This window comes from Candidatus Woesearchaeota archaeon, assembly GCA_018303425.1.
GTDB lineage: Archaea > Nanobdellota > Nanobdellia > Woesearchaeales > JAGVYF01 > JAGVYF01.
The window spans coordinates 1-45,360 of the sequence record JAGVYF010000002.1; the positions used below are offsets into that span (position 1 = coordinate 1).

General features: G+C 31.6%; 59 protein-coding genes and 2 tRNA genes. 22 read left to right on the forward strand and 39 right to left on the reverse strand.

Annotated elements, in window-relative coordinates:
• Positions 1 to 1,329: hypothetical protein (locus J4418_00355; GenBank protein ID MBS3112523.1), on the reverse strand; the 1,329-nt coding region annotated here is incomplete at its 3' end.
• A 448-nt stretch (positions 1,330 to 1,777) separates the two neighbouring features.
• On the opposite strand from J4418_00355, the gene lysS reads away from it, so the two are divergent.
• The 3 genes from lysS (at position 1,778) to J4418_00370 (ending at position 4,855) form a co-directional block, all read left to right on the forward strand.
• The gene (gene lysS / locus J4418_00360; GenBank protein MBS3112524.1) at positions 1,778 to 3,277 is read left to right on the forward strand and encodes a lysine--tRNA ligase; all 1,500 of its coding nucleotides are present in this window, start codon (positions 1,778 to 1,780) and stop codon (positions 3,275 to 3,277) included.
• Positions 3,278 to 3,322: 45 nt separating this feature from the next.
• Complete coding sequence (locus J4418_00365; protein ID MBS3112525.1) at positions 3,323 to 3,652, forward strand: ATP-dependent zinc protease; 330 nt, start codon at positions 3,323 to 3,325, stop codon at positions 3,650 to 3,652.
• Between the two features lie 141 nt (positions 3,653 to 3,793).
• A complete protein-coding gene (locus tag J4418_00370) occupies positions 3,794 to 4,855 on the forward strand; it encodes a RimK family alpha-L-glutamate ligase (protein ID MBS3112526.1) in 1,062 nt (353 codons plus the stop codon).
• On the opposite strand, the gene gpmI is transcribed toward J4418_00370, so the two are convergent.
• From gpmI to J4418_00410, 8 genes are all read right to left on the reverse strand, one after another.
• Positions 4,852 to 6,357 (reverse strand): 2,3-bisphosphoglycerate-independent phosphoglycerate mutase, encoded by a 1,506-nt coding sequence (gpmI, locus tag J4418_00375; GenBank protein ID MBS3112527.1) that lies wholly within the window; start codon positions 6,355 to 6,357, stop codon positions 4,852 to 4,854. The genes J4418_00370 and gpmI overlap by 4 nt on opposite strands.
• Positions 6,354 to 7,601, reverse strand: coding sequence for a phosphopyruvate hydratase (eno, locus tag J4418_00380; protein ID MBS3112528.1), 1,248 nt, complete (start codon positions 7,599 to 7,601; stop codon positions 6,354 to 6,356). The genes gpmI and eno overlap by 4 nt, the downstream gene beginning before the upstream one ends.
• Positions 7,601 to 8,377 (reverse strand): PAC2 family protein, encoded by a 777-nt coding sequence (locus J4418_00385; GenBank protein ID MBS3112529.1) that lies wholly within the window; start codon positions 8,375 to 8,377, stop codon positions 7,601 to 7,603. Before J4418_00385 ends, eno begins: the two co-directional genes overlap by 1 nt.
• A gap of 277 nt (positions 8,378 to 8,654) precedes the next feature.
• A complete protein-coding gene (locus J4418_00390) occupies positions 8,655 to 8,819 on the reverse strand; it encodes an RNA-protein complex protein Nop10 (GenBank protein MBS3112530.1) in 165 nt (54 codons plus the stop codon).
• A gap of 38 nt (positions 8,820 to 8,857) precedes the next feature.
• Positions 8,858 to 9,646, reverse strand: coding sequence for a translation initiation factor IF-2 subunit alpha (locus J4418_00395; protein ID MBS3112531.1), 789 nt, complete (start codon positions 9,644 to 9,646; stop codon positions 8,858 to 8,860).
• The gene (locus J4418_00400; protein MBS3112532.1) at positions 9,647 to 9,823 is read right to left on the reverse strand and encodes a 30S ribosomal protein S27e; all 177 of its coding nucleotides are present in this window, start codon (positions 9,821 to 9,823) and stop codon (positions 9,647 to 9,649) included.
• Between the two features lie 9 nt (positions 9,824 to 9,832).
• Complete coding sequence (locus J4418_00405) at positions 9,833 to 10,150, reverse strand: 50S ribosomal protein L44e (GenBank protein MBS3112533.1); 318 nt, start codon at positions 10,148 to 10,150, stop codon at positions 9,833 to 9,835.
• A 48-nt stretch (positions 10,151 to 10,198) separates the two neighbouring features.
• The gene (locus J4418_00410) at positions 10,199 to 10,810 is read right to left on the reverse strand and encodes a hypothetical protein (GenBank protein ID MBS3112534.1); all 612 of its coding nucleotides are present in this window, start codon (positions 10,808 to 10,810) and stop codon (positions 10,199 to 10,201) included.
• 310 nt (positions 10,811 to 11,120) lie between these two features.
• Between J4418_00410 and J4418_00415 the strand changes: the two genes are divergently transcribed.
• Positions 11,121 to 12,326, forward strand: coding sequence for a radical SAM protein (locus tag J4418_00415; protein ID MBS3112535.1), 1,206 nt, complete (start codon positions 11,121 to 11,123; stop codon positions 12,324 to 12,326).
• Positions 12,327 to 12,413: 87 nt separating this feature from the next.
• Here the strand turns inward: J4418_00415 and J4418_00420 are convergent, their stop codons facing one another.
• From J4418_00420 to J4418_00440, 5 genes are all read right to left on the reverse strand, one after another.
• Positions 12,414 to 12,818, reverse strand: a complete 405-nt coding sequence (locus J4418_00420; GenBank protein ID MBS3112536.1) for a hypothetical protein — start codon at positions 12,816 to 12,818, stop codon at positions 12,414 to 12,416.
• Positions 12,819 to 13,037: 219 nt separating this feature from the next.
• Positions 13,038 to 15,560, reverse strand: a complete 2,523-nt coding sequence (locus tag J4418_00425) for a hypothetical protein (protein ID MBS3112537.1) — start codon at positions 15,558 to 15,560, stop codon at positions 13,038 to 13,040.
• Positions 15,561 to 16,823: 1,263 nt separating this feature from the next.
• Complete coding sequence (locus tag J4418_00430; protein ID MBS3112538.1) at positions 16,824 to 17,540, reverse strand: hypothetical protein; 717 nt, start codon at positions 17,538 to 17,540, stop codon at positions 16,824 to 16,826.
• Entirely contained in the window at positions 17,537 to 17,707 is a 171-nt protein-coding gene (locus J4418_00435; GenBank protein MBS3112539.1) for a 50S ribosomal protein L37e, read from the reverse strand. The genes J4418_00430 and J4418_00435 overlap by 4 nt, the downstream gene beginning before the upstream one ends.
• Positions 17,708 to 17,736: 29 nt before the next feature.
• Entirely contained in the window at positions 17,737 to 17,964 is a 228-nt protein-coding gene (locus J4418_00440; protein ID MBS3112540.1) for a small nuclear ribonucleoprotein, read from the reverse strand.
• Positions 17,965 to 18,136: 172 nt separating this feature from the next.
• Here J4418_00440 and J4418_00445 point away from each other — a divergent pair, with 172 nt between their 5' ends.
• From J4418_00445 to J4418_00460, 4 genes are read left to right on the forward strand one after another with little or no spacing between them, the layout of a single operon-like run.
• Complete coding sequence (locus J4418_00445; GenBank protein ID MBS3112541.1) at positions 18,137 to 18,514, forward strand: 30S ribosomal protein S8e; 378 nt, start codon at positions 18,137 to 18,139, stop codon at positions 18,512 to 18,514.
• 12 nt (positions 18,515 to 18,526) lie between these two features.
• Positions 18,527 to 18,817, forward strand: a complete 291-nt coding sequence (locus tag J4418_00450; protein ID MBS3112542.1) for a 50S ribosomal protein L21e — start codon at positions 18,527 to 18,529, stop codon at positions 18,815 to 18,817.
• Between the two features lie 9 nt (positions 18,818 to 18,826).
• Positions 18,827 to 19,180 carry a hypothetical protein gene (locus tag J4418_00455; GenBank protein ID MBS3112543.1) on the forward strand — a complete coding sequence of 118 codons (354 nt, stop codon included), beginning with the start codon at positions 18,827 to 18,829 and terminating at the stop codon, positions 19,178 to 19,180.
• Between the two features lie 48 nt (positions 19,181 to 19,228).
• Positions 19,229 to 19,819 carry a DUF655 domain-containing protein gene (locus J4418_00460; GenBank protein MBS3112544.1) on the forward strand — a complete coding sequence of 197 codons (591 nt, stop codon included), beginning with the start codon at positions 19,229 to 19,231 and terminating at the stop codon, positions 19,817 to 19,819.
• Positions 19,820 to 19,961: 142 nt separating this feature from the next.
• On the opposite strand, the gene J4418_00465 is transcribed toward J4418_00460, so the two are convergent.
• Positions 19,962 to 20,114, reverse strand: a complete 153-nt coding sequence (locus tag J4418_00465; protein MBS3112545.1) for a hypothetical protein — start codon at positions 20,112 to 20,114, stop codon at positions 19,962 to 19,964.
• 172 nt (positions 20,115 to 20,286) lie between these two features.
• Positions 20,287 to 20,586 carry a hypothetical protein gene (locus tag J4418_00470; protein ID MBS3112546.1) on the reverse strand — a complete coding sequence of 100 codons (300 nt, stop codon included), beginning with the start codon at positions 20,584 to 20,586 and terminating at the stop codon, positions 20,287 to 20,289.
• A gap of 77 nt (positions 20,587 to 20,663) precedes the next feature.
• On the opposite strand from J4418_00470, the gene J4418_00475 reads away from it, so the two are divergent.
• The 3 genes from J4418_00475 to J4418_00485 all read left to right on the forward strand — a co-directional run bounded on the left by J4418_00475 (position 20,664) and on the right by J4418_00485 (position 21,465).
• Positions 20,664 to 20,819, forward strand: a complete 156-nt coding sequence (locus J4418_00475) for a hypothetical protein (protein ID MBS3112547.1) — start codon at positions 20,664 to 20,666, stop codon at positions 20,817 to 20,819.
• Positions 20,820 to 20,923: 104 nt separating this feature from the next.
• Positions 20,924 to 21,009: transfer RNA gene (locus tag J4418_00480), tRNA-Thr, on the forward strand.
• A gap of 27 nt (positions 21,010 to 21,036) precedes the next feature.
• Positions 21,037 to 21,465: an adenylyltransferase/cytidyltransferase family protein gene (locus J4418_00485; GenBank protein ID MBS3112548.1), complete on the forward strand. Its 429-nt coding sequence runs from the start codon at positions 21,037 to 21,039 to the stop codon at positions 21,463 to 21,465.
• Here J4418_00485 and pth2 read toward each other — a convergent pair.
• Complete coding sequence (gene pth2 / locus J4418_00490) at positions 21,457 to 21,804, reverse strand: peptidyl-tRNA hydrolase Pth2 (GenBank protein ID MBS3112549.1); 348 nt, start codon at positions 21,802 to 21,804, stop codon at positions 21,457 to 21,459. The two genes, J4418_00485 and pth2, sit on opposite strands and share 9 nt — an antisense overlap.
• Positions 21,805 to 21,938: 134 nt before the next feature.
• On the reverse strand, positions 21,939 to 23,024 hold the full coding sequence (locus tag J4418_00495) for an aminopeptidase (GenBank protein ID MBS3112550.1): 1,086 nt from the start codon (positions 23,022 to 23,024) through the stop codon (positions 21,939 to 21,941).
• A 517-nt stretch (positions 23,025 to 23,541) separates the two neighbouring features.
• On the opposite strand from J4418_00495, the gene J4418_00500 reads away from it, so the two are divergent.
• A complete protein-coding gene (locus tag J4418_00500) occupies positions 23,542 to 24,186 on the forward strand; it encodes a proteasome subunit beta (protein ID MBS3112551.1) in 645 nt (214 codons plus the stop codon).
• A gap of 38 nt (positions 24,187 to 24,224) precedes the next feature.
• Positions 24,225 to 26,117: a beta-CASP ribonuclease aCPSF1 gene (locus tag J4418_00505; protein MBS3112552.1), complete on the forward strand. Its 1,893-nt coding sequence runs from the start codon at positions 24,225 to 24,227 to the stop codon at positions 26,115 to 26,117.
• Here the strand turns inward: J4418_00505 and J4418_00510 are convergent, their stop codons facing one another.
• From J4418_00510 to J4418_00530, 5 genes are all read right to left on the reverse strand, one after another.
• Positions 26,118 to 26,372, reverse strand: a complete 255-nt coding sequence (locus J4418_00510) for a hypothetical protein (GenBank protein ID MBS3112553.1) — start codon at positions 26,370 to 26,372, stop codon at positions 26,118 to 26,120.
• 122 nt (positions 26,373 to 26,494) lie between these two features.
• A complete protein-coding gene (locus J4418_00515) occupies positions 26,495 to 27,238 on the reverse strand; it encodes a TatD family hydrolase (protein MBS3112554.1) in 744 nt (247 codons plus the stop codon).
• On the reverse strand, positions 27,238 to 28,188 hold the full coding sequence (locus J4418_00520) for a phosphodiester glycosidase family protein (GenBank protein ID MBS3112555.1): 951 nt from the start codon (positions 28,186 to 28,188) through the stop codon (positions 27,238 to 27,240). The genes J4418_00515 and J4418_00520 overlap by 1 nt, the downstream gene beginning before the upstream one ends.
• Positions 28,189 to 28,214: 26 nt before the next feature.
• The gene (locus J4418_00525) at positions 28,215 to 29,147 is read right to left on the reverse strand and encodes an RsmB/NOP family class I SAM-dependent RNA methyltransferase (GenBank protein ID MBS3112556.1); all 933 of its coding nucleotides are present in this window, start codon (positions 29,145 to 29,147) and stop codon (positions 28,215 to 28,217) included.
• Between the two features lie 301 nt (positions 29,148 to 29,448).
• Positions 29,449 to 29,715, reverse strand: a complete 267-nt coding sequence (locus J4418_00530) for a PRC-barrel domain-containing protein (GenBank protein MBS3112557.1) — start codon at positions 29,713 to 29,715, stop codon at positions 29,449 to 29,451.
• A 106-nt stretch (positions 29,716 to 29,821) separates the two neighbouring features.
• Here J4418_00530 and J4418_00535 point away from each other — a divergent pair, with 106 nt between their 5' ends.
• On the forward strand, positions 29,822 to 30,679 hold the full coding sequence (locus J4418_00535) for a DUF1385 domain-containing protein (protein ID MBS3112558.1): 858 nt from the start codon (positions 29,822 to 29,824) through the stop codon (positions 30,677 to 30,679).
• Here the strand turns inward: J4418_00535 and J4418_00540 are convergent.
• Both J4418_00540 and J4418_00545 read right to left on the reverse strand, forming a co-directional pair.
• Positions 30,665 to 30,814, reverse strand: coding sequence for a rubredoxin (locus J4418_00540; protein ID MBS3112559.1), 150 nt, complete (start codon positions 30,812 to 30,814; stop codon positions 30,665 to 30,667). The two genes, J4418_00535 and J4418_00540, sit on opposite strands and share 15 nt — an antisense overlap.
• A gap of 37 nt (positions 30,815 to 30,851) precedes the next feature.
• Positions 30,852 to 31,709, reverse strand: a complete 858-nt coding sequence (locus J4418_00545) for a prepilin peptidase (GenBank protein ID MBS3112560.1) — start codon at positions 31,707 to 31,709, stop codon at positions 30,852 to 30,854.
• A 214-nt stretch (positions 31,710 to 31,923) separates the two neighbouring features.
• Here J4418_00545 and J4418_00550 point away from each other — a divergent pair, with 214 nt between their 5' ends.
• Positions 31,924 to 32,574, forward strand: coding sequence for a nitroreductase family protein (locus tag J4418_00550; protein ID MBS3112561.1), 651 nt, complete (start codon positions 31,924 to 31,926; stop codon positions 32,572 to 32,574).
• 1,081 nt (positions 32,575 to 33,655) lie between these two features.
• On the opposite strand, the gene pcn is transcribed toward J4418_00550, so the two are convergent.
• The 11 genes from pcn to prf1 all read right to left on the reverse strand — a co-directional run bounded on the left by pcn (position 33,656) and on the right by prf1 (position 40,979).
• Entirely contained in the window at positions 33,656 to 34,399 is a 744-nt protein-coding gene (pcn, locus tag J4418_00555; GenBank protein ID MBS3112562.1) for a proliferating cell nuclear antigen (pcna), read from the reverse strand.
• A 67-nt stretch (positions 34,400 to 34,466) separates the two neighbouring features.
• On the reverse strand, positions 34,467 to 35,081 hold the full coding sequence (gene rpsB, locus J4418_00560; protein MBS3112563.1) for a 30S ribosomal protein S2: 615 nt from the start codon (positions 35,079 to 35,081) through the stop codon (positions 34,467 to 34,469).
• Between the two features lie 173 nt (positions 35,082 to 35,254).
• Positions 35,255 to 35,563: a TRAM domain-containing protein gene (locus J4418_00565; protein ID MBS3112564.1), complete on the reverse strand. Its 309-nt coding sequence runs from the start codon at positions 35,561 to 35,563 to the stop codon at positions 35,255 to 35,257.
• A gap of 64 nt (positions 35,564 to 35,627) precedes the next feature.
• A complete protein-coding gene (locus tag J4418_00570; GenBank protein ID MBS3112565.1) occupies positions 35,628 to 35,852 on the reverse strand; it encodes a hypothetical protein in 225 nt (74 codons plus the stop codon).
• 60 nt (positions 35,853 to 35,912) lie between these two features.
• A complete protein-coding gene (locus J4418_00575; GenBank protein MBS3112566.1) occupies positions 35,913 to 36,866 on the reverse strand; it encodes a site-2 protease family protein in 954 nt (317 codons plus the stop codon).
• Positions 36,867 to 37,079: 213 nt separating this feature from the next.
• On the reverse strand, positions 37,080 to 37,241 hold the full coding sequence (locus J4418_00580; protein MBS3112567.1) for a hypothetical protein: 162 nt from the start codon (positions 37,239 to 37,241) through the stop codon (positions 37,080 to 37,082).
• Between the two features lie 5 nt (positions 37,242 to 37,246).
• Positions 37,247 to 37,645 (reverse strand): translation initiation factor IF-5A, encoded by a 399-nt coding sequence (locus J4418_00585; protein ID MBS3112568.1) that lies wholly within the window; start codon positions 37,643 to 37,645, stop codon positions 37,247 to 37,249.
• 89 nt (positions 37,646 to 37,734) lie between these two features.
• The gene (locus tag J4418_00590; GenBank protein MBS3112569.1) at positions 37,735 to 37,944 is read right to left on the reverse strand and encodes a histone family protein; all 210 of its coding nucleotides are present in this window, start codon (positions 37,942 to 37,944) and stop codon (positions 37,735 to 37,737) included.
• Positions 37,945 to 38,004: 60 nt separating this feature from the next.
• On the reverse strand, positions 38,005 to 38,688 hold the full coding sequence (locus tag J4418_00595) for a hypothetical protein (protein ID MBS3112570.1): 684 nt from the start codon (positions 38,686 to 38,688) through the stop codon (positions 38,005 to 38,007).
• A gap of 280 nt (positions 38,689 to 38,968) precedes the next feature.
• Positions 38,969 to 39,889: a tRNA dihydrouridine synthase DusB gene (gene dusB / locus J4418_00600; GenBank protein ID MBS3112571.1), complete on the reverse strand. Its 921-nt coding sequence runs from the start codon at positions 39,887 to 39,889 to the stop codon at positions 38,969 to 38,971.
• Positions 39,876 to 40,979 carry a peptide chain release factor aRF-1 gene (prf1, locus tag J4418_00605; GenBank protein MBS3112572.1) on the reverse strand — a complete coding sequence of 368 codons (1,104 nt, stop codon included), beginning with the start codon at positions 40,977 to 40,979 and terminating at the stop codon, positions 39,876 to 39,878. The genes dusB and prf1 overlap by 14 nt, the downstream gene beginning before the upstream one ends.
• Before the next feature lie 86 nt (positions 40,980 to 41,065).
• Here prf1 and J4418_00610 point away from each other — a divergent pair.
• The 6 genes from J4418_00610 (at position 41,066) to J4418_00635 (ending at position 42,467) form a co-directional block, all read left to right on the forward strand.
• Positions 41,066 to 41,198 (forward strand) — tRNA-Pro (locus tag J4418_00610).
• Positions 41,199 to 41,265: 67 nt separating this feature from the next.
• Positions 41,266 to 41,508 carry a 50S ribosomal protein L37ae gene (locus J4418_00615; protein MBS3112573.1) on the forward strand — a complete coding sequence of 81 codons (243 nt, stop codon included), beginning with the start codon at positions 41,266 to 41,268 and terminating at the stop codon, positions 41,506 to 41,508.
• Positions 41,509 to 41,510: 2 nt separating this feature from the next.
• Positions 41,511 to 41,648: a DNA-directed RNA polymerase subunit P gene (locus tag J4418_00620; GenBank protein MBS3112574.1), complete on the forward strand. Its 138-nt coding sequence runs from the start codon at positions 41,511 to 41,513 to the stop codon at positions 41,646 to 41,648.
• Between the two features lie 9 nt (positions 41,649 to 41,657).
• Complete coding sequence (locus J4418_00625) at positions 41,658 to 41,876, forward strand: hypothetical protein (GenBank protein MBS3112575.1); 219 nt, start codon at positions 41,658 to 41,660, stop codon at positions 41,874 to 41,876.
• Positions 41,873 to 42,211 carry a prefoldin subunit beta gene (locus tag J4418_00630; protein MBS3112576.1) on the forward strand — a complete coding sequence of 113 codons (339 nt, stop codon included), beginning with the start codon at positions 41,873 to 41,875 and terminating at the stop codon, positions 42,209 to 42,211. The genes J4418_00625 and J4418_00630 overlap by 4 nt, the downstream gene beginning before the upstream one ends.
• Entirely contained in the window at positions 42,204 to 42,467 is a 264-nt protein-coding gene (locus tag J4418_00635) for a UPF0147 family protein (protein MBS3112577.1), read from the forward strand. Before J4418_00630 ends, J4418_00635 begins: the two co-directional genes overlap by 8 nt.
• 57 nt (positions 42,468 to 42,524) lie before the next feature.
• On the opposite strand, the gene J4418_00640 is transcribed toward J4418_00635, so the two are convergent.
• Complete coding sequence (locus J4418_00640; GenBank protein MBS3112578.1) at positions 42,525 to 43,025, reverse strand: hypothetical protein; 501 nt, start codon at positions 43,023 to 43,025, stop codon at positions 42,525 to 42,527.
• An 83-nt stretch (positions 43,026 to 43,108) separates the two neighbouring features.
• Between J4418_00640 and J4418_00645 the strand changes: the two genes are divergently transcribed.
• Complete coding sequence (locus tag J4418_00645; GenBank protein MBS3112579.1) at positions 43,109 to 44,224, forward strand: GTP-binding protein; 1,116 nt, start codon at positions 43,109 to 43,111, stop codon at positions 44,222 to 44,224.
• Here J4418_00645 and J4418_00650 read toward each other — a convergent pair.
• Positions 44,221 to 44,775 carry an MBL fold metallo-hydrolase gene (locus J4418_00650; GenBank protein MBS3112580.1) on the reverse strand — a complete coding sequence of 185 codons (555 nt, stop codon included), beginning with the start codon at positions 44,773 to 44,775 and terminating at the stop codon, positions 44,221 to 44,223. The two genes, J4418_00645 and J4418_00650, sit on opposite strands and share 4 nt — an antisense overlap.
• 187 nt (positions 44,776 to 44,962) lie before the next feature.
• Positions 44,963 to 45,124, reverse strand: coding sequence for a DUF1931 domain-containing protein (locus J4418_00655; protein ID MBS3112581.1), 162 nt, complete (start codon positions 45,122 to 45,124; stop codon positions 44,963 to 44,965).
• Positions 45,125 to 45,360: the final 236 nt, after the last annotated feature.

Genomic DNA, 45,360 nt, shown 5'->3' on the forward strand with positions numbered 1-45,360 from the left:
AAGACATTGCGCAGGTCCGCAGTCTTGTACACATGTATTGCATTCATTCCCCTCACAGATATTGTCTCCACATTGTCCACCTAAATCAATAGGTGATTTTAGGCAAGCGCCTGATTTACAGCCGAATTCGCAAGGGATTGTTTCAACTCTATATTCACCATACTCACACCATGATTCTATTACAGAGTCACCAATTTCACCCGTTGTTGGTCCTGCTTTTGTGTAAGTACAAATTTCTACATTTGAGTATTGATTTTCTCCTTTTCTGTATTCAGTGACTCCTCTTTCATAGAAATTTTTACCGCTGTCTGAATCTGAACATTCGTTGAACACTCTTAAACAAAACTCTACCCTGTCAACTTCACCTGCCAAATTTTGGCTTTTGATATCAACGATTGAAATTTTAGTATCGTCTTTTAGAAGATATGCTTCTGATTCACTAAGTAAATCTGTTAGTTCGCCATTAACAATTAATTTTACTTCATCACTATTAACTAATAATGCTGAAACCTCATACTCTTTAAGCGACGCTTCATATGTCCTTGTTTCTCCTTCATCCAGTACATCAATTACATTACAGTTAAGTTCTTGTTCTGGAGGCACACATGCACCGTTTTTGCAACCATTTGGACAAATATAAAATTTATGCTGTTGCTGGCAATTACGATTTACATAATTTTCCCAAAGGCCATTTGCACTATCCATTGCAGGCCCAAATTCTCCTTCTTTGCAGTTATCAACTCCAATTGAAGTTCCATTTTTTAAAATTTTTCCAAAAACATTATAATTGATACCATTATCAGAATCTTTAAGATCACAAGGATATTGCAGATTACAATATACAATATCTCCGCAATAATCAAACTCTACAGAATTAATTTTAAGTTTATATTTCCCATCAATGTTAAACTCTTTAGCCAAATTATCCTCTTTAACTTCAGATGAATAAAGACGTCTAGTATTTACACCATTAATCCTAAAAATACAACTATTAGAACTTTTCTCACAATTTAATAAATGAACAATATAATTCTTACCAGATAATTCATAACCTTTGATATTATCCATTTCATTGCCGATAAGCATTTGATAAGCTGAGCTGTCTACAACAGGTTCAAAATTAACCTTTTCATAAACTTCACTATATCTATCTAAAAAAGATTGAGCATCAGGTGTATCTATTGACTGACCATTTACTGTATCAGCCAACAATGGTTGATTTACCGTACCAGAAACAACAACTGTTAAATGGATAACAACAACTGATAATACCATAAACAATAAGCCAACTTTGGATTTGTGTAATTTGTATATATTAATTTCTACCACCTATTAAAATTAATATATTTCTAAAGTTTATATAACTATCCATTTGTCTAACGCCCCATAGTAATACTTTAGTAAAGTGAAGCTTCAATACAAAAGTTAGCATCTTCCAATGAGACACTACTACTTAATAGATTAGTAACCTATGGTTACTTCATGGGTTTAATAGCCAGTAACTTGCTACAACAATTAATTAAACGCATGAAGTTTAAAATCAAATATGACTTGCTATAGGGGGTATTTTTATTACCTTATATAATCGGTTTAAGGTGCAAACTGACGCTAACTTTGTTCAATTGCTTCACAAAGCTGAAGTATTACGATTAATGACACTACTTAACTTATAATCTTAGGGAGATATTGTTATGAGTAATAAGCAAGGCAAAGTTCCAATAAATGGACAATATCCCCATAGGAACATTTATAATAGTGGGTGTATTTATTTGGACTAATGGAAGAAGACAATGTTTTAATCAAGGAGAGGAAAGAAAAATTACGTAAATTACGTGAATTGGGTATAAATCCTTATCCATACAAATTCGATAGAAAACATTTGTCTAGTTATATAAATAAAAAGTATTCCAAACTTGAACATGGAAATAAATCTGAAGAAGTTGTTGTTGTAGCAGGCAGAATTTTGCAATTGCGTAAAATGGGTAAAGCCGCATTTGCGCATATTCAAGACCGAGATGGAAAAGTGCAGATATATTTACGTGAGGACGGCTTAAAAGAAAAATATGATTTATTAAAATATATAGATATTGGAGATTTTATAGGTATATCTGGCAAAGTTTTCAAGACAAAATTGGGTGAGGTTACTATTGAAGTCCAAGATTTGCAAATTTTAACAAAAACTTTACGCCCATTGCCTGAAAAATTTCACGGGCTAAAGGACCCTGAACTTCGATACAGAATGAGATATGTAGATTTAATTATGAACCCCGAAGTTAAAGATGTTTTTATAAGCAGGGCAAAAATAATTGGTTTAATAAGAAAATATTTTGATGACTATGGAGCTTTAGAAGTTGATACTCCCTGTTTACAGCCAATATATGGCGGAGCTGCTGCAAGACCTTTCAAAAGTCATTTACATGCTTTGAATATGCCTATATATTTGCGTATTTCAAATGAACTTTATTTGAAAAGGTTAATCGTTGGCGGGTTCGATAAAGTTTACGAATTTGCGCGCGACTTTAGAAATGAAGGTATTGATAAAACACATAACCCTGAATTTACTCAGATTGAGATGTATGAAGCCTATGTAGATTATGAACACATGATGAAACATGTCGAAAAAATATATGAAATGGCTGCAAAAGAACTGCATGGTTCTACTAAATTTAAATTTGGAGAGCATAATATTGATGTTAAAACTCCCTGGAAACGTATGACTATGATTGAAGCTGTTAACAAGTTTGCGGGTTTGCAAAACAGTGGAATTACCGATATTTCTAAAGCATCAGATGAAGAATTAAAAGAAATAATTAGAAATTATAATATCGAAGTTAAAGGCGATTTAAGTCGCGGCATGATGATTCAACAAATCTTTGAAGAATTATGCGAAGATAAACTAATCCAGCCGGTATTTATTATGCATCATCCAGTTGAATCTACACCTTTATGTAAAACTCTTCGTAATGGCGACGAAACTACAGTTGAAAGGTTTGAACCTTACATTGCGGGTATGGAAATTGCAAATGGTTATTCTGAATTAAACGATCCAATAATGCAAAAGATGTTGCTTGAACAACAAGCAGAACAGCTACAAAATGGTTCAGAAGAAGCGCATCCTTACGATGAAGATTTTGTGCGCGCAATTGAATATGGAATGCCGCCAACTGGCGGAGTTGGTATTGGAATTGACAGGATGGTAATGATATTAACTAATTCTGCCAGTATAAGAGACGTTATTTTATTTCCGTTTATGAAAGAAGAAAGTAATGGTGAATAGAACACCACAATCCTTATAAATGAAAAACTTGTTTCTAATGATATAATGGTTAATAGAGCTCAGCTTGGCTTAATTGAGCCAGTGATAATAATGGGCCGAAAGGTTATGGCCCGCATTGATACTGGCGCAGAACGCAGTTCAATTCATGATGAATTGGCTGTTGAATTGGGTATTAAACTAAGCGGGGAAACACAAAAAATTAGATCTGCTAATGGTTTAACTAAACGTCCCCTGGCAAATGTTGTTATTGAGATGGGGAATCAAGTAATTAAAACACAGATTACTGTTTATGACCGCAGCAAAATGAAATATCTTTTGTTAATCGGACATGACGTATTGAAGCAAGGAAATTTTTTGATTGATCCATTAAAATAAGATTGATATAGAAAATTTATAAAATAATCTGACTGAAATAATTCAAATAATTGTTAAGAATAATTGGCTAATATTATTTTTACAAATAATATTCCTCTTTAATAAATATATTAAATGATTTTGTCATGATTGGTGAAATATTTGAAAGCTGCAATTATATCATTAGGAAGTGTAAGTTCACAGTGGATTTCTAACGAATTAAAAAAATACTTTGATAAAGTAGACTTTTTACAGTTAAGAAAGTTTGAAGTTACAATTGATCACAAAGAGTCTCAGATTTTTTATGACGGCGAAGAATTAGGAGATTATGATTGTGTGTATGTGAGAGGTTCAGGCAAATATGCGCAATTATTAAGATGTATTTCTTCAATTTTAGAACAAAAAGAAAGGATATATTTGCCTTTAAAGTCATCAGTATTTACAATTGCGCATGATAAATTATTAACCAATTTATATTTACAAAAAGCAGGTGTACCTATGCCATGCACTTATCTTGTTTCTAACCTTGAAACAGGTAAACATATGTTGAAACGCATTAAATATCCAATAGTATTAAAATTTCCAGAGGGTACGCATGGTAAAGGCGTAATGTTTGCCGAATCATATGCAAGCGCATCTGCATTAGTTGATGCGTTTACTGCTTTAAAACAGCCTTTCTTGATTCAGGAATTTATTGATAACGATGGTTCAGATTACAGAGCAATTGTTGTCGGTGATGAAGTTGTGGCTTCAATGAAAAGGATTGCCGCTAAAGGTGAAAATCGTTCCAATGTTCATGCGGGAGGTTCTTGCGTGCCTTTTGATTTGCCTGCAAAATTTAAACATTCGGCAATTGCAGCTGCACGAGCTGTAAACGCTGACATTATTGCAGTGGATTTAATGGAAAGCGGGCACGGTCCGGTTGTTTTGGAAGTTAACTCTTCACCCGGATTACAAGGCATAACTGCTGCAACAGGTATAAACGTTGCAGATAAAATTGCTAAATTTTTAGCTGTAAAAACAATAAACCTAAAAAAAATTGATTCTAAACTATTGCCCAATTTAAAAATAAGCAACCAATCTAAACATTTATCAGTCAATATCAAAATTCGCAACGGTAAAATTATTCTGCCTGAATTTTTAACCAACGCAACATCGTTCAGAGAAGATGAAGAGTTAATATTTGAAGTTAAAAAAGGAAAATTAATTATTGAACGCATCTAATCTTTGATAATCAAACTTTCACCAGTCATTTCTTCAGGCTTTTTGATGTTTAAAATTTCTAATAATGTGGGCGCAACATCAGCAAGTATGCCTTTTCGTTTTAATTTTGCATTATAATTAAATAAATAAAGTGGAACAGGATTAGAAGTGTGAGCAGTGTCTGAATTATTGTACCCTTCTATCATATGCTCGCAGTTACCATGATCAGCAGTGATTATTGCGCAACCCCCCAAACCTTTTAACCTTTTTAAAATTTCGCCTAAACATTCGTCAACAGTTTCAACTGCTATTGTTGCAGCTTTTAATACGCCAGTATGCCCGACCATATCCGGATTTGCAAAATTTAATACAATGAAATCATAAGACGACATTTTCATCAACAATTCCTTAGTTATTTCATGAGCAGACATCTCCGGTTTCAGGTCATATGTTCTAACTTTAGGACTCTGGATTAAAACCCTGTCTTCACCCTTAAATGGTTTTTCATTTAATCCATTTAAAAAATAAGTTACATGCGCATATTTTTCAGTTTCAGCGATTCTTAACTGGGTTAAATTTTCTTGGCTTAACACCTCGCCCAATACTTTATCCGGGACATGTTTTGGAAATGCAATTTTAAGATGTTTTAATACCCTGTCATATTCAGTGAAAGTGACAAACGTAGTTTTTACATATTTACGTTTAAATTCTTTAAATTCTAAATCGACAAATGCATGGGTTAGTTGGCGAACACGATCTGGCCTAAAATTAAAAAAAATAATAGCCTCATTATCTTTTACACCATGATAATTGCCTACTACCATTGGAGGTATAAATTCGTCAGTTTTACCTTGCTTATATGCAGCTTTAATGGCTTCTTTTGCATTTTTATGGTAAAATGTTGAAGCATTTACAATATTATCATATGCTTTTTTGGTCCTTTCCCACCTTTTATCTCTATCCATCGCATAAAACCTTCCGGCAATTGTTGCAATTTGTCCAATACCTTTAAGTTTTCTTTCCAATCTTCTAATATATTTTTGAGCAGATTGCGGTTTTGTATCTCGGCCATCTAGGATAGCATGCACATAAACTTTTGAACCAAGCTTTTTAGCAAAATCAATTAATGCATATAAATGATTAATGTGAGAATGGACACCGCCATCGCTTACTAATCCGATTAAGTGCACATATTCATTTTTAGAAAAGATCTCTGCCAACGCTTGATTTTCAAAAAAACTTTTATCATTAATTCTTGAATCTATCAAAAGAAGTTCTTGTTTGATGATTCTGCCTGCGCCAATGTTTAAATGACCGACCTCTGAACTCCCCATCTGATATTCAGGTAAGCCAACTGCACTGCCAGAAGCTTTTAACACTGATTGCGGCGCTTCTTTTTCAAGCATGTCAAGTATGGGTTTTTTAGCTTGCTTGACAGCATTGCCTTTCTTGCTCCATGAAATTCCGTACCCATCTAATATAATTAACATTACTGGTTTTAATGGCGCTTTTTCACTGGTCATAATTTAGCAAACTCTCCGTTTTTTCCTAATTCTTTTTCAATTTCAACTAATCTTTCATATTTCGCAAGCCGTTCAGGTTTAGACGGGGCACCGGCCTTAATTTGTCCACAACCTATACCAACAGCTAAATCTGATATGAAAGTATCCATTGTTTCACCAGATCTATGGCTTACCATCACATTCCAATGATTCATTAAAGCAAACCGTCCAGCGTCAATCGCTTCTGTTAAAGTTCCTATCTGATTAACTTTTAAAAGTAATGCGTTGCACGATTTTTTGTGATATGCGGTATCAAGTCTTTCAAGATTTGTAACAAGTAAATCATCGCCAATTATCTGTAGCTTTCTGCCAAAATTCTTCGTAAATTCTGCAAAATGCTCAAATTGTTCTTGTTCAAAAGGATCCTCAATTGATATGATTGGATAATTATTGATAAGTTCTTCATAAACCTCTATCATTTTATGATGAGCAAGCTTTTTATTATTATACAAATAATGTCCTTCTTGACCAAAAATTTCAGATTTATAAAATTCTGAAGCCGCAACATCAATTGCAAATTTGACTTGTTTTGCATAACCTAAATTATCTACTGCTTTTTGCATTAAATCAAGAGCTTCCTGCGGTAATGATATATTTGGCGCAAAACCTCCTTCATCACCAAGTGTAGGTTTACCATATTTTAAAGTTATAACTTTCCCAAGTTCTTTAAAGATCTCTTTACTTTTTACCAGAGTTTCTGAGAAGGTTTTAAACCGCGGAACAATCATGAACTCTTGAAATTGAAGATTATTTTTTGCGTGTTTTCCGCCATTAATAATATTCATAAAAGGCACAGGAATCAAACGATTTTCACCGATGGAATGATATAATGTTTTCCCTAATTCAAGCGCCCTAACTCTTGCAATCGCCAAGCTTGTGCCAAGGATGGCGTTTCCGCCTAAATTTTTTTTATTTTCAGTCCCGTCAAGTTTACACATCAAATCATCAAGTTTTTCCTGTTCAGTAACGTTTTTGTTTAAAATATTTTTTTTAATAATTGTATTTACATTTTTTATTGCAGTATTAACACTGCCATCTTTATCTCTTAATTCCACTGTTTCATATTTACCGGTTGATGCGCCGGAGGGCACAGATGCCTTGGCACTGTAATTTTCAGTTGAAACTTTAACTTCAATTGTAGGCCTGAATCTAGAATCAAGTACCTCTCTAGCTTTTACCACTTTTATATGATTTTTCAGAAAAATCACCCTATATATTTTATTTCTTTAGTGCGTATATCTTTTAATGTTTTGCTTACTGCATTAATGTCTTCTGATCTTTTTTTTACTGATTGTTCAATATCTTTAATATCTTTTTCAAGTTTTTTTATGTCTATTTTAAAATTAAATTTTTGATTTAATAATTTTACTATCTCTTTAGCCCCTTTTATTCCCACATATAATGGATGCGCGAAAGTTTCTGCTAACAATATCATTGCGTCAATATTTCTTCTGCCAGCTAAACCCGGAAGCAGTCCTGACAAACCTATAATTGGTCCAACTAAACCAGAAATGTTATTATTAAGTTTTATTTCTTTTTTATATCGCGCAATTATTTTTTTATTGTTTGCAGTGCAATACACTTTAGGATTTTTGGGTTCACTTTGGAGTCCAATCCCGCCCAGGCATATCATTTCTTTACAGTGGTGCTTTTCTATGAATTCAAGTATTTTATAACATAGCTGGTATGTGCTAGGCTCATCAATTGGTTGGGCATCTCCCGTTAGAAACAAAAATTCCTGATTTTTAATTTTTTTGTGGTATAATACAATTTTAGGGATCTCAATTAAATTGTCTTCATTTACAAAAACTGAATACGGAAGATAATCAGATGTGAATTCTGCAACTTTATCAGCTTTCAATTCGCTTATCATAAAATCTATTGTTATCTTACCCACATTGCCTATGCCAGGTAAACCACCAATAAATATAGGATTAGAAATCTTAATATTTTGATTAATATTTTCTATTTTCCAGACCATCTAATAAGAATTAGTTTTAAGGTATTTAAAGTTTTGTGTTCCTTGTAAGTAAAAAGTCAAATACTGAAAAATTAACTTTACTTCTTTGAAAACCAATCAATCAAAAGCTCACTGACACTATCGGTCACAGACCGATAACATGCCCGCCATTCGGCTCAGTCAGCGCTACAAACGCAAGCTTTTGACTGCCGAATAACTAAGTCAAAAACAGGTAGAAAATAAGTGTATTTTATTGATTTAGGAATTTAAACCTTTCTTATTGTGCTCAATTACTCAATTATAATAATCCCTGTTCTTTTTTTGCTTTTCTCCTATACTTCCCGTAAGGATCTTCAGGAGCATATTTGGCAGGTTTTTTAGAATATGTTTTAGAACCGCATTTATTGCAAATTTCATTTAAAGTATAAATTTCACATTTTTGACAGAATAATATGTGTTTCATTTATTATGCTCATAACCTGAACTGACTATATTGAGTATTTATTCTTTATAAATACGTTTAAATTCAACTTCACCTTTACTTTTTTCAATATTTTTTGTAACGATTTCAATAACAGATTTAAGAATTTTTTCTGCTTCTTTATAATCTTTTGATTTAATGCTAATATTATATCTTCCTGCGCCAAAATATTTCATCTCAATTGCATCTTTATCTTTTTTCCATCCCTTATCTAACGCAGATTTAATCTCTTCAACACCTTCCGGCGCATAACTTTTAATTATGAATTCACCCCTAACCTCCACAATTGGAGGCTTAATTCGCTCACGGATAATTCTTTCTAATATTTCAGCTACTTTAGGATCAATATTAAATTTATTTATATTAACTTTATCAGTTGATACTTCTATAAAAAATTGGTGAAGCAAATCATATTTTTTTGAAATTGCTTCAAAAACGTCAGTATATATTTTTTGTACATCAGCTTTTAATTCCTTTGAAACAAATTCAATTAACTTTTCAGCTTTTTGTTCTTGCTTTATTTCTTCAATTTTATTTTTTCTTTGCATCTCATTAACGCGTCTTAACGATAAATCGATATGCCCTTTCTTTTTATCAACTTTAAGAACTTTACAAACTATCTTTTTTCCTACCGTAACATAATCGTTTAAACTCCGAATACGGCCCGGACTTATTTCAGATATATGGATCATACCTGTTTTATTTTCATAAATATCAAGAACAACGAAAACAGAATTAAAATAGATTTTTGTAACTGTGGATAAAACTAAATCTCCCTCTTCAGGAAATCCTTCTTTTTTAAGAAGCATTTATTCAAGAACCTCTAAAATTCTTGCTTTAATATTGGATTTTCCCCCTAGCGGTCGTGATATGTCTTTATTGCAAACCAGACAATTAACAGATGATGCGCTTTTACCAAAAATGATCTGTTCATTTTTACATTTAGGACATCTTACTTTTACAAATTTGCTTACAGTTTGTTTCATTTTGAACCTCTATTGGAATTCAACCTTTTTTGTTCTGATAGTATTTCTTTTTGGACTAGTTTTATTGCATACTTTGCATGTAAATCTTAAATCTGCTTTTTTACTTGTTTTTTTGTTATATCTTTTCCAGGAATTCAAAGCGCCCCTTGAAACTTTACCGAGGTTACCCGAACCCCTAGCCTGACTTCTTCTATTCATTCTTATCATTGAACCCTGGCTAAGTGGATGAGCAGTATTTCTGGTTCTATTTTTAGATAATGCAACTTTATGTTCTGAATGTGTTTTACAATGTTTACAATATCGTTTTATAAGTTTAGGTATCTTCATGTTCTAGTTAAGGAGTTATGTACCGTTTATAAAGCTTGTGGTCTATTACTATTCAACTTTTACTGCTTCAGCTTTCTCTTTTTGTATTAAAATGTCAGCAATTTCAACAGGAACATTAGCTACATCTTCGATTTTAAATGGACCATAAATTTCAAGTTCTTTACCTACAAATTTATCCACTTCTTTTTTAAATTTAATCAGTTTCATGTTTTGCACAGTTTCTTTTTTTGCTCTATTAATCTTAATTTTTTCAATATCTAATGTAGAATGCAGAACATTTTTACGATTTTCGTTTAACATTTTTAATAACAAATCATGCAATGAAATTTCTTCAGGTAATAAATTTTGACCAGTAATTAAACTTGAATTAGTTCTGCTTTTATTTATTACAAGTTCAATAATTTTTCGTTCCCTTTTTTCATATAGCTCTTTGATTATTTTTTTAATATTAGTTATTTCATTTAAAGTTTTCAATTTTTCTTGTTCATCAAATAACGACTGTTTATCAGCAGTTTGAAGTATTTCGCTTTTTTCAAGTAAATATTCACTAAAATCTTTAAAGAATGTGTTATCTAACTTTTGTAATTCTCCACGTTCTTTTTCTCTCCTAAGTATTTCAAACAAAATTTCATATGTAAGTTTAATGTGATCTTCACTCATCTGTTAACACTTCTATTAATTCCTAAGTCAAAAATCTTCGTTTCAAAAGTTAACTATATATCCACGAGAACTTTAATTCTGCGCGCTTAATAAAGTTCTTATATACTGTCTGCTAATACTTAAAAATAAACTTACCTTATTTATTAAGTTAAGTTTGCAAGTTTACAGGGATTAACTAACTTTTTTTAGATTAAATTTCTACTTCCCATGGATAAGTAAAAGCTAATTATTTATAAAGTATATCGAATCCTATAATGTTTAGTAAAACATATAGTTAAGTTTATATATAATCAACTTAAATTTTTAGTTAATGAAATCAAACCTTCAATATGAAACTTTAGAATTTAATAATTTAGGGAATGGTAAAATAAGAGCCATCCTGCTTAAATTTTTTTATTTTGATTTTGAAGTTAAAGAATTAGGAAGTTTTGATTTTTGTATAGAAAATGGCGCTATATCCGCAGATATTAACCAAAGTAAGCTCGAGAATAAATTTGCCAAAGTTTTAACCAAAGGAATATCTAACTTAACAAGTTCATTAAGCGGTAAACCTGCAATATATTTACATAAAAATTCAGGCATTCCGTTAATCGGACACAACGCATTCGGGATTATTGACAGAAACAGTTCAATTATTGAATTAAAACCCATAACTGGATGCAATTTAAACTGTATATATTGTTCTGTTGATGAAGGAAAAAATTCAAAAAAAGTTGCAGACTTTATAATTGAAAAAGATTATATGGTTGAAGAAACAGAAAAACTTGTTAAATTTAAAGCTATTGATAACATTGAAATTAATATTGGTCCAAATGGCGAACCATTATTATATGCCGACATTATTCCATTAATCAAAGATTTAAAAAAGATTAAATGTATTGAAAGAATATCCTTGAATACAAATGGCGTAATGCTGACTAAAAGTTTAATTAATGAACTGGCAATAGCGGGTTTAACCCAATTGAATATTTCGATAAATTCATTGGATGCAGTCAATGCTGAAAAGATTGCCGGCGGAAAATATAATAGTGAACATGTTCAAAAGATGGCAGAATATGCTGTTAAAAAATTAGATGTTGTTATTGCACCGGTATGGGTGCCAGAATATAATGATAAAAATATTCCGAATATAATCAAATTTGGTAAAGAAATTGGAGTTAAATACGTTGCAATTCAAAATTTTCTAAATTATAAATTTGGCCGCAATCCTGTTAAACAAAAGCCAATGGATACTTTTTATAAAGAATTAAAAAATTTTGAAACAAAATATCAAACTAATCTAATATTAGACAAGTCAAGTTTTAATGTCAGGGATACGAAAAAGTTGCCAGTGCCTTTCAAGAAAAATGAAGTTATAAAAGTTAAACTTGTATCCCTTGGAAAACTAAACTCTGAAAAGCTCGCAATCGGGCGAGAAAGAATTGTTTCAGTTATCACTGATAAAAAAATTGGTCAAACTTTAAAAGCCAAAATTATAAGGGTTAAACATAACATTATAGTTGCAAAAGAAGTATAAAATAAATTAATAAAAACCCCTACCGCAGCAGCGGGTATTAAACCAATAAAATAATAAATTTAAAAAAATAAAAAATAAAGAATCAGTTTATTCTTCAACAATGACTGTTCCTTGGATTCCTAAAGCGCCGTTAATGTATGGAAATTCTCCGACATCATTGAATACAACTTCCATTGTTTTTCCAGCAGGAACAATTCCACTATATTGACTATAGCCTGTTGCCCCCCTAAATGAAACAGTGTGACCGATTGTATCTTTATTTACCCATGTAACAACTGTACCTAATTTAACTCTTAGTTCTGCAGGTACAAATGCTTTTCTTGTTATGTCTATACTGCTGCTTGATCCTTGCGCTGGTTCTGCCATTACAACAGGTTCTTCTATTGCTGGTTCTTCTACAACTTCTACCTGTTGTTCTTCAACTGGAGTTTGTGTTGTACATCCCGCGATTATCACCAGTAAAGCAACTAAAATCACTAAATGAGATTTCATCTCATATCACCTCAAAGCTTTGTGTTTTATTTGATATCTGAATATAATATTCAGGTATACCTCTTTTTGCTCGCAAAAAGTGGCTAGAAAATGTTTTCATCTTCATGACCTCTTTTTAATATAATTATATACGACTTACTAATATATAAAGGTTTTTATTAAAAATATGGGAGAATTAATTAAAAAAATAAAAAAAGAAAGAAAAAAAGGTTTTTAACCTTATGATGTAGTTAATACTACGCTTGGTTGTTCATTAACTGTGTTAACTTCTACTTCTTTAACACCAACAGCCAAAGCTTTTAAGTCCGCACCACCGTTTTGAGCAACAACTTTTGTAGCTCTCGTGGTATCAACTGCTTCGTAACCAGCAACAAGCATTGCAACTTTACCGGTACTTGCTTCGTAAAGTTTAATCATTGCTCTACCGGCTGAAAAGTCTTTACCACATGGTTCAGGATTACCCATCAATTCAGCAGCTACTGCGTTTGCGCAAGGACCACCAACTACAATTAAGTTTTGAGCTGATACATCTGATACTGCACTAGCTAACTTAGTTGCGCCTACGTTGATTCTGTGGATCACTTGATTCGTGCTTGAACCGCCACTAACTGATGTGGTGGTCGCTCCACCTACTACAAAGAAAGCTCCAAATACTTGATTATCAGGATACTTTACAACAAAATCATTTTGTGTGTCTGTACCTGTGCCTTTTCTATCCATCTCTAAAAACATACCATAGTTTGTCCAAGATTGATACACATTGCTTTCATCTTGTTTTTGGTTCATTGAAGAGTTTCCGCCGTTACCATTTAATGTTGCTGTACCACTTGTAGCCCAATCAATGTTGTTAACTAAATCAATTTTACCATCTGAATTTGCTTCAACTGCAACATAAACAACATCTTTAGAGTTATCTTCATCATCTTCAGAAACTATTGTCAAATGTGGATTTGTAGCAACAATTCGAGTAAATGTTTCATCTTGTAAAGAGACATTTGCTTCAAACTGTGTCCAGAACTCACATCTTGTTAAGTTGTCTATTCTTGCACCATTACCGTTTAAATCTACCCAAATCTTAGCTCCATTTGCATCTGTTGACGCATTAACAGAATAGGTATTACCATCTAAAATTAAATCACCACCTAGACTGCTTCCACTGTAACTTATTGAGTAAGTGTCTCCTGAACCAACATCTCTTAATTTAAGAGTTCCTTCATTATCGCTTCCACTTGCACCTGGAACAACATCTTTGTATTGTAAGATTCTACTGTATTTATTTTTGTTTACACAGAAATAATCTTCATCATCAATTGCTTCTCTTTCAGATGATACTAAGTCATACCATGTAGAGCCTGAATACCTACCTAATTTATAAACAGATGTGCCATCATAACCTACAACTGATTCAGAGTATTTTACTCCAGCTTTGTTTTTAAATTCAAGTTTATAGTTATTGCTTCCACTAGGCAAAAATTTAACTTCTTCAGTTGAACCTACTTGTGGACCTTCAAACTTGTAATCAAATGCTGATAATAAAAATGAACCTACTTGGCTTTCAGCTTCATCAGCTTTTGTACTTGCACTGCTTCCAACTGGAACATAGATATCCTGACTTGCGTTATAGTTAAACTTGATAGCTGACAGTTTTACATCATTACCTGAAGTAATACCTTGATCTTGGCTTGTTTCAATGTTTACTTTAACATTGCTTAATTCTTCAGAACCAATTGTAACTGTTCCACCAAATCCATGATCTACCGTGTTTTCATCAGTAAGCTGCAATTTGTTAGCTCCCAAACTAAATTCAACCCTGTCAACTTCTCCAGCTAAATTTTGGCCTAAGATGTCAATGATGCCTACTTCTGTGCCATCTTTCAACTTGTAAGTTTTTGTTTCAGTTAATGAATCTGTTAATTCACCATTAACTTTAAGTTTAGCTTCTGTGGCACTGATGAATGAAGCAGTAACTTCATATGGTTCACCACCAATAGTGTAACTTCTTGTTTCACCTTCATCAATTACATCTGTTACAGCTCCACCCATTAAGGTTAATATTGTATTATTTTGAGCTGTATGGTCTGCTACTAAAATAGTGTAAGTTTGACCTAAAAAACTTAATTTTTTATTTCTAATGTCTTCCAAATAGCCGTTTCCACCAGTGTTATGATCTGTTTTAACAGAAGGTGAAAAAGACAATGTAAAAGTATACACTACTCCGCCATTTGATAATTTGAAATAGGGTTTAACAGCAGATGTGTCATCATCAGGGTCCACATCAAATACCATTCTTCCATTAGATGGTATGGTAATTGTTTGTTGAAGAGTAGATGAAGCATATTCATTTGAAAATTCTCCATCAGCTAATAGACTTAAATCTGATGATGTAACAGATGTGGTAATACTGCTTACAGTTTCATTCCATTCTAGTTTGTTAGAACCAGACTCAACTTTTTTAGAATCTCCTTGTAAACCAATGTCCGTTGATCCAGTAACAGCTACATTTTCAGTCATTTGGAATTGTAGACTTACTGCGATGTCTGTAATTCCGATAATATCTGCAGGATCTGCAGGTAAATCACCTACTACGAGCATTGCATCAAAACTAGGTTTGCCGTCTGCGCCTTTTGTTACGAATGGTGCAGGCCAACTTGCTAAATCAGCAGCCATAGCCCCTACGATTGTGGATCCAACCATAGTTGCGCCAGCTGTTAAAGCAATTACTTTTTTAATAGTTGTTCTCATGTTTACTAACACCTCCATGTTAGCTAGATTTTTTATACAACCAATTTCGCGAAAAATGGTTGTATGTAAGAGTTAGATTTTTGGCAACTCTTTCCAGGGTAATGATCTTGGTAAGAGTGTCTACCTATTGCTAACTTCTATGTATTAACTTTAAATTTTATTTTATAAAGCTTTCGCAACAGCAGTTAATGATAAGGTACATTACTTTTAGAATTAGGCTTTATACGCCTTAGATTTAGGCTCTAACTTAATTTGTCACTAATAGGTGATAAGTAATGTTTTTATCAATAATCTATAATTATGTGACTATTTTATGTGACTGTGACTATTAAATAAGAATGTTATTTATAACTTTCTTATAAAAACATAAAAAAAACCAAAATATGCTTTTATAGCCAACTTATTTTTAATTTTATAATTTTTAGATATTAAAAAATGCGAGGAACAGATATTCTCCATAGCTTTTTTAGAAAAACATAGGAAAAACGAAAGACGTGCGTTCGCTTTGCTCACTTGGTCTTTACAAAATCTTGCTTTGATAAGATTTTACTTTTGATAAAAGAATAATGCGAGGAGCAGGGTATTCGCAACTTGTAGACCATCAGAAGTGGGCTATACTGTGTCTTGCCCGCTGATTTTAGTCAAGCTTTTGCTTGGCAAAAAGGTTGTTTCGAACCTGCGTAGGCACTAAGCCAATAGGTTTCTTCAAAATCATCGCCCTTTCGGACTCTGCTCACCTTACCTAAGCCTATCCCGTTTAGTCTAAAACTTTATTTCAGAGTATTGAAACGCCAGTTTCATTTGACCGCTCCGGCATCCCCGCATTTTATTTACATAGACATGAACTGAGTTCATACCTAATATTATTAGCAAACTGAATGTGTTTAAAAAGATTGTGTTAAGACGGCGCTGTCCAGAAAGTTAATTATCTCTATATTAATATATAATTTGAAACATAAAGTAGCCAAAATATTCTTGCAGTTATAGTTAAATCTAAAGAGACTAATTGATAGTGAAACGACTCCGGACAACGCTGTTAAGACTGCTATATTCAGAAAGTCCATTATCTGTAATTAATATTCTCAAAGACTAATGATTAACCAAGAACTCTTCTTACAATTGTAACATATAGTAAAAACGAGCTGAAACCACGGGTCATAAACCAAGGGCATGACAAAAGTCATGCGAAGTTCTTGACTGCTGAATGCACCCTTAATCAAGAACCGGTGGAAATAACAGCATTAAACATATCTCTACAAATCGTTAATATTCCGGTTTTCCTTCAAGAATGTGTTTGCATTTCAAACCTGTATCTGCCCAAATTTGAAAACCTTGTTTTTTCGTATCAATTGCAAAGAACATATCGTCATATGCATTTTTCTCTTCTTCATATCTAAATTCCACTTTTTCTAATACCCGCCTGGCAATCATTACACACCCAAGGCCAGATGCTTCAACTTTTATGAGTTTTCCAATCTCGACTTCTTCTCTGTACATATCTCTGATTAAGCAGTCATCTTTATTTGTTTCTATTATATTCCCATTTTCGTCGCATGCAGTCATTAATACAGGATAATAAACTTTGAAACCTAAAGCTCCTTTAGTCTTATAATATACTCCGCTAACAATCTCTTTTTGAAGTGATAACATTGTTGGAATTATTTCAGAAGTTAAAATTACATCTTGCTCCACGCTAAAAAAATAATCATAATCCCCATTTAAAAAAATTTGACGAAGTAAGTTTCTAGAGTTTACAATTGTTTCGCGAGGATTTTTGAATCTTTTTGATTTTATAACTGCATATCCTTGTTCTTGAATTAGATTAAAATAAGTATCACTATGCGAATTATCTACAAATAAAACTTCAAAATTATCATAAATTAAACTTTTTAAGCCAATAATAAAATCGTTAAGGCAATATTTCATGCCTTCATATGTAGGTATTGCAATTAAAACTTTAGGAAAACAAGCCTTTTTCATTTACCGGGTTTTTTCCAGTTGTAATGTTTTAATTTAGAAGATTTACCATAACCGCATGAACTACAAACTGTTCTTTTAACATGATAACTATGTTTACCACACCTTCTACATCTTATATGGCTTTTGCCTTTACTATGTTTTCCTCTTGATGCTGTCCCTTTAGTCATTGTAAATCACTATTTTAAGTTATAAAAATTTATTCTGGAGAAAGAATTGTTATCGTGTCTCCCCTTATAAAGATTGTACCTAATTTTCGTGTTAATTCTCCATTAAGTCTTTCTTCAGCTTCTTCTAACACGACATTTATATGTATGTCAAAAGCTTTTAAGTTACCTATATACTGCTTATTATTTTTTAATTCTACAATTACTCTTTTATTTCTTGATTTATTTAATGCGTCTAAAGGTCTTGATGCTGTTTCCATTATTAACTCCTCCCCAAAAATATTGGTTATATGAACAAAAGATAGGTTCCTTATTTAAAGTTATCGCTAAATTAAGATGATTTTACCAATAAGATGATTTTACGGATATTTATTAAATAGACTCTATAATTCCGATAATTTTATAAATAGAGGTTTTTTTCATATACATACTATGGTAATTGTGCAAGCAAGGTCTAAAAGAAAGGCAACAGGCGGAAGATATAAAAAACAAATTATTTTAAAACGAAAATATGAACTTGGTAGATCTCCATCTTTAATCAAACTAGAAACTTCAAAAAAGAAAGTTATTAGAACCAAAGGGGGAGGCTCCAAAATCAGATTGATGAGCGCAAATATTTTAAATATTGTTGGATCTGATGGTAAATTTAAAAAAACAAAGATTATATCCGTTATTGAAAACTCCGCTAATAAAAACTTTGTAAGGAGAAATATTATGACAAAAGGCGCAATTGTTGAAACAGAAGCTGGAAAGGCAAAAATAACAAACAGACCCGGACAAGATGGAATTTTAAATGGTGTACTAATTTAATAGTAAATTAAAATGGCAAAAAGAATAGGCGGTTCAAGGAGAAAGTCCAGAGGAAAATTAAAAAAGAATATTCGAAATAGGGGAAAACTTAGTTTACGAAGATTTTTTCAAGAACTTGCAATTGGTGAAAAAGTTGTGCTTAATACAGAATCAAGTTTAACTGATGGCATGTATCATTTAAGGCATCATGGTAAAATTGGCACAGTCAAAAGTAAAATCGGCGAATGTTACCACATTCAAATAAAAGATATTAATAAAATAAAAACTCTAATTGTTCATCCAGTTCATTTAAAAAAATTATAGGACTATAAAATGGTAAAACCACAAATAATCTCGGAAATTCCAATCTCTATGTGTGAAGTTAAATTTAAGTTAGATATTATTAAAACTAGGGATGGGGAATTAAATTTCAGATCAACAAGAACTAATGATTATTTAAATCAAGTCGGTTGCATTTTAGACTCTAAAAAAGCTGAAGAATTAAAAAAAAAAATTGAAGGATTAGAGATTCCTAGATTAAAACCTGAACACTTAATAAAAATTATTGATATTCTTCCCGTAACTGAAGACCATTTAAAAATGATTCTTTCCGGATATATTTTAACAATAAGTCAAGCTAATATTAAAAAAATAGTTGAATTAATAAAAGAGTTTGCGCCAAATTAAGTTGCGCTTAAACTATAATTCTTTGATATAAAAGTATTTATAGGAGTTATGCTTTGTAAATATTATATATTTAAAATGGAACGCAAAATAGCTAAAGAGGAAAAAGCAATTGTATTGGATTTTTTACCCCATGGTTATCCTTTTGATGACCGGCCTAGTTATAAAAAGACTGCAATTGTTCAAGCTTTGGGAAAAGATTTTTTTTTATTGCTCGAACTAGTTCCAAAAAAAGGCATTTTTTTACAACCTTATCAAGAAGTCTATATTGGAGAAGGCAAGAGAGATGAAATACACCACATATCCGGTAAATTAACTCTTGACAAACTTACACAAACTGCCCAAACAGAATTAGAATTTATTGTTAAAGATATAGTTAAAAAAAATGAACAAAAATTTGTTAATTTCTTTAATACTGCACAACCATTAACTATGAGAATGCACCAGCTAGAATTATTACCCGGTTTAGGAAAAAAACATATGTGGGAAATTATTGAAGAACGCAAGGATAAGCCTTTTGAATCTTTTGCAGACATAAAAGCTCGCGTTAAGCTTATGCCTGACCCTGAAAAAATAGTGATAAAAAGAATTATATTAGAATTGGCCGGTTTAGAAAAACACTTCTTGTTTGTAGAACAATAGATTTTACCTCATTTTTAAATATTTACCTTTCAATTTATGCATACAAACAACCGGAGTATTTGCAAATATCTTGTAACCTTTTTCTCTTGCCTTATCTCAGATGAATATATCATCAAAGGTATGAATTTTTTTCCATTTAAGTTTACCAACGAATATTCAATATCTTCCATAACTTTTTTTTGATTAAACAACATCCATTGCCGCAATATGCAATTTCAATTAATGCACCATTATTAAGTTCATCTGGATTTACATATCGTTTAAAATCAGTGGTTTTTTTTGTGTCAAATGGCAAATTATTTTGTTTTTTAAATTCTTCAAATTCATAGTCGCTAAGAAACTTAGAGATTAATGGAAAAAATTTAAGAGTATTGTTATGGTCAAAGAAGTACGAAAAACAAATTCCGCTAATAATATCTTTGTCATATTTTAATAATTTTTCAATAATGTTTAGGGGGAATTACATCTTAATCCATGGTAAATAAATAATCATAGTTATTCTTTAGGAAATAATCTCGGATAAAATTTCTCGAATGGATTAATTTATCCATGCCGTCGGGGAGATTACAATCATCTCTTAAAATGAGAATTTCAGTAGATTTTGTTAATTCTTTTAAATAATTATAATAATCAAGAGTATTTGAATTGTCAACTATAAGTATATCATAGTTTGGATATGTTAATTGATTTAAACGTTGAATAAATTCATTTATACAATATTTCATACCCTGGTAAGTAGGGCAGGCAATTAGGATTGCAGGTTGCATCAATGGTTAATTCAATGTTATGTTTATATACTTTATGAAAGTTAAGTTTATATATCTGATGTTTTTAAACTAGGCTTATGAAATGCGAAATCTGTAAAAAAAATATTGAAGAAACTTTTCTGAAAAAATTAATAGGAACTTATATTAATGATATTAAAGGTAAAAAACATAGCATTTGTTTTAATTGTCAGAAAACATTAGGCGGCAAAGAAGAGATTTTAAAAAAGTTATAGATGAAATTTGCCCCTGTAGCTTAGTCGTGACGCATAAACTTTTAAAAAAAGTTTAATCAAAACATAGCAACCAAAACGAGTTTAGGTCACTTAATAATTAATTTGCCCCTGTAGCTTAGTCGTGGAGCAGTTGCCTCGTATGTCTATCAGAGACAGCAGCAGGTCGGGAGTTCAAATCTCCCCGGGGGCTTTTATTACTTGGGATAGAATCAAAAAAATGAAAACAATTGCAGTATCTGGTGGGTTTGATCCCGTGCATATTGGACATTTAAGAATGTTTCAGAATGCACGAGCATTAGGAGATAAATTAGTTGTAATTTTAAATAATTATAACTGGTTAAAGACAAAAAAAGGATATGTGTTTATGCCGGAATCTGAACGAGCAGAAATATTACGAGGATTTAGTTGTGTTGATGATGTTTTTATTACAAATCATGAGCCTAATTGTAGCGATATGTCTGTGTGTTCTGCTTTACGTGAGTTAAGACCAGATATTTTTGCTAATGGCAGTGACCGAAAATCCGATAATGTTCCTGAATATTCTCTTTGCGAAGAACTGGGTATTGAGATGGTATTTAGCGTCGGTGGCGAGAAAGTGCAGAGCAGCAGTGAGATGGTAAAACAATCAAAACTTAATCTACATTAATTTTAATTCGCCAATAATTTTATCTATTTTTCCTTCGATATCAGGCCCTATTGCAAGACAGGTTACTGTGCCTGGAGCAATTACGGTCTTTCCCGCATCAGTGATAAGCGCGGTTGTTAAACCGGCTTCTTCTGCCCGAACCTTTAAAATATAAATTTGGTCTTCATCTTTAACTTTTAAAACTATTTTTTTCTGTCCTTCATTTCTCCATGCAGAAATATTCTTTTTATCTGATTTTAAAACTGCTTCGACTGCAGCATGTGCTGCCTGGCCGGCCATTTTCCCTTTTGGAAGTTTTAGGTCGTCACGGATTAAAATTGCTTGTTTATAATTTTCCATTTTTATTTTTTAAATTATTGTTCTAATTTAAATTTTCCAATTAAATTAATGCGCATCAATACGCGCGAATTTTATTTATTCATGACCGCGCAAGGAACCCAGTTAATGATTATAGATTTTAAATTAATTGAATATTATAACTTTCTGATATCTATATATTCATCATCAATATAAACTTTTGCATCTCTAAATACTTGATCTAGGTGTATCTTGGAATATATTGTGCCCCCAAACCACGCATTGCTGCCTACGGCAATATGCGCAGTTCCCAGCGCTTTTTCATCAATAACAGTAACGCCCATTATTTCAGCTTTAGGATTAATGCCTATGCCTATTTCACCAATTCTTCTATTGCCCCACTTATACGCCGAATTTTCATCTGCCCAATTAATAGATCTTTGTAATAATTCTGCCCCTTTGCCACCGGTAATACTCATTACTTCACTATTTTCAATTTTTAATGTTACTGGTTCTTTTAGAAGGTATGTTCCTTCACGCGTTGCTAAAGAGCCGTCGATAATAACTGTGCCAAAATTTTTTTTTTTTGCTCTTGGTGCAATATAAACCTCACCTGCAGGGATATTGCCCCCTTCGCCAGAATTTTTAAATAACGCATTATTTACTAATGCTTTTTTTCCATAAATGCTTGATTGAAAATCTGTGCCTTTTATTGTTTTTAATTGAATCTTTTTCCCTTCATCCATCAATTGTTTTAATTTTAAACTTTTTCTTTCCAAGTCATTATAATCCAAGTCTAAACAATTCAAAATTTTATGATAATCTAGATTATTTATCATGCCAAGATTTGATGATGATGAAAATTTATGTTTTTGACCTGCATTAAACTTTCTAAAACTATTACCCAAATATCTTAAATTACCTAACTTTCCGGAAATGTTTACAATTACAATGCTTTCTTTAGGCAAATCAGCTAATGCATAAACTACCTTTTGATCACATTCTTCACCTCTAAGTTTAGGACTTTGCATTATAATTGTTGGATTTAATTTAAGATTTTGAGCACTTTTATGATAGGCAGCGCTTAATATGCTCGAGATATTGTAATTCTCACAGCCATAATCTCCAATTATAAGTACATTATCTCCTTTTTGGGCATACAAACAATTTTTTAAAATATTTTCACAGCAGAATATAGCTTCTTTTGTATTATTGATTAAACCAATTTTACCCAACCAAGATAGCACTTCTTTTGATTCCATTTTATAATTTCAACAAGGATATGTTTTTATAGCTTTCGGTACAAGATTTATTTTGTTTTAAACTCTAATTATATTATAATAATAAATGGCTCTATAAAAAATCTATTAACCTCTGTAAAAAACTCGCTGACACCACCAACCAGACCTACTTTATACTCGCCATAATCTCATTTCCCGCAAATATGTTTACAAAAAATGTACATTTAATTATTTAACAAATATAAAAAATGGTCTAAGAAACCAAACCGAGCAAAACTATGATTGACAGTGCCTGATTTCAATTAACAAACAAGCTTTTAACTAACTAATAACCAATAAAAGACAAATAAAAAATAAGTGTATTTTATTAGCATCTCGATATAAATATAAATTAGCCAAGAACCATTTCTTACAATTATTTTTTAGATGCAAATACTAATTGTCAATAAGACAACTCCGGACAGCGCCTAATAAACGATACATTTATAAATAACCTCGCATTACAAATATTTATAGTATTTCTTAAGAGTTGAATAACATGAATGAAAATGTACTAAAAACAGGTACTACAACGGTAGGAATTAAATGCAGAGAAGGGATTGTGCTGGCTGCGGATACAAGAGCGACAGCAGGCACTATGATCGTTGATAAAAAAGCTGAAAAAGTTCATAAAATAATGAATAATATCGCTTTAACAATTGCAGGTTCAGTTTCAGATGTTCAACTTATCATTAAAATATTAAAAGCAGAATTAACACTAAAAGATATAAAAACATATAGACCAAGTACAGTAAAAGAAGCCGCAAATTTATTGGCTAGCATGACATACCAAAACATTAGGAAAATGTCTATGTTGCCCGGTATTGCGCACTTTATACTCGGTGGTTTTGATGATAACGAAAAAAGGCATTTCCATTTATATGATATTTTCCCGGATGGTTCATTAACTGAGATTCAGGATTATATTAGTTCAGGCTCAGGCAGTGTTTTTGCATATGGTGTATTGGAATCGGATTATACCGCCAAAATCTCTGTCGATGAAGCAGTAGAACTCGCAAAAAAATCAGTTAATACCGCACTAAAAAGAGACAGCGCATCTGGAAACGGAATAGACGTGATTACAATAACCAAAGATGGAATACGAAGATTGCCTGAATTAAGAGTTAATGAAGAAGCAATTTAAATATTAAAATATAAATTCTTATAGGAGTATTTTAAAACATGGCAGACATTTTAAAAGAGATTAAAAAAATATTACCAAACGACAAAGTAAGTGATATTTGCTTTGAAGCAGCCAACATTGTTGTTTATACAAAGGATAAAGAATATTTTTTTGATAATAAAGGAACAATAAAACAAGTTGTTGATGAATTTAAAAAAAGGGTAGAATTAAGGCCAGACCCTTCAATTACTTTAGACCCTGAAAAATCAAAAAAAATAATTGAGAAACTAATTTCAGAAGAAGCCGGAATTTCAGAAATTATATTTGATCCGCAAAGATCCAGAGTTATAATACATACAGAAAAACCAGGTTTAGCAATAGGTAAACAAGGTTCCATTCTCACAGATATACGGAAAAAAACATTATGGGTGCCGCTAATTAAAAGAACCCCTGCAATCAAATCACAATTAATTAGCGATATAAGAAATGTGCTCTACCAAAATAGCGAAGAACGCCGAAAATTTTTAGACAGGGTAGGGCATAGAATATACGACGGATGGATAAGAGAAAAAAAGAACGAGTGGGTACGTTTAACATACCTTGGAAGCGGCAGAGAAGTTGGGAGGTCATGCATCATGCTTCAAACACCTGAATCTAGAATTTTACTTGATTGCGGCCTAAGTCCGGGAATTGATGCAGACACATACCCTTTCTTAGAAATACCTGAATTTAATGTAAACGAAATTGACGCGATTATTATTACGCACTCACATTTCGACCATACTGGTTTGATACCTATTTTAATTCGGTATGGATACAAAGGGCCAATTTATTGCACAGCGCCAACAAGAGATGTTATGTCTTTAATATTGCTGGATTCTGTAAAAATTGCAGTCAATGAAGGAAAAACCCCTTTATACAATTCTGACGAAGTGAAGGAAATGGTTAAACAAACCATTTGCCTGGATTATGAAGAAGTTACAGATATAACACCGGATGTCAGACTTACTTTATATAACTCAGGACATATTTTAGGTTCAGCAATGGCTCACTTGCATATTGGGAATGGCTTGCATAATTTAGTTTATACTGGAGACATTAAAGTTTATAGAACAAAATTATTAGAAGGGGCAAATACCAAATTCCCCCGGTTAGAAACAATGATAATTGAATCAACTTACGGCGGAAAAGACGATTTTTCACCGAATAGAAATGATGTTGATGACAGATTAAAAGATATCATTAAAACCACAATAGCTAGAGGCGGTAAACTATTAATGCCAGTTCTTGCATCAGGTAAAGGCCAGGAAATAATGATTATAATTGAAGAGATGATGCGTAACAAAGAGATTCCGGAAATCCCCGTATGGATTGATGGAATGGTTTGGGACATTACTGCAATTCATACCGCATACCCTGAATATTTGAACAGCATAATTAGAAAACAAATTTTCCATAAAGATAATAACCCGTTTTTATCTCATATTTTTAAAAAAGTTGGTTCTCAAAAAGAACGTAAACAATTAATTGAAGATAAGGGACCTTGCATAATACTCGCAACATCCGGCATGCTTACAGGGGGGCCTTCTGTACAATACCTAAAAGAACTTGCAAATGATCCAAGACATTCATTAGTTTTTTCATGTTATCAACCTGAAAACACATTAGGCAGACGTATTAAAAACGGAGAAAAAGATTTTATATTCAAAGAAAATGGAAAACAAGAAATTGTTGAACTAAAATTAGAAGTCCACCGTTCACTTGAAATAAGCGGCCACGCAGACAGAAAAGAATTGATGAGCTTTGTTGGAAAAGTACAACCAAAACCTAAAAAAATTATAGTTGACCATGGTGAAAGTTCAAAATGTTTAGACCTTGCTTCCAGCATCCATAAAATATATAGAATTGAAACAGTTGCGCCTAAAAATTTAGAAACGATTCGTCTTAAATAATTAATTGCATTTATTATCAAAAAGTAAAGTATATTTTTCTACTTTTTCAATGCCGCCAAAATCATAATAATCACTGCATTTGGTGTTGCAAGGCGCAGTCAATGCGACAGGATTACATTTGGCGCATGCATTTGCGCAATCTTGAATTAATAAATTAATATTCTCTTGGCTTGCCGTAGTATACCCTGTTAAAGTTTCACTGCAGCCCGCTACTAAAACTAACAATATAAGAATAATAATTAATATTTTTATCATAATTATTGGTTAATTTATGGATATATAAAGATTGTGGAGAAGCTTTAAAAAAAGGTTTGAATCAATGTCCCCATGAAAAAATGACAAGACAATATATTACTGAATTTAACAAATGTTATTAACTAAAACACTTTTTGATAATTTTGATAAATCATCTTTTTACATTCTTCGGCATCTAAACTTTTGACTTCAGCAATTTTATTCACTCCTTCAACAACATTGGCAGGTTCATTACCCTTGCCGTTAACTATCCCCAGATATGGAGAATCAGTTTCTGTTAAAATTTGCCCAATTGGCAATTCTTCAACAATTCTTTGAAAATGCATAGATTTAACAATATTTGTTGGAATTGAAAAATAATAACCATGATCTCTTGCCTGCTTTGTCAAAGATAAACGGCCGCCAAAACAATGCATAATAACTTTCTTAATCGAGGAACTCTCAAGCATGGAAATAACATCGACTTCAGCTTTCCGTGAATGTACAATTATAGGTTTCCTAATTTTCTCGCACAATTTAATTACTTTTGAAAAAATTTCGCGTTGTTCTTTATTCTTTGTTTGATCCCAATAATAATCAAGACCAACTTCGCCAACTGCTACAATTTGGTCTCTTGCTCCATAAATATACTTTAATTCCGCGTCAATCTCTTCAGATTTCAGTTTTAATGCATCTATTGGATATAAACCAAGAGCAGCTTTTACAATAGAATATTCTTTTACTAATTTTAATGCAGTTCGATTAGTTTTCGGATTAATCCCATTCGTAATTATCGCTTTCAATCCGGCATTCTTTGCATTTTCAATTATAACCCGTAAATCATTACTGTCAAAATGATCCAAGTGCGCATGTACATCTACATACATCATTCCACCACCACAATTCCATTAACAATGTTTCGTTGTGTGCCATGTATTAAATAATTATCCTTTCTAATATGTCCCGTTTTGTTATACGTTTTATCAAGCACCATCTGAACAGAGCTACCTGAATCAAGACACATCGCAGATTTAACCCCAAGTTTCATTAAAATATCTGACAATTTATCAATTGTAGTTTTTGCAGTTGTTAACATCAAAAAATTTCCATGCCCAGTAATGGCAATTGCCGATCTATATTTAGATTTTAAATGATAATTATCAAACTGTTCATTTATCCTTGCCCTTTCCCAAACATTTACACCTTCAGAAACCAACATCCACCCTGCCGTTAAAAAATAGTCAGCATTGGAAATATCATTAAAGTAACCAATTTTAGGAATACCTTCTGAATCAATCAAAAGAGAAGCTCTATTTTTATAATCCGGATAACCTGGTTTAGGCTTCCAATTTGTTTTAACGGTAGATATTGCAATCATATCCTTTTTAAATTCAGTTTTACGTTGAATCCTCCTGCCGTTTACTACTTCTCTCCCAACTATATGATAAGTCTCAGTATTAAAAAAACTGCCGTTAATAGCAGCTAATACATTTTCACCGCTTTGAATTTCGTATGCCGAAACAATTTGCTCAAGCTTTTGACCTTTAGGCGCAAACTCTCTTACTTTATCCTCTTCAGAATCCTCTTCAGAATTAAAATCAGGTAAATATGGACAAACCGCAGATGCAACTTTTATTTTATGCTTCCATGGACTTCTTAAAAAAGCGTGCATTTCTACACCACCATATTTAATCTTTTGATAAACACCCTGCCTAGAATCCATTATTTGTTCAATTAGCCATTCCTTTTTAGAAGGTTCACCAATAACTGAAATAGGAGAAAACGTTAAATACGCTCCCAAACTTAACGAAATCACCTTCTTTGTTAAATTAAACATGCTATAATAAGAATCATGCCACTATTTTAAATTTTTCGTATCTTAGCAACAAAAAATCCTTCGGTATCATTATCTTGAGGATATATCCTCAAACATTTCTTAACTTCGGGATTAAACATTTTTCCTTCAAATGCAAAAACAGCAGGGCCTCGTTTAATCTCCATTTCAATATCTTCTAACTTCGCGTTTGAATATTTATCAAGCAACCATGATATCACAGCTTCATTTTCATCAGGCTCTAATGTGCAGGTAGAATAAACCAATACGCCCCCTTTTTTAAGGTTTTCAAAAGCAATTTCAATAAGTCTTCTCTGTTGTCCAGCAACAGCAAAGACTGAATTAGGATTCCAATCACGAATAGTGCGCAAAGATTTTCTTATAGTTCCCGTGCCTGAACAGGGCGCATCCACCAAAATTTTATCAAACTCAAATCCTTTGAATCTCCAGCCCTGCATCAAAGTGATTATTGTATTTGAAACACCGCATCTTTGCAGATTAATCCCTAATGGGGCTAACCTTTTACCAGATACGTCATTAGCAATTAATACTCCTTTATTTTCCATATATTGCGCAATCTGTGAAGCTTTGCTACCGGGGGCGGCGCACATATCTAAAACTACCTCTCCCGGTTGCGGGCAAAGAACAACTGGCGGAATCATTGAAGCAGCTTCCTGCACATATATATAACCTAAAGAATGTTCAATCAAATTGCCTATGTCAGTTCTTTCCCCTTTAATCCAAAAACCTTCTTTGCACCAGGGTACCGGTTCAAGTGTCCAATCTTTTTCTAATCTGTTTACTAACTCTTTAACTGAAATTTTTAAAGTATTAACCCTAATGCATTTACGAAGCCAGGCTAATGAATACTTTCTAAATATATCATAATCTTCACCAAGTAAAGCTTTATAACGTTCTTCAAATTTAGGCTTAAATTCAATACTTTTCCAACCGGGTAACATAGAAAGTCCCATATAAGCATTGTAACCTAAGCCATATTAAAAAGCTTTCCCTAAACTTGTGTTGCCTAAAAAGTCCATTGTCTGTATATTAGTATCTAAAAATCCATTTAATCTCTGCAATGATTCTCTTGCTCATCTAATTAAATGTGAGCATACTAATCGAAAATAGAACGACTTTGGATAATACACCATTTTCCGCTCATTAAATAATTAAATATCAACCCCCTGTAAACACAGAGATGGAAAATGGAATTCTATAAAACCACTAAATTAAAAAAACATAAAAAAATAAATAGTAAGTTTACTCTTCTTCAGAATTATAATTAGGCACAGCCATTTTATTTACAATTAAAATATCGCCAATTGAACGTACATATTGATGAGGAACAATTACCCCTTTAGCACTGCCTAAAACTTTGTTTAAGAAAGAATTTTTAGTAGCCCTAATTTTCCAACCAAATAATTTATTATTAGCAATAATCGATTCTTCAACTTCACCAAAATAATCCCCTTCATCAGTATAAACAGGCATATTTTGAGTTTGACTTAGTTTTTTAGTTTTTAACATAATTTACCACCCGCAATGATTATATGAAATTATAATATATCTATGTTTATAAAATTATCGGAACAAGATAAGAAGTTTTTTATACAACATATAGATTGCAATCAATATGAAACCAATAATCGGCGGACAAGCAGTAATTGATGGAGTTATGATGAAAGGCCCAAGACATTATGCAATATCAATAAAAAAAACAAATGGTAATATAAAAACTAAAACTGAATCACTAAACAACCGCCACTTTAAACCCTTCAAATGGCCTATTATCAGAGGTTTCGTTAACTTAGTGGATATGTTAATATTAGGACTTAAAAGCCTGCAATGGAGCGCTAATGAACAAGATAATACAAATGAGGAAATAGGCTGGAAAGAATACGCTTTTTTACTTGCAACTTCATTGGGTTTTGCTATCGGGCTATTTATAATATTCCCATTATTTCTTACAAAATTAATTACAAACTCAAAAGGTTTAGCATTTAATGTAATTGAAGGATTATTAAGAATATTGATTTTCGTAATATATTTGTTAATAATAGGTTTAATGAAAGATATTCAAATACTATTTCAATATCACGGCGCAGAACATAAAGCAGTAAACTGTTATGAGGCAGGTGAAAAATTAACTCTCAAAAATGCAGAAAAATTTACTACGTCCCATCCTAGGTGCGGTACCTCATTCATATTAATTGTCTTAATACTCTCAATTGTGCTTTTTTCAGTAATCACAAGTGAATTATGGTTAGTCAAGTTTTTGGTAAGAATATTTTTTATTCCCTTAATTGCCGGTATATCATATGAAATACTTCATTATAGCACAAAAAATAAAAGTAACCCTATTCTTAACATGTGTATAACCCCTGGATTATATTTACAACGCCTTACAACTAGAGAACCTACCAAAATCCAATTAGAAGTTGCGTTAGAATCATTGACATCAGTACTTGACAAAACATTAAAAAGCGTCTAACTCTTCAAGTATATGTTTTTTCACAGACATAGTTCCTTCAGTTCCGCAATAAGGACATCTAACAAAAGGCTTATCTCTCTCTTTTTTATAAGGTTCCATTTCAAAATTGCACTTACTGCACTTGAATTTTACCATGTTTCATCTAAAAACGTCTAAGTTTAAAAAGTTTTCCCTAAAGCAAAAACAATATCCAATTACCTAATACTAACGTAACCACATAAGCGATTAAAAAACTAGGAATAAAAGGTATACCTTCTTTAATCAAAATAAGATTAATTTTTTTCTTTTTATATAACTCGTTTAATATGCTGATTTGTTTTTTATTTATTCCCAAATCACTCGGTCCAGCTATTTTTTTTCCATTACTCAAAATGTCTTCAGCTATCCAATCACCTTCAGTCAACATTGACGGCAAAACTTTTTTTAACATTGCCACATTTTCAATAACCTTTGTATAAACCCACATATAAAACATTAAAGGTGATGCTAATGATAATAACCATAAAGGATACCTAAATTCAATTAAAAAAAATGAAGATACTAACGAAATTAAACTAATCACAAATATAGGAATCTTAAAAGCATTTGCTCTCCTTGTTTTTAGAACCTGAACAAATTCATGCCCTGTTTTTGACCAATTCGCAATAAACAGGTAAAATGTCCAAACAAGTCCATAAATACTTCCAAAAATAACTAAATTAAACAAAAAGATGAAAAATAATTGAACCTCGGCATTAAAAGTTAACCCAAAAACTGCACCAAGCCCCATCAAAAGTTTGGCATCACCCCCGCCCCATTGTCCTGTATAAAACAACAAACAAGCCAACAAAAACGCTACGCCAAGGCCCAGCAATCCACTTAAAAAAATATTGTAATCATACAAATATACTGAATAAATACCCCTCAATGAAATAACACCCAAAATTAGCCCGTAATTTAACCAATCCGGCACTTCCCGATTTTTCAAATCCGTTAGAGAACCTGCTAAAATTACAATAAATCCCAATATAAATAGTATTAAATCATACATAATATACTGTAATGCCTAAAAAAGTTTATAAATATTCTTATAGTTGAAACCTTAATGACAGATATAACTAAAAAAGTGAAGGGTTTATTCAAATGGATTAAAAGCAATAGTTAAATATAATAAACAAACCACAATATAATTAAGACGCTAATTCTAAAAATACCGATTTAACCAATCAGATAGATTTATAAATATTGTTGCCCCATTAAAAATAATGAAAATTATAGACATTATTAAAAAAAGAAGATCAATTCGTGAATTTTTAGATAAACAAGTTGAATTTCATAAAATTGTAGACGTAATTGAAGCAGGTATGCATGCGCCAAGCGCAGGTAATTTGCAAAACTGGAAATTTATAATTATAAGAGATCAAGAAAAAAGAGAACAGATTGCAGAAGCATGTGTAGAACAATATTGGATTTCTCTGGCGCCTGTTATGATTATAATATGTTCAGAAAATGAAAGAGCTGAACGATATTATGAAGAAAGAGGAGTTAATTTTTATAATATTCAAAATTGCGCAGCAGCTGCGCAAAATATGTTATTAATGGCAACAGAATTAGGACTTTCATCATGCTGGATTGGCGCATTTAACGAAGACAGAATCAAATCTTTGTTATTAATACCAGAAAACGTTAAAATTAATATAATCTTGCCAATCGGTTATTCAAACACTAAACCTGAAGAAAAACACATGTTAGATATTAAAGAATTATTTTATTATGAGGAATGGGGAATTAAAATTAAAAATATTCATAAGATTATGGGAATTGAAACTGCAACCTTCAAAGATATTATATTAAAGGGAAAAGAATTAATTAATTTAACGAGTCAAAAAATTTCTGAAACTTTGCATCCTAAATAATCATAACAAAAATTTCAAGATATCAAATTAAAATAACACTATTGCCCAATACATCCAAAAAAATGGCAAAATCATTTTTTAGGCCCATAACTAAATAGTTCTTAAATAATTACTTAATAATAATTATAATCTTGTTATAAATTAAGAATAAAATAATTTAAGATAAATGGAATCCTAAATTTAAATTCTCAAAATTAAACTTTAATAATTGTCATCTTCAACGCTTTCTTTGCAATATTCACAATAACCTGACTCTTCAACTTCTGCCCCGCACAAAGGACATTCAAAACTTGAAGGTACCTCTTCTTCTTCTTCAAATTCCTCAAAATACATACATTTCACCCCTTTTAAAAAATTTTAATTCTTTATTTTTACCCAAATTTTGTTCAATTTTCTGAAAATTTAAGATAAGATTGCGTAGCAATAAAAAATAGAATGAATTTATAATGGATAATACCATATTTGTTCTATCACCTTATAAAAAAATTGACCGAGGATATTTATATACTTTTGTTTTATTGAAGAGTATAGAAAGAAAATAGTTTTATATATGATGTAAGATTACCTCATATATGTTAGAGGCGATGGTCTAGCTGCACAACCTTTTTAAAAACTCAAGAACAAAGTTCTGGGCGCATAAGCAAAGTTTATTGCGAGCTTAACCAAACAACCCGGTATGATTTGCATTCGCAAACCATAACGACAAACAGCAAAATGGGGCTATGGTCTAGTGGCTATGACATCTCGTTGACTTAGACAACTTCGTTGGCTAATAAAAACTGCGAAGCTGTTTTCAAATTCGAGAGGATCCCCGGTTCGAGAAGGATATAGATAACACTAATTCATGAAAATCCGGGTAGCCCCATTATTTTTCTTAAAAATTAAATCAAAATTGACAAAGAATAACTAACCAAACGACACATTTAATGTATTATAAAATAAGTTAAAAATATTTTATTTTTAAACTTTAGAACTAAACGAACATAATGAACGCAGGTTCAGGATTTTTCCAATTTCGCAAGAAGCTTTGCTTCTGCATCCAAACCTTCTATGTTGAATTTTGCTTGGCAAAAAAACTGAACTAGTCATTCTCTACTCTGGGAGCAAGAATAAATGATAATAACAGTTTATCCACAACTTTATAATCTAGTTTTAATGGATAATCAGAACTAAAATTGATATAAACATCATCAGCAAGTTTTGAAGCAACAATCATTTTCTTAAGATATTCGATGGAATATTTAGCTTTTTGAGTATCTCCTACTACCTCAATAGCAGCTGAATCTCCTGGTTGAATCTCAATCTTTGCATGTGATAAATCCCCTTCAGCTTGAACTGTGAACATTTCCTTTGATACTTGAAATAATACGGAATCACCAACAATATCAGCATCTTCAATTGCATCAGTCAAAATGCTTGAATGTAACCTTAATCCTGAATTAAAAGTTAATTCCGGCACTCTTTGTTCACGTTCGTCAAGTTCGATTATAGGCAGACTGAATGTCCTTACATTACTTCCCCTCAGGGTAACAAGTAATTTATTTGCATCCGACATTTCAAGTGTAAGAATATCAGAAGGTTTAATCCTTCTAAAAATTTGTTTTAAATTTGATAAATTTATTGCAATTTCAACAGGCTGATCAAGCACATATTCTGTAAATGCGCTTGAAAATAATTTGAATACAACCATTGCAACATTTGCAGGATCCATTGCCACAAGCTCAATTGCTTCAGCATTGACTTTAAATGTTGCTTCAGTGACTAAATCTGAAATAATTGAGATACTTTCTTTAAAATATTTGGGTTCTGCTAAAGTTAATTTCATTTGTATTAATACCTCTAAAATAAGAAAATAATTAGATTAAGCTTTATATAGATTTATATTGTGAAATCTATTCATCAACAAAATCATCTAACTTAATTTGATCTTCCCCAATAGCATCAATTTTACCTTTAGCTTTAAGATATTCTTTGGCTAGGATATAGAAAATCAATCCTAAAGATTTTTTACCTTTATTATTGCAGGGTATTACTAAGTCTATATTATTAGACTGGTTATTTGTGTCACATAGCGCAATAACCGGAATACCTATAATTGAAGCATCTTTGATTGCATTTCTATCGGGCCAAGAATCAGTTACTAACATAATCTTTGTTTCCATGTAAGTTTCAAGATTCGGGTTTGTTAATATTCCCGGGGGATATCTTCCAGCAAAGGCTTTTACTCCGGTAAGCTTGCTAAATTTTTTAACCGCTTTCCACCCATTTTCTCTTCTTGAAACAATCAAAATATCTTCGGGCGCATAATTAGATATTAAATTTATTAATAACCTTATTCTTTCATCAATTTTCTGTAAATTTAAAACTGAAAGTCCATCAGATCTAGTTTTATAAATAAACTGTTCCATATATTTTGTCTTAAATTTTGTGCCAATATGAATACCCGCTTTAAGATACACATCTGACGCTACTAAAAATTGTCCATCTTGTTTATTTTCTTCTATCATTTTATTCACCCTAATATCTTAACAATAAATAAGACAGTTCAAGAAAAATTCTTTGAACCGCAATTTTATCGCCTCTGCAGTTACGCCATACGTCCAATTAAGCTTACCATATAGCTAGGCTATTATTCTTTAATATTAATACTCAATTTATAAAGCTTCCTATAAAAAAGAATTTATTCTTCTCCAAATTTTTCTGAATCTTTTACAAACTCCGATTCATCTGACTCATCTTCTTCTTTGTTTATTGAATCCTCAGAAATAACTGATTTATCTAAATCAGAACTAACTACTTCAGCAAAACCCACTTTTTGCAATACTTTTGTAACCCTTACTCGTAATTCATCTCCTTCTTTAACCCCTGAAACAAATAAAATAAATCCCCCCACTCTGGCAAGACCATCGCCTTTTTCACCAACCGCTTCAATTTTAACATCTAATTCGTCACCAACTTTAACTGGCGCTTCTCTCATTCTGTCATTCATCATTTGAATACCTCAATTAATTTAATCCACTAAATAAAAAATTTATATTTAAACTTTTGGAATTCTAAGACATCCCAAACACCCTAACAGCATGCATTAAGTCAGTTAGAAAGTTAATTGTTTCAAGTCTAATATATAAATAAGCCCCGCCTAATGCAAACACAAACATCATTACCAAAAATACCATTAACAAACGATTTTTTTGTTTGAGAAGTTTATTTTGTTCTCGTTGTAATTTTTGGCTATAGGAAATTTCATAATTTTTCCCGTTATCATCTTTATATTGCATGTCATTTCACCCCGCAATAATCTCTTGCTAAATAAAATCAAGTTTAAATACATTTAGGAATCAAAAAATATATCTTAGATAAGGATAAAATAAATTGAATAATAACAATAAAATTACAATAGAATTAACAAATTTCCAAACGCTTCTAACTTTATTTTGATTTAAAGTTTTAAACAAGGATAACTGAAACATCCTACCGCCATCAACTGGTCCTAAAGGTAAAAGATTGGCTAAACCAATTCCTACGCTCAATACAAAAAGCCATAATAAAAATTCCCTCAAATAAAGAATGAACCATGGTAAATAATTACCCCAATTTTCTGCAATAGAGGGATTTACTTTTAAATTTTGCGAATGAACTATTCCCAAATAAGGCATTGATTCATTGTTAGGGTGATTCCCCAATACAATGTCATATTCATTTTTACCATCCGAAAAAATAATCACATCTCCCGGTTTATTTAAAAATAAAACATCAGCAAAATTTTTAGTTGAATTAAGTTTTAAATCATTTACAGATCTCACAATATAACCTTCTTCAAGTCCCGCCAAATCAGCGGGTTTACCATCTTCAACCTTGTCAATTTTAATACCATCAAAATCTATTAATTTGTCGATAGTAGGACTTATTATGTAACCAAGTAGTAATAATATGATTATACCTGTTAAAATATTAGAAAAAGGACCTGCGCTAAACACTGAAAGTTGCGCCCTAAATGAACTTTTCCTTAATTCAGTTTCATCAGGTTCTACAAAAGCCCCAATAATTGGACCAAAAAAAACCACCCCTGAATTTTTAACTTTAATTTTATATGCCCTTGCGACTACACCGTGCGAAAATTCATGTAAAGCCGCAACTATAAATATTGCTATAATTCCATACCAAAATGGCACAAATATGGGTGATCCGGGAATTTTTATACCGGGAATAACTGGAGTAATAACCGGCGGCGCATTTGGATTACTCAACAAATTAAATGCCCCATCAACTAAAATATATGATATATAAATCATACCAAGAAAACCTACAAAAATTCCGATAAAACTCAAAAATTTAATTATTCGCGGAAACTTTTTAGCTAACCAAGACATACTACTAATACCAAGATGTGTCCTGTAAAGTGCAATAATATTTGCATAAATTTGGAACTTATCTCGATTCAAATATACTAATAATACGATTAAAAGATAAAAAGAGATTACTAATATCATATTTAGATTCATGATCTATTTCTTACGAACAGTACGCAATGCTTTGCTTTTACATTTTCTGCAACTGACTTTGCCTTGTAAAACCTTCATGTTATTTGTCCTAATTTTAGATTTGCATTTACGACAAACAAATATATCTTTATGCAATCTTGCATGTGCTTCTGGAAATTTTACCATTTTATTTATTCGCTCTTCGTTTGTTTCATTATTCTTTCCCCTAAAATATCCCAATAAAGTATATTCGCCCCTTCAACGCACTCACTCTTTAACTCTTCAGGTATTTCAAGGTCAAATGTTTCGTATGTTTCTGAATCCATCACGTTAGCCATATTTCCTGTTGTGGATAATACTTGAGCTGATTTTTTACTAATAATCGGAACTTCCATTTTTTCATGACCCGGCATAACGGTATTTCTTTTCTTGCCATCAATTAACCCTACAGCCGTAAGATTAATTTTTGCATGGCCGTGTTTGCCCGGTTTTGAATATTTAGTCTCTACAACTTTACAAGCTACCCCTTCAATAATAACATAGCTTCCTTTTTTTAAATCCGTTGCATTTACTAATTTTATATCGCTCATCTGTTCGACACCCAGTATTGCAAAAAAGTTAGTCCTTTTTAAATCTATCGGCTTATTATAGCAAAGATATACCATAATAGGACATTAAATCATTTAGAGGCTAACTTCACATCTTTTGCTTTAACAGTTTTTCTGCCAGCATGTTGCGCTAATTTAACTGCATGCCCCCCTATTTCATCCCCTATCTCTTCTATCATTTCTTTAAGAGCAACTTTAGCGCTTTCAGAAACTCTTTCAGCTCCTGCATTTTTTAGTAATTTTTCCATTGCTGCCAATGGTAAAAGCTTTTGCGTAGCCATAATTTGCCTCCGCTATTTATCAGCAATGCCTATTTTATAAATCTTTCGCTGAATTTAACTCTATTGACTAAACCAAGCAAAAATTGATTTTTTTTTAACTTTTGAAGAAAGATTTCTTAATCTTTTTTCAAACAGCTCACCATTAGGATAAGATTTTTCAGCTTTTCTAAAATCAGAAGTATGATAAGCATGTTTACCATTAGAGACTCTAAATTTTAGAGATTTATGTAATATTTCATGATACATTACATAATCAAGTAGTTCTATGTCCTGTTCTAAAAAAATTTTGCTCATTGAAATTGTGTCAGTATGAAAATTATAACAACCAAGTTTTCTCTTAGAAAATGAACCCCACACTAAATTAGGTGTTTCAATCTGATTAGAAAAAAACTGTTCATTAACTCTGTCAAATGAACGTTTTAAAAAAGGGTCAATTTTATCTTTATTTATTCCTAAATGTAAATTTTTAATAAAATTATTATATAATTTAATATTAAGAGTAGATTTTATTGCCCCATTTTTTCCTCCTGCAACTTTTAACAATAAATCCTGAATTAAACCAATAATGATTTCTTTGTCAATTCCATGCCACGATTTGGAAAGTTTCATTTCAAGGTTATAAAAACCAGAAATTCTAATATTCGCATTGTACGGCGCAAATTTACCTGAATATTTTAATTTACTCCTATAAATATACTCTCTATCGGGATAAAGTTCTTTAAATGCGCGTTCTATTAAGTCCATTAAAACAACAAAAACAAAAGAGTTAATATAATTTTAGGTTCCATGCTCTTATGATGGCAGATATTCTTTTTATTTTTCAGTTAAATCATTAATTTGCGCACTGCGAGCTTCAAGTTACAATTTTGTCTTCTAATTCTTTTGATAACATTCCCTAAAACAGAGCATCAGGGTATTCAGCCCATGAAAAAAAAAATTACCCTCAAACATTAAATGAGCAACACGCAAAAAGTTTGCTTCTGCACGCAAGCCTAAAAAATCTTCTATAACCTGAACTAATGTTTTAAATTGAAACATTCTGTTTGCTTTTTTCCATTATCTTTTCCAAATCCGGCACATTCTGCGCTCTGGAAATCTCATCCCTCAATTTCCTTGCGCCTTCTAAAGATTTAGTAAACCATTGCGCATTCATTTTTAGCTCAGCCAAATTAACTTTGCAATGTTTTTTGTAAAGTTCATACCACTCATTAAACAAATACTTTGGTTTAATGTCTTTACCTTTAGCAAGATAATGCTTAATTTTTTTAAACGCATAAGGATTACCAATTGTAGTCCTACCAATCATAATAGAATCACATTTTGTTAAATGAAACATAAGTTGAGCATCTTCACCTGTAAAAACATCACCATTTCCAATAACTGGAATTGAAACGGTTTCTTTAACCTTTTTTATTTTGTCCCAGTCTGCTTTTCCTGAATAACCTTGGGCAGTTGTGCGCGCATGTACTGTTATCGCACTTGCACCGGCATCTTCACAAATCTTCGCAATTTTAAGATAATTTTTTTCAGTCCTAATTTTTACAGATACCGGAATCGCAACAGCTTTAACCACAGCTTCAACAATTTCTTTAACCTTGCTGGGTCTTTTTAATAATGCGGCCCCTGCGCCTTGATCAAGAATACTTTTAGAAGGACATCCTAAATTAATATCAATCATATCAACTTTATCTTCATATATTTTTGCGGCATTAACAAAATTCTCAGTGTTTTGACCAAATAATTGCTGCACAAACGGCCTTTCCTCTTTCAAAAATTTAGTCATCTCGAGACTCCGGGAGTTTTCTCTAATCAGCGCATTTGCAGAAACCATTTCATTAAAAATTATATCCGCCCCATATTTTTTACAAAGTAATCTAAATGGCAGATTATTTATCTCAGCCATTGGCGCAAGAATGATTTTTTTGTTCAGATCAAGCTTCTTCATACTCATACCTTAAAACAGCTGCAACACCACCCATCTCTTTTAACTGAACACCCTCTCTTGTATCTGTAGAAATAATTTTAATAGTTGTACCCATTTTTTCAGCTTCTGCTTCAAACTCAGTAATTATTTTATCATCTAACATTTCAGATAATAAAAGAACATCAACCACACCTAAGGGAATTAATCTTAAAACTTCATCTTTTCCATAACTTACCTGTTTAGGTTTAGTATTTAACAAATCAAAAAACTGCGACATTGCCCTTTTCTCGTCCATAACTTCTTCTTTTAGCAATAAATCTTCTGACCTGTCAAGTAATTCTTGCAATCCAAATTCACCGGTATAAGATAAATCTTTAGTGCCTATGATTCTCTTTTTTACATCCCCAGTTAAATAATCTTTACCCATAAAACTTTCAACTGTCGTTCCCGGTCCGCCTATAATAATGCCTTTTAATTCAGGCCTGCCCAAAAACGCTTCTTTCATATACTCTGCAATTTTTTTAAAATGATCCTTAATGGCCCCTTCTCTTAAACGCGCAAATCTTTGGGCGCTTTGACCCCCTGCTTTTATTTTCCCCGGCACTTCTGAATGAGTTTTACGTAAAGGTATAATCACTTTACCTTTCAACAAAGCAATCATTGCATCTCTCCTATCAAGAACAACTAATCCATAAAACTCTTTAATATCGAACATATCTTCTAAAGGTTCAAGAACAAACTCTTTATCGCATCTGTACAGTCTCTGATTTAATTTCACCGGGGGTTCAAGACTCCAAACCTTAATATCTGTTTGTCCTTCACGTTCTGCAACATTGCCTGAAAAAATCACCAAACCATTTTCAGGAGTTTTATTAAACAAACGCAAATGTTGAATCATTTTTTCAAGAGCGTCTTGCACGTTTTTTTTTGTGGAACTTGATTTAATATTTGAAGCTGTGCCTTGTTCTTGCGCAAGATGATTAATTATTTTATTCATATCATATCCCGCAGGAACATATACACTAACTAATTCAGTATGTCTTCCTTTAAACTCTTCCAATTCTTTAACAAATTTTTTCAAAGTATGTCTTTCTTTGCTAGTTATTATCATAATATTATAAACAAATTACTCCGTTTATAAACCTTGTGCATAGATAGCTTTATAAACTATCCAAATTTCTAAAGATTAATATAAAAGGGGCTGTGGGGTAGCTTGGCTATCCTTCGAGGTTTGGGTCTAATGAGACATTTGTCAATGATAGCAAAAGACCTTGCGACCCCGGTTCGAAACACAAATTAATCTTGTGCGAATATCCGGGCAGCCCCACCATTTATATCCAAAAACAGTAACATTTATAAATGGATTAAAAAGATTCTCTAGATGAGGCATCTATACAATGGCAAAAAAAAAACCGTTATCTACCAAAAGATTTGGAGCAAGATATGGTAATACTATTAAAGAAAAGTATGCTAAAATCGAATCCGAACAACGAAGACTGCACAAATGTCCTTATTGTAAACAACCAAAAGCAAAAAGACTTGCATCAGGAATCTGGCATTGTAAAAAATGTAATTCTAAATTTACAGGCAAAGCATATACTTTAAGTAAAAAAGCCATATTGGCTGTTGAAGGTGAATAAACATGGCCGAATACAAATGTTTCCAATGCGACAAAACCATAAGTCCGGATTATTTAAGAAAAAAAATACGTTGCCCCTATTGTGGCAGTAAAATGTTATTTAAACCTACTGTATTAACTACCAAAATTAAAGCAAGATAAAGGTTTAAGATGAATTATCATGCAGAAATTACTATTAAAAAAGATATAGAAAACCTCTATAAAAGTTTCCTCCCGGAAATTGCTTCTACACCAAGGGCAATAATTAATCTTAAAAAAACGGATAATAAATTAAAATTCATTATTGAAGCCCAAGATTCGGTTGCGCTTCGCGCAATATTAAACAGTATAACTAAATTATTAGATGTATATGAAAAGGTCCAAAAATGAACCAAGAATTGTCAAAAGAAACACAGGAAAAGATCACACAACTGCAAATGATGGAACAAGCATTGCAAAACTCAGTTCTGCAAAAACAACAATTAAGTACACAATTAATTGAAATAGATTCTGCAATTAAAGAACTTGAAACAACTCCTAAATCATATAAAATTATAGGCAATATAATGATTGACACTAACAAAATTGAATTGACAAAAGATTTAATTAAAAAAAAAGAATCAACAGAATTAAGGATTTCTACTATTGAAAAACAAGAACAAAGATTTCAAGAAAAAGCAAAGTCTATGCAAGAAGAATTAATGAAAGAAATAAAAGGTGATTAAAGTGATCCCACTTTCAGAACAACTTCCTTCCATTATTGGATTATTAAATGAACTTAGTGATGATGCATGTTTACCTAAAAATGTTAAATTTAAGATTCAAAACGTTATTCAAATTTTAAATAATTCTGAAGAACCAACTATCAGAGCCAACAAAGCCTTGCAAGAATTAGATGATATAAGTGAAGACAACAACCTTCACCAATACATAAGAACACAAATTTGGAATGTGGTTAGTATATTATCCAAAATCAATTAACTCTAAATTATATTTAGTGAGATATATTTTAATAATATACTTCTATTTTTGATAAATTTAGAATAGTTTGAACTTATTTTTAAACAAATAATAATAAGGAATTGCAACCCCATTTTCAAGGAAAATAAATTGGAAAGATAAAAATCTGATCTTCCCTTTGATATTTTTGACTTCTATATATCTCCCTATACCAAACTGATTTTTTCTTAAATTAAGCCTTGCAAAAAGATTAGGAAACAAACTAATTAAATATAAAAAAATACCGGTTGTTAAAAACAATAACAAAAATATCCCTCCCGCTATTAATGTCCAAAATAAAAATCCTACAGAATTAAGAACTGATATTAGAGATACAAAATAAATAAGATATTTTACTGCTGAACTCACAAACCTATCCAATGATACTTTCAGCTTAGTGGTTTTTTTAAACAAATAATTAATTTCTAACTCTTTCATGAATCTAAGAGTGATTCTTTGCGCCAATTTGCCAATAATTACCCCAACCAAAACTATAACAACTGCCACGATTACCTTATTATATAATAGTTTAAAATCCATTATAGGATATAAAAAGAATTACGTTTATAAATGTTGTTGATTATATACCATTAAGTATGGCAAAAAAAAGCAAACCTAAAAATATGACTGAAAAAGAAAACAAAAAAGTAACTGCATCTGACAGGATTAAAGAACTTGAAGATGAAATTTCTAAAACCAAATATAATAAAAAAACTCAGCATCATATTGGTTTAATTAAAGCAAAAATTGCTGCTCTTAAAGAAAAACAAGAATCGCGAGGAAAAGGAGGAGCAAAAGCTGAAGGTTATGCAGTGCGTAAATCTGGAGATGCAACCGTTGTGCTTGTAGGATTTCCATCAGTAGGTAAATCTACATTATTAAATAATTTAACAAACGCAGATTCTAAAGTTGGTGCCTATGCATTTACAACATTAGAAGTAATTCCGGGACTTCTTGAACATAAATCTGCAAAAATACAAATTCTCGATGTTCCTGGAATTATGCAGGGCGCAGCAGCTGGAACCGGAAGAGGCAGAGAGGTAATATCAATAATGCGTAACGCTGACTTATTGCTTATAATAATCGAAGCCAATAATCTAAAACAGCTGGATGTTTTAATGAAAGAGATTCAAGATGCCAAAATTAGAATCAACCAGGTAAAACCAGATGTGAAAATAGTTAAAACTTCTAGGGGGGGAATTGACCTAGGAATCACTTGTAAACTGACACACTTAAAAAAAGAAACTATAGTGGGCATGCTCAAAGAGTTCAAAATTATGAATGCCCAGGTCGTAATCCGGGAAGATATTGATGCTGACCAATTAATTGATATAATTGACTCTAATAGATTCTATGTTCCTTCAATAGTCCTCATAAATAAAATTGATATGGTAGATGAAAGCATTATTCAAAAAATACAAAAAGAAATTAACCCCGATTTATTTATTTCAGCGCATAAAAAGATTAATTTAGAACTGCTCAAAGATCAAATATTTAATAAATTAAATTTTATCCGAATTTATACAAAAGAAATTAATAAACCCGCTAAAATGAACGAACCTTTAATCATGAAGAAAAATACAACAATTCAAGATGTTTGCAGAAAACTTCACAAAGATTTTGTGAAAAAGTTTAAGTATGCTAAAATTTGGGGTTCATCTAAATTCCCAGGACAAGAACTCAGAAAGCTTGATAGAGTATTAGAAGATAATGACCTCATCGAGATCCATTTAATTTAATAGTCATGGCCGGAACATAACACTTCATAATTAATTCTTTTCAACTTTGCAAGCGAGAATTTCATATCTACCGGGTTAGAAGTTGGTAAATCCACTCTTCCAAATCCGTTTCTAAACAGGGTGTCACCAGAAAACAGTATTTTATTTTTATATAAAAAACAAACACTCCCCCCGGTATGCCCGGGCGTTTCAATAATTTCAAAATTATCAAGCTTCTTAAAAGGTTTTATATCAATTTTTTTTAAAATTTGAATTATTTTTTCATCAAATACTAAACCTTTTGCAACTTTATGAAAATTATCTATACATATAGCTGAAGCATAAAAAGTAGCATTATGGAATAAATCAACACAACCTACATGATCGCAATGAAAATGTGTTAATAATACAATTCTAATAGCTTCAGGATTAAATAATTTTTTAATATCTTGTTTTATTTGTGCTAAAAACTCACGATTACCGCAATCAATTAACATCTTTTCTTCTTTCAAATAATAAATATTAGAATCATTAGCAACTTTCCAGATATTATCTGTAATTTTCTCAATCATCTTCGATTTCTACGCTCATAAGCAATCAACTTTTGCAAAGTTTCAACTTTTTGCATAAGTTCAAGTTTATTCTTATCTTCCAGATTAAGTTTATTTGCATAACCGGTAAAGTTCCAACGCTTAAAATATTTTTTAAACGGGATATCACTTACACCACCTTAAAAAAAAAGAATGCAAAAAACATTTTTTAAATGTCTTTTGCCATAACAGTTCTTCTGCCATTTGCATCAGCTCTTTGTATTGCCGCTTTCACAAGCTCAATAACTCTTTGATCAAGTGCCTCTGCAAAATCACCAGATATATTAAACCCCTGCGCTACCTCTTTTATTTGCGATTTAACTACTAACACTTAAAACACCTCTTATAGTATTTAACTATGTTTTTATTATACATTTAAAAACATTTGAACTTTATAAATATTTGGTAATTTGGGTTTATAGGCTTTGTAACTAATAAATTTAGAATATATTAAACTGTATCTATGTGTGTTCTATCCTATATTGAGTTTACACCTAAATATATATGTGCGGGTGTCTCATAATTGAGAGATTGATGTATTCTCTCAAAATTATAATAGTGTGTCCA

What these genes read in the sequence shown, in the direction of transcription:
- lysS (MBS3112524.1), top strand. Translation starts at nt 1,778, where the DNA reads ATGGAAGAAGACAATGTTTTAATCAAGGAGAGGAAAGAAAAATTACGT.
- J4418_00365 (MBS3112525.1), top strand. Translation starts at nt 3,323, where the DNA reads ATGGTTAATAGAGCTCAGCTTGGCTTAATTGAGCCAGTGATAATAATG.
- gpmI (MBS3112527.1), bottom strand. Translation starts at nt 6,357, where the DNA reads ATGACCAGTGAAAAAGCGCCATTAAAACCAGTAATGTTAATTATATTA.
- J4418_00385 (MBS3112529.1), bottom strand. Translation starts at nt 8,377, where the DNA reads ATGGTCTGGAAAATAGAAAATATTAATCAAAATATTAAGATTTCTAAT.
- J4418_00390 (MBS3112530.1), bottom strand. Translation starts at nt 8,819, where the DNA reads ATGAAACACATATTATTCTGTCAAAAATGTGAAATTTATACTTTAAAT.
- J4418_00395 (MBS3112531.1), bottom strand. Translation starts at nt 9,646, where the DNA reads ATGCTTCTTAAAAAAGAAGGATTTCCTGAAGAGGGAGATTTAGTTTTA.
- J4418_00400 (MBS3112532.1), bottom strand. Translation starts at nt 9,823, where the DNA reads ATGAAACAAACTGTAAGCAAATTTGTAAAAGTAAGATGTCCTAAATGT.
- J4418_00405 (MBS3112533.1), bottom strand. Translation starts at nt 10,150, where the DNA reads ATGAAGATACCTAAACTTATAAAACGATATTGTAAACATTGTAAAACA.
- J4418_00410 (MBS3112534.1), bottom strand. Translation starts at nt 10,810, where the DNA reads ATGAGTGAAGATCACATTAAACTTACATATGAAATTTTGTTTGAAATA.
- J4418_00415 (MBS3112535.1), top strand. Translation starts at nt 11,121, where the DNA reads ATGAAATCAAACCTTCAATATGAAACTTTAGAATTTAATAATTTAGGG.
- J4418_00420 (MBS3112536.1), bottom strand. Translation starts at nt 12,818, where the DNA reads ATGAAATCTCATTTAGTGATTTTAGTTGCTTTACTGGTGATAATCGCG.
- J4418_00425 (MBS3112537.1), bottom strand. Translation starts at nt 15,560, where the DNA reads ATGAGAACAACTATTAAAAAAGTAATTGCTTTAACAGCTGGCGCAACT.
- J4418_00430 (MBS3112538.1), bottom strand. Translation starts at nt 17,540, where the DNA reads ATGAAAAAGGCTTGTTTTCCTAAAGTTTTAATTGCAATACCTACATAT.
- J4418_00435 (MBS3112539.1), bottom strand. Translation starts at nt 17,707, where the DNA reads ATGACTAAAGGGACAGCATCAAGAGGAAAACATAGTAAAGGCAAAAGC.
- J4418_00440 (MBS3112540.1), bottom strand. Translation starts at nt 17,964, where the DNA reads ATGGAAACAGCATCAAGACCTTTAGACGCATTAAATAAATCAAGAAAT.
- J4418_00445 (MBS3112541.1), top strand. Translation starts at nt 18,137, where the DNA reads ATGGTAATTGTGCAAGCAAGGTCTAAAAGAAAGGCAACAGGCGGAAGA.
- J4418_00450 (MBS3112542.1), top strand. Translation starts at nt 18,527, where the DNA reads ATGGCAAAAAGAATAGGCGGTTCAAGGAGAAAGTCCAGAGGAAAATTA.
- J4418_00455 (MBS3112543.1), top strand. Translation starts at nt 18,827, where the DNA reads ATGGTAAAACCACAAATAATCTCGGAAATTCCAATCTCTATGTGTGAA.
- J4418_00460 (MBS3112544.1), top strand. Translation starts at nt 19,229, where the DNA reads ATGCTTTGTAAATATTATATATTTAAAATGGAACGCAAAATAGCTAAA.
- J4418_00470 (MBS3112546.1), bottom strand. Translation starts at nt 20,586, where the DNA reads ATGCAACCTGCAATCCTAATTGCCTGCCCTACTTACCAGGGTATGAAA.
- J4418_00475 (MBS3112547.1), top strand. Translation starts at nt 20,664, where the DNA reads ATGAAATGCGAAATCTGTAAAAAAAATATTGAAGAAACTTTTCTGAAA.
- J4418_00485 (MBS3112548.1), top strand. Translation starts at nt 21,037, where the DNA reads ATGAAAACAATTGCAGTATCTGGTGGGTTTGATCCCGTGCATATTGGA.
- pth2 (MBS3112549.1), bottom strand. Translation starts at nt 21,804, where the DNA reads ATGGAAAATTATAAACAAGCAATTTTAATCCGTGACGACCTAAAACTT.
- J4418_00495 (MBS3112550.1), bottom strand. Translation starts at nt 23,024, where the DNA reads ATGGAATCAAAAGAAGTGCTATCTTGGTTGGGTAAAATTGGTTTAATC.
- J4418_00500 (MBS3112551.1), top strand. Translation starts at nt 23,542, where the DNA reads ATGAATGAAAATGTACTAAAAACAGGTACTACAACGGTAGGAATTAAA.
- J4418_00505 (MBS3112552.1), top strand. Translation starts at nt 24,225, where the DNA reads ATGGCAGACATTTTAAAAGAGATTAAAAAAATATTACCAAACGACAAA.
- J4418_00510 (MBS3112553.1), bottom strand. Translation starts at nt 26,372, where the DNA reads ATGATAAAAATATTAATTATTATTCTTATATTGTTAGTTTTAGTAGCG.
- J4418_00515 (MBS3112554.1), bottom strand. Translation starts at nt 27,238, where the DNA reads ATGTATGTAGATGTACATGCGCACTTGGATCATTTTGACAGTAATGAT.
- J4418_00520 (MBS3112555.1), bottom strand. Translation starts at nt 28,188, where the DNA reads ATGTTTAATTTAACAAAGAAGGTGATTTCGTTAAGTTTGGGAGCGTAT.
- J4418_00525 (MBS3112556.1), bottom strand. Translation starts at nt 29,147, where the DNA reads ATGTTACCCGGTTGGAAAAGTATTGAATTTAAGCCTAAATTTGAAGAA.
- J4418_00530 (MBS3112557.1), bottom strand. Translation starts at nt 29,715, where the DNA reads ATGTTAAAAACTAAAAAACTAAGTCAAACTCAAAATATGCCTGTTTAT.
- J4418_00535 (MBS3112558.1), top strand. Translation starts at nt 29,822, where the DNA reads ATGAAACCAATAATCGGCGGACAAGCAGTAATTGATGGAGTTATGATG.
- J4418_00540 (MBS3112559.1), bottom strand. Translation starts at nt 30,814, where the DNA reads ATGGTAAAATTCAAGTGCAGTAAGTGCAATTTTGAAATGGAACCTTAT.
- J4418_00545 (MBS3112560.1), bottom strand. Translation starts at nt 31,709, where the DNA reads ATGTATGATTTAATACTATTTATATTGGGATTTATTGTAATTTTAGCA.
- J4418_00550 (MBS3112561.1), top strand. Translation starts at nt 31,924, where the DNA reads ATGAAAATTATAGACATTATTAAAAAAAGAAGATCAATTCGTGAATTT.
- pcn (MBS3112562.1), bottom strand. Translation starts at nt 34,399, where the DNA reads ATGAAATTAACTTTAGCAGAACCCAAATATTTTAAAGAAAGTATCTCA.
- rpsB (MBS3112563.1), bottom strand. Translation starts at nt 35,081, where the DNA reads ATGATAGAAGAAAATAAACAAGATGGACAATTTTTAGTAGCGTCAGAT.
- J4418_00565 (MBS3112564.1), bottom strand. Translation starts at nt 35,563, where the DNA reads ATGAATGACAGAATGAGAGAAGCGCCAGTTAAAGTTGGTGACGAATTA.
- J4418_00570 (MBS3112565.1), bottom strand. Translation starts at nt 35,852, where the DNA reads ATGCAATATAAAGATGATAACGGGAAAAATTATGAAATTTCCTATAGC.
- J4418_00575 (MBS3112566.1), bottom strand. Translation starts at nt 36,866, where the DNA reads ATGATTTATATATCATATATTTTAGTTGATGGGGCATTTAATTTGTTG.
- J4418_00580 (MBS3112567.1), bottom strand. Translation starts at nt 37,241, where the DNA reads ATGGTAAAATTTCCAGAAGCACATGCAAGATTGCATAAAGATATATTT.
- J4418_00585 (MBS3112568.1), bottom strand. Translation starts at nt 37,645, where the DNA reads ATGAGCGATATAAAATTAGTAAATGCAACGGATTTAAAAAAAGGAAGC.
- J4418_00590 (MBS3112569.1), bottom strand. Translation starts at nt 37,944, where the DNA reads ATGGCTACGCAAAAGCTTTTACCATTGGCAGCAATGGAAAAATTACTA.
- J4418_00595 (MBS3112570.1), bottom strand. Translation starts at nt 38,688, where the DNA reads ATGGACTTAATAGAACGCGCATTTAAAGAACTTTATCCCGATAGAGAG.
- dusB (MBS3112571.1), bottom strand. Translation starts at nt 39,889, where the DNA reads ATGAAGAAGCTTGATCTGAACAAAAAAATCATTCTTGCGCCAATGGCT.
- prf1 (MBS3112572.1), bottom strand. Translation starts at nt 40,979, where the DNA reads ATGATAATAACTAGCAAAGAAAGACATACTTTGAAAAAATTTGTTAAA.
- J4418_00615 (MBS3112573.1), top strand. Translation starts at nt 41,266, where the DNA reads ATGGCAAAAAAAAAACCGTTATCTACCAAAAGATTTGGAGCAAGATAT.
- J4418_00620 (MBS3112574.1), top strand. Translation starts at nt 41,511, where the DNA reads ATGGCCGAATACAAATGTTTCCAATGCGACAAAACCATAAGTCCGGAT.
- J4418_00625 (MBS3112575.1), top strand. Translation starts at nt 41,658, where the DNA reads ATGAATTATCATGCAGAAATTACTATTAAAAAAGATATAGAAAACCTC.
- J4418_00630 (MBS3112576.1), top strand. Translation starts at nt 41,873, where the DNA reads ATGAACCAAGAATTGTCAAAAGAAACACAGGAAAAGATCACACAACTG.
- J4418_00640 (MBS3112578.1), bottom strand. Translation starts at nt 43,025, where the DNA reads ATGGATTTTAAACTATTATATAATAAGGTAATCGTGGCAGTTGTTATA.
- J4418_00645 (MBS3112579.1), top strand. Translation starts at nt 43,109, where the DNA reads ATGACTGAAAAAGAAAACAAAAAAGTAACTGCATCTGACAGGATTAAA.
- J4418_00650 (MBS3112580.1), bottom strand. Translation starts at nt 44,775, where the DNA reads ATGATTGAGAAAATTACAGATAATATCTGGAAAGTTGCTAATGATTCT.